The organism is Legionella qingyii (assembly GCF_003990155.1).
GTDB classification, from domain to species: Bacteria; Pseudomonadota; Gammaproteobacteria; order Legionellales; family Legionellaceae; genus Legionella; species Legionella qingyii.
This window is the reverse complement of the sequence record NZ_RZGX01000006.1, coordinates 57,672-115,342: the sequence shown is the minus strand read 5'-3', so window position 1 is coordinate 115,342 and position 57,671 is coordinate 57,672. Positions and strand designations below refer to the sequence as shown.

Here is a 57,671-nt window from a genome sequence, read left to right as displayed (position 1 = left end):
TGGGATGGCGAGAATTCATCCGTGGGATTTATTGGCATTTTATGCCTGCCTACAAAGAAATGAATCACTTTCATGCTAAAAGAGACTTGCCAGCTTTTTTCTGGGGAGCAGATACTAAAATGTTTTGTATCAAGGAAGTAGTTCGCCAAACTTCAGTAGAAGCTTATTCGCATCATATCCAACGATTAATGATAACCGGTAATTTTGCATTACTTGCAGGCATAAATCCAAAACAAGTCTGTGAATGGTATCTTGCTGTTTATGCTGATGCCTATGAGTGGGTAGAGCTCCCTAATACCTTAGGCATGGCACTTTATGCCGATGGTGGTTTAATGGCAAGCAAACCCTATGCTGCCAGTGGAAAATACATTCAGCGCATGAGTAATTTTTGTGAATCGTGCTCCTATAATCCAAATGATTTATTAGGAGAAAAAGCCTGCCCATTTAATGCATTATATTGGAATTTTCTGAAACAAAATGAAGAAAAGCTTAAAGATAATCCTCGACTTCACTATGCTTATATGAATTGGCAAAAAATGACCCTGGATAAAAAAGAAGCCACTCATGCCAAGGCGCAAGAAATCTTATCTTCTTTAGACTCAGGCAGTCTTTAAGCCTGCATATTCAGAGTCCAAATGATTCCATTGAGATAGCTCGCAAAAATAAGCCACAAAGAGTAAGGGATTATGAGTAAAAGGATTCCTTTTTCTTTACTTTTAATGGTTATTAAAATAATGGCTGCATTCAACCCCACCATGATGACTATCCATAAAAAACTAAAACCCAACCAATGCAGTTGAAAAAAAAGCGGTGTCCATATCCAATTCATCATTAATTGAACTAAATAAAGACTAAGTATTGTTTTAGTTTCAGGATTGTTTCGATTTTTCCATAATGTAAATCCAGCAATCGCAAGAAAAGCATATAAGATTGACCATACAACGGAAAATACCCAACCCGGGGGAGTTAAAATTGATTTATGGAGTTCCTCATACCAAGAATAGATGTTCGCTTGCGTTAATAAGCCCAAGAAAAACCCTACTAGTTCAAAAAATAAAATCCAAATAACCAGTTGCATCCCGTTTTTTTTGTTCAAACTCTTCTCTCCATATTTGATACTAGATAGTAAGGGTATTATATATTTTGTATGACTGAAAATCCGACGCTGCGATTACTATTAGATGAGTTATTATTGAATTCTACAACTAAAACAAGTTCATTTGGTAAGTCCATAATTTTTTGGAGCACCAAAGCCTTTTTTTAGAGGAAAATTTATGTCCGCTGAGGAAAAAAAACGGACGAGATCTTTTAACTCCTCCTGTTGCACCTGGGCATTAATCCAATTAAGCTTTACTTGAGTTGTAGCCTGCTCTCGTTGATTCACGAGAAACAAAGTACTATCCCCTTCATGGAATTTTTGTGTCTCTCCTTGTTGCACCTTAAATGCCAAATGATACTCCTTTTTTAAGAAAGCTACCTGCTGATGGATTCTTTTTATCCCAATATAAAGATTAGTAAGTTCATTCTTAAGCTGCTCATACATAAATTTTTGTTCCGCCCTGATTTGGTATAGCTCACTTTGGGTGCGAATTAATTTACCTTTTGCCTCTCTCTGGAGTACCGGAAATTTGAAAGAAACTCCTATAAATGCTGCTTCTGGTAGTAACAACGGATATCCTCCAGTACCATTTTGTTTAAACGTGTATGCCGTAGCATCCAAATTGGGCAGGAGCTCATTTTGCGCTAAATCACGTTTAAGCTTAATAATTCTTGAATAATTTTCTAGCTTCTTAAGGGAGGGATGGTGCGCTAACTGCGATAAGCCAGATGTCAATTGTCTTGGATTAGTTAACACTTGCGAAGGCAGACTGTTTTCCGATGGAATTTTGGGATTTCCTTGTTCATCTCGATAATATAGAGATAAATTAATTCCAGCCTGTTCAAATATCATCTTCCCTTGGTTGAGTAATTGTTCTCTCTGGACTATTTGTTGCAAATTTTCAGTAATCGCAAGTTTAGGAAGATCACCTTGATTTGCCTGTTGCTCAATAGCATGTTGTCTCTTTTGAGCCAATTTTAGTAATTGTCTAAACGTTTTTAATTGCAATCCAGCCTCAACCCATTGCCAATAGGCCTTAATTGTTTCCTGATAAATTTTAATTTTAATCGCTTCCGCGTCGTGTTTTTTCATTTCAATCGACTCCGCGGTAGTTAATAAATTCGTTCGCTCCTTATCAATCAATCGATCTCGAAGTAAAGGCAGTGAAAGTCCTGCTCGATATTCCCCACCCGAATTGGTTAAGTAATTTTGATAATAAATCGGCCAGCTCCCATTCCCATTTCGGTAACCCGCAAACAATTTGACTCCATTATAAAAAGTAGGAACAGTAAGCTGGGTATCTCCATAATTGTTAATATAGCCACCAGCAGGTTGAGATCGAGAGCTTGCATCAAGAGAAGGATCAAACGTTCCCAATGCACTCAAATGAGCACCTTGAGCTTTAGTAATTTCCAAGCGTGCGATTTTAATTTTTGGATAATATAGGGTGACGCTTTGCAGTACCTTATCCAAAGTTAATTTGTGTGGTTCATTTGCGATACATACCGTGGAAAGGAGCAAATAACAAAATCCTAAGATCAACTGATTCTTAAATCCGCTATGAGTATAGTATCTTTTCATGGCTGAGTCTTCTCTGGAGTACTCTCTGGCGGAAAACCATTAAACTGGCGCCACAGTTCATACCATAAAGGCACTTCCCCTAATTGAACCCAACCATGTACACGTACGCCTTGTCTTAAAAATTGTGACTGAGGCCAGGGCTCATCAGGAACAATTACTGCACGAAATAATCCCGTACCATTGTCTGTAGGGTCTATAAAAGAAACAGTCCCCCCAAAAGTGCCCACAGCAATTGCAGGCCAACCTCTAAATTGGATCGCAGGCCATCCTTCAAACTGTAATCGAGCTTTTTGATGGATTCGAACAAATGGAATATCATTACCATCGATCCATAGTTCCACAGCTCGTGATTCAGTTTGTGGAATGATTTGAGCCAAAACATCTCCAGCTTTGACAACCACACTCTCTTGGCCTGTCAATCGTTTATATATTACCCCTGCTACATGCGCTTTTATAAGTTGTGATTGCTGACGAGCGATACGTACGTCAATATCCACCATGTCAATATTTGCCTGCGCTAACTCGCTTTGGTATTTGGAGTATTCAATTTGTGCTAATTCATATTGGCGCTTTGAATTAATACCTTGTTGATACAGTTTTTTTTGGCGCTCGAGATTAGCTTTTCCTGCAACAATTGATTGTTCTGCTGCCTCTATCCGAAGAGCAATTGCTTTTTTTTCTAATTCTAATCGTGTTAATAATTTGGGATCATTGTCAGTAATATCCACTAAGGGGTCTCCTGCTTTTACACTCATACCCTCATCGACATACCATTTTTTGATACGTCCATTGATTGGTGAATTAACTACATGCAGCCTCTCGGTGGGAGAAAACGCAATCACTTTGCCATTGCCAAGAGCAAACTGTTGCCATGGCGTAAACGCTAAAAACAGGGTGATAATCAGGGCAATAATAAAAATTATTTTGGCAATTTTTTGGGGCTTTGGTAGTTTTTTTATCATTGCATAGGCATGTAATTTCATGAAAGCACCACGTGATTTGTCATTTTTTTAAATTCATGGTTTTGGGTGACCAACATCAAAATCGTATTCTTTAAGTTCAGCAATGGTGTGATAAGAAGTTCACTTTTTTCTTTTTCTAATCCATCAAAAACTCTGTCAATTATGAGTAACTGAGGTTGAAGTAAGACAGCACGTATAATCATAAGAGCAATCAGTTCAAATTGTGTAAACTCATTTTGCCAATCATAAATAATCGTTTTTAAGCCATCGGGCTGACGCATTATTTTTTCAGATAGTCCAAAGTGTTCTAATTGCTCCATAATTATTTTCAGTGGTGTATTTTTATGGTTAAGTACTAAATTGTCATAGATACTTCCGGCAAACCACTCGGGTTTTCGCAGCAATAAACTGAATTGACGAAGTGCTGATCGATGTTCTTCATTACACAAATTTTGATTCACTAAAATGGCCATGTCATATTTTTTTCCAAACCCTAAAAGCGACTCGGAAAATGTTTTGCAGCGTTCTGCATCTTGAGAATAAATAAAGAGTGGTTTATCCAAAGCAGCAACTGCCGGACTTTTATGTGGAAATTTAATTTCTATCGATTTCATCGGTAGAAATAGAGCATTAAGGTCCATTTTAATTTCTTCTACTGATAAATTAAGTACTGTATCAATCTTACCTTCTGATGCAATTAAATCGTAATAATTTTCTAGAAGTACGCCAAATCGCTTAAATGCATAAATCAATGCACCAAGTACGATTTCAGCAGCCACTAACTGCCCCAAACTGAGTTGATTTTTAATAACGAGATATCCCCCTAATCCCAGAAGGAGGCTGCTGGAAAGCGCAGAAAGCACATAAAATCCAATTTGATGTTTTATGAGCTGCCTAAAATGAGTATTTCTTGCATGTAAAAAGGAAACTAATCGCTTATCCGATTGTAAGGTAGCATAATGGCTGCATTTGCTAAACCGAAATAGAAACCGATTGATTAAAAGCTCTTCGAGCCAGGAACCTACCTGATGCTTTTGAGCACATTCTTCTTTTGCGCTGGCGAGTCCTTTACGATAGGGAATGAAAATAATCAATATGATGCTTAGAATGATAAATCCATCAAAGATCAGGAATAATGGATGGTAAAATAGGAGCAGTAATAACCCAAAAAAAAGTTGAAGCCCTAAGTTAACTCCATATAGTAAAAGACTTGAAAGTGATTTCTTGATGGTTACTACTTCAAAAAAACGATTAACCAGCTCTGGCCCATTGTGTGTTGAAAAATTATCCAAAGAGAGGTTGTTGAATTGTCTCGTGAGATTTAAACTTATCTTCACCATCAATTTTTGTTGCACTACTTCCAGGATTACCGTTTGCCATATATTTAATGCACCTAGTGCCAACATCAGAATCAGAACTATAAAGCTCAAGGTAACAACAGGCTGCAGTAACTTTCCAAAGGCAATCAAATTAATTAATGTCTGCGCTGCAATCGGAATACTCAAAGTTAATAGGCTTGCAACCAAACTAATGAGTGCAATGGATAAGAGTGTTGGCTTATCTAAAACATCCCTGATCGAATTCATTTTTCCTAAATATCCTTTTTATTTATTTAAAGACATCAATGTTTTAATTTTTTCATTATGAAATACTCAAGCGATTCAATAGCCTTGTTCTGTTTCTTTCTTTTTAACAAGGATACATGAATATCACTCAACTTAGGTAAAAAATCCTCATCAAGGCGATCAAGATCGTTGGGAATCATGCTCCGTTGTATCGCAGTAATTCCTAAGCCAGCGCGCACAGCAGCCATTTTCACCGCATAGCTTGGGCTACTAAACACAAGGCGCCAATTCAAATGATTCTTGTCTAGAGAATCAATCACATTACCACGATAAATACAAGGTGTTGGTGAAAGCACCAGTGGAATTGGTGTGGTTTTGTTGAGTTGAGTAAGAAGTTCTCTCTTGCCTGCCCAGTCTACTGGCTCATTCCAAACATTGACACCCTCAGCAATATGATTTATTTGATTGGTTTTAATTAAAATCAAATCAAAGTCGCCTTGGTTAAAACGCTCGATTAAATTAAGAGTGAGTTCGCATTCAACATTGAGCATCACCCGGGGATGATGTCGTGAAAACTCAACCAGTACATCCGATAAAATCATTGAAGCAAAATCCTCAGGCAGACCAAAACGAATCTCTCCATGCAACTCAGGTGCTTTAAAACGGTCCAGTGATTCACGATGAAGTTCATAAATCTTTTTTGCATAGCCTAAAAAAAGCTCTCCATCTGGTGTCAAAGACAACTCACGTCCTCGAAGAATTAATGGTTTTTCAATTAACTGTTCGAGTTTTGCAATTTGCTGGCTGATCGCCGATTGCGTACGCCCCACTCGGAGTGCGGCTTTTGTAAAACTTTGGGTTTCTGCTACCGCCAGGAAGCATTGCAAAGTCACTGTATCAAGACTCATTAGAATTCCTAATGACAAACATTAATATTATTAATTTAACTTATATAAGTTTATCTTATATATTTACATTGTAGCAAAACAATTTCTAATGAGGAATGCTGTGAATACGATAATAAATTCTTTATATGGTGCGCTTCTGGCATGTCCAGCACTTGCGCTGCTAATTAACTGTGGCAGCGGCAGGAAAAAAGCTGTATTAGCTGCTCGTTGGGCAAGTTATTTTGTAGGGTTTGGTTTTATAAGCGGCCTTTTTTTATTAGGTCATTTCACTTTTTCAGAAACAGCTAAAACGTACCCATTTATCAGTTTTAATCCCTTAAGTTTATTACTGTCCACTTTAATTTTATTGGTAAGCTTTACCGTTCATCGATTTTCCCTAAGGTATATGGATGGCGACAAACTCTATTCTCGTTACTTTTGTAGCTTGGCAGCCATTACTCTGAGTGCCATAGTTATGGTTCTTGCCGATAACCTCTTTCTGTTCTGGATTTCCTGGTCGATAAGTAACCTTTTCTTAATTTTCTTAATGGTTCATAAGAGAGAATGGACTGCTGCCAAAAACTCAGGACGGCTCGCTCTAAGTACCCTATTACCAGGTAGCATCAGCTTGTTAGCAGCCGTTATTCTAATCACTTTAAGTGGTGACACTGCTTCCATTCAAGCTTTAGCAGAGAAACAGTTTGTAAATTCGTCTATTTTTACAGCTGTGATGACTCTTATCACACTCACCGCTTTAACTCAGTCGGCCATTTGGCCCTTTCATCGCTGGCTTATTAGCTCTTTAAATTCACCAACTCCTGTTTCTGCTCTGATGCATGCAGGTCTTGTCAATGGCGGCGGTATCATCATCGTAAAGTTTGCACCTCTATTTTCAGTATCCACTGGCTTACTCATGATTGTATTTATTCTTGGTGGCGTCTCAGCATTCTTGGGAACCATTTGGAAGCTCATGCAGCATGACATCAAGAGAATGTTAGCCTGCTCAACTTTGGCGCAAATGGGATTTATGATGATGCAATGCGGTCTAGGACTATTTGCAGCAGCTGTTGCCCATTTATGTTGGCATGGTCTATTCAAAGCTTATCTGTTCCTGAGCTCTGGATCGGTCATGACGCAAAAAAATAATGAACCTAAAATCCACGCATACAAACCAATTGTATTAATCATTGCAAGTATTGGCGGCCTCGTCGGCATGTTGGGCTTTGCCTTCATGACTAACAAGCCTATTTTATCTCTGCAAGCAACCTCCTTTTTACTGGTATTTGCATTCATTGCAGGAACTCAACTGATGTTGACACTGATGAACAATCGCTTGGCCATCACTAATATAACGATTGGATTATTTATGTCTTCCTTAGCTGGTTTGCTTTATGGTGGAAGTATTCATCTGATTGAGATGTTACTTCCTAATTTGACCCAGCTGTACTTACCCAAGCTTTCGATACTGCATCTGATAATCTTGGTTCTTCTGGTATTGCCCTGGCTTATGTTTAATCTTGGATTACTGAAAAAAATTAAAGAAACCAATTTCTGGTGTTGGCTTTACATGAATTTATTCAATCAAAGCCAACCTTCGCCAAAAACTGTAACCACACTGCGGTCTAGTTATAAATACTAATTATCCTGAGGAGTAACCATGAGAACAGCAAAAGTAATAACGAACGAAGAAAAGACAAATGAGCAATCTATAAAAAAAAATATTTCAGCCAAAACCAAAAATAAGAAACTTGAAGTACGTGCATTAGTGGACAATGCTGCCAAACGGATTGCCCCAGTTTGGCCTCTTGAAACCTTTATAGCGTGCAACCCCTTACAAGGATTTGAAGCACAAACTTTTGAAGAAGCCTTAGCAAAGGGTGGTTTTAGACGAAAGGAAATGACACGCAATCGTGCTTTAGAAGACGTCAACCTGCACATGATTAAATGGTGTGGCGGCTTTTTTGATGCAGGACAAGGTGCTATCGAAATGCCGCATCAAGATAAAGGATTCTATTTCGGATTTTTAAAACTAGCTTGTTTTGATAAAAAGCTTCATCGTAATAAAAAAGAGGCAAAAAAATGGTTAATGGAATTACCTGAAGAAGCTGAAGAGGCAATTATTCTTTGTCTGAATAAACTCCAGGTGCCCAAGGAAAAAGAAGAAGAGTTCATCACCCAAACCTTTCTTCATTTACCAGGTTGGGCTGGCTTTGTGAAATGGAAAACTCACTGGCACAATCCAACGACAGTAGACAAACAACCCATTACCCTAATGGATTTTCTTGCAGTACGCCTCGTGATTACGTGTTTGCTCTGGCCAGAAGCTTCCCAGGAAAAAAAAAGCGAAGAAGATGGTTCTTTGGTTCAACAAACTCTTGAAGAAATAAAAAGCACTGAAAAGCACTATGAGCAAAATTTGATGAAAATACTTTTGCTTCAAGTCAATCAATTGGCAAAGAAGCCTCAAAGAGCTGATGCGCAACTTGTGTTTTGTATTGATGTTCGCTCCGAACCCATTCGCAGAGCTATAGAGAGGTTGGGCAATTATGAAACACTGGGATTTGCTGGCTTTTTTGGTTTACCTATTCGTGTTCAGGAATTTGAGAGTGGTAAAACAAAAGACTGCTGTCCTGTATTATTAAAACCACGTTATCGTATCGATGAAAGGCCAAGTGCTGCAAATGCAAGTTTTATTGAACAACACCAACAGGGAAAAGCAATTAAGTCCAACCTTAGCAAGATGTATCAAGAATTAAAATATAATTTTGCAACTCCTTTTGCATTAGTTGAAACACTTGGCGCTTGGTGTGGTTTGAAGATGTTGTTTCAATCGCTGGCTCCAAGTTTGACCAAGCAATCGAGCCAAGCATTACACCATTACATTGCCCCCAAAATCCAAACAGAGCCTTCGTTTGAATTAAATGAGGCCAATTTGGAACATGGCATCGCCCTAAGCGAGCAGATTGACTATGCCGAAACCGTATTACACCTCATGGGGCTTACTTCAGATTTTGCAAAGCTCATTATTCTTTGTGGTCATGGAAGTGCTACAGAAAATAATCCCTATGCTTCCGCTTTAGATTGTGGTGCATGTGGTGGGAATCATGGTGGAGTCAATGCCCAATTATTAGCCGCAATACTTAATAAAACAGAAGTGCGAAGCGCTTTAGAGGTTAAAGGCATTCATATTCCTCTCGACACAGTGTTTTATGGTGCACTTCATAATACCACTACCGACTCCGTTGAAATTTATAATCTGAAATCAAGTAAAATCATTTATCCAAGCCTACTAAATCAGTTGCTTATTGATTTGGAGGAGGCAAAATCCAGCAATAATTTTGAGCGAGGTCGAAAATTAAATTCAACCGATGCAGCAAAGGACATTAAGCGAAGAAGTCAGGATTGGTCTGAAACAAGACCTGAATGGGGTCTTGCACGTAATGCCGCTTTTATTGTTGCCCCTCGCACTCTAACAAAAAACATCAATCTTGATGGTCGATGTTTTTTGCATTCTTATGATTGGGAACAAGATCCTGAAGGGAGTTTTCTTGAAACGATTCTGACTGCACCCATGGTAGTTGCTCAATGGATTAATACCCAATATTTGTTTTCAACCCTCGATAACGTTGCTTATGGAAGTGGCAGCAAAATCACTCACAATGTCACGGGTAAAATTGGCATCATGCAAGGTAATGGCAGCGATTTAATGCATGGTCTTCCCCTGCAATCGGTGATGAGCAGTGATGAAAGCCCCTACCATCAGCCGCAACGTTTACTGACTGTAGTTTATGCACCACAGGCACTTGTATCAAACATCATCGAACGACAAGCGGTATTAAAAACATTGTTCTTCAATGAATGGGTTCACCTTGTCCTCATTGAACCGAGTACTGGTTTAGCCTACAAACTGAATCAAAAAGGCAATTGGATTTTAGCGAACTAAAACAAGGAGAAAAAAATGAATGTTATTAAAGTTCAAGAACGTAAAGATATTGGGATTAACCTACATCCAATGAAAAAAATAGAAATCATAGTCTCTGGCGAGCACGAGCAGCTCATCAGCTCGATGATGGAGGAAGCAAAAGTCACTGGATTTACATTATTAAGAAACATCTCAGGCAAAGGTCATAATGGATTTCATGAGGGAAAAATATTATTCAACGACAGGGCTTCACTGATTATGTTTCTTGCCGTAGCTCCTGAGGAGGTAATAGCAACCCTTGCCTTAGGAATGAAAACCTTATTTCAACAGAATTCGGGCGTTATGTTTGTCTCCGATGTAGATGTAGCGCGAATGGATTATTTTCATTCAACCACAGGGGCTTAATCATGCATTATCAGAATCAGTCAGTTTTACTTGCCTCAAAACATGAGAAAGAAAAAGCAATCGCCGATGTATTTTTTGAAAAACTCGCGTGCACACTTGATGTGCACGAATTTGATACCGACCAATTTGGTACATTTACTGGTGAAATAGCAAGGACATTAAGTCCCTATGATACCTGTGTTTTAAAGGCAAGACGTGCCGCAGAACATTATGGGTATGAGTTAGCAATTGCAAGCGAGGGAAGTTTTGGCCCTCATCCAGCATTTCCCTTTATTGCCAGTGACCATGAAATCATGGTGTTTTTAGATCGCAAAAACAATTGGGTTATTACAGAGCAATATACTACACCCAAAACAAATTACCGCATGATGACCCTAACCCCACAAACAGAGCTAAGGAACTTTTTAGAACAAGCGGGGTTTCCCGAGCATGCACTGACCCTACAAACCAATAGTGACAAAAAGGTCATTGCGAAAGGGATTAGAGACATCAAGGCGCTCGAGACGGCCTTGGATCTTGGATTCCAACAAGAAAAAGAACTCTTTCTTGCAACGGATATGAGAGCCATGATGAATCCAACGCGGATGCATGCGATTTCTGTACTCGCCCAAAAGTTAGCCGAGCGAATTCAATGTTGTTGTCCCCATTGTTGTACTCCCGGCTTTGGGTTTAAAGAAACATCCGGCCATCTCCCTTGCAAAGTATGTACCTCAGCAACATCGTTATACCAGCAAGAAATCTGGGGTTGTATCCAATGTGATTATCGCGACACACGCGCTCGAAAAGACGGTTTAGATTCAGCAGATCCTCAATATTGTAATAATTGTAATCCTTAGAAATATAACCAATTTAGGAGCGAATTCAGATGCAAAATAAAACCTTGGTTGGAATCGTTATGGGTTCTCAAAGTGATTGGAAAATACTTTGTGAGACAGCAAAAACATTAGATAGTTTAAAAATTTCTTTTGAAACAGAAATTGTATCAGCGCATAGAACACCAGAAAAACTCTATGACTATGCACGAAGTGCCGCAGACCGGGGAATACAGATTATTATTGCTGGCGCTGGTGGTGCAGCACACCTTCCAGGAATGATGGCAGCAATGACGAGGCTTCCTGTTTTAGGTGTACCAATCCCTTCTGCTTTACTTGATGGTTTAGACTCACTGCTTTCTATAGTTCAAATGCCAGCAGGCGTACCTGTTGGTACTTTAGCTGTTGGTAAAGCCGGAGCGATTAATGCGGCACTCTTGGCTGCAGCAATCCTTGCAAATAACGATACAGAGATTTGTGAGCGCTTAAATCAATATCGGGCACAACAAAGTCAAAAAGTTCTTGAAACCAATCAGCCCCAATTGGAGTTATTATGAAACTCGGTATCTTAGGTGGTGGACAATTAGCAAAAATGCTGGTTCTTGCTGCACACTCGTTAGGGATTCGCACTGTCTGCTTATCACCCGATCCCAATCCCTGTATCCGTGATATAACACGTCTGGTTTCAGCGCCATTCTGTGACGAGAAGGCACTCATCGAGTTGTGTAATGAAGTGGATTGCGTCACGTTTGAAACGGAAAATATACCCTTTGCTTGCGCTGAATTGATTGCCGAAAAAGTTCCATTTTACCCCACTACAAAAGCACTTAAAATTACTCAAGATCGCTTATTGGAAAAATCATTTTTAAGATCATTAGGGATCAAAACTGCGCGTTTTGCCGCGATTGAAACACAGGATGAACTGCATGATACGTTTACAAGTTGGAATAAGCGCGCCATTTTGAAAACAAGACGATTTGGTTATGACGGCAAAGGACAATATGCTATTAATGAGCTGCCTGACTTGGCAAAAGCCTGGGATAGGCTACAGTCTTGCGATTTAATTTTGGAGCAGTTCGTTCCTTTTCAGGATGAACTATCTCTCATTGCTGTAAGAAATCAGCGAGATGAAATACATTTTTATCCTCTAATTAGAAATCAACATGCTCATGGCATACTCCAATGGTCTGAAGCTCCATTAGAAAATAATCTATTGCAACAAAAAGCCCAAACTATTGCCAAAAAGATTATGTATTCTTTGGAATATGTTGGTGTCATGACCATCGAGTTTTTTCACCAAGACGGCAATTTAATGGTCAATGAAATCGCTCCCAGGGTTCACAACTCGGGACATCTAACTATTGAAGGGGCAGTAACCAGTCAGTTTGAAAATCATTTACGTGCAATTTTTTCTCTACCCTTAGGTAATTGTGAATTGATTAGTAATTGCCTTTTAGTAAACTGTCTTGGCAAGATGTTTCCCATCCATTCTTGCCTTAAGATACCAGGAGTTCATTATCATGATTACGGTAAAAGTCCTTACCCTAATCGCAAGGTTGGACATATCACCTTAATCGACAGAAATCGTGAACGATACCAAAACAGCAAGCTTAAGCTCATAAAAATACAACAGAAGGTCGTCAATTTATTATAAATGCAGTAAGAAAAAGAAGATAAAATGTTGATGCAATTCTTTATTTATAATGGCCTAAATGGAGTAGTTGAAGGGTTTAAACAACGCCTTCCTACTAATAAGATTGACTTATAACCTTAAAGAGTAGTAACCTATCTTCAGCTAGAAAAATGTCTATTTTATTCTCTCCAAATCGTCGTTTTATTCATTTAATCCCTCGTTAGGTAGTTTTTAATTCTTGACCGGTTTCCGGCTAAATTCGCCTATACAGGCATTATAATAAACAATTAGGAACAACTATGTCTAAAACAGTAAATGGAGTCGTTAAATGGTTTAACGAAGCGAAAGGATTTGGTTTTATTGAGCAAGAAGGCGGTCCGGATGTATTTGCCCACTTTAAAGAAATTTCAAGTTCTGGCTTTAAAACCCTCACAGAGGGCCAGCGAGTACAATTCATTGTGACGCAAGGAGCTAAAGGTCTTCAAGCACAAAATATAATAGCTCTTTAATTGAAATAGCTAATATTTTTTTACCACTATATCTCACTGTAGTTGTAGTGGTTACTTTGAGGACATTATAAGTAGTTATAACCCAAGAGAATTACACCTCCCGCAGGCGTTCTCGATAATTTATACTAATTTTTAATATATTAAACAGTTTGGCGAGCACACAGATTATCCTAATGTATTTGTACCTATGTATATCTACCCATTTTACTTACAAAGAGTGAACTGGCGGCATTTATCGATTAAGAAAACAGAAAATTATTGGAAAAGAGCTGCAAACATAATTACGGTGCAAACCGACGAACCAAGTCTTATACGAATCAATAGCAAATTAAGCACAATGGGGAGGCAACTTCATGAATCAATCAGAATACACTGAGCAACACCTATCATTTTCTCAATTCCCCCTTCGTCAAGAATTAATAAAGAGCCTTGCTTCGTTAAATTATGAACGTATGACTCCGATTCAAATGCAAAGTCTGCCCATCATTCTTAAAAATGAAGATATTATAGCTCAGGCAAAAACAGGGAGTGGAAAGACCGCTGCTTTTTCTTTGTCTTTATTAAATAATTTGAAAATTTCTTTTTTTGCAGTACAAAGCTTGGTTCTTTGCCCTACTCGGGAACTGGCAGAACAAGTAAGTCAAGCCATCCGTCGCTTAGCTTGTTTCATGCCCAATGTCAAAATTATTAATTTATCTGGTGGCATACCGATGAAGCCTCAGCTAGATTCATTACGGCATGGATCTCATATCATTGTAGGAACACCGGGGAGAGTTCTTAAGCATTTAAAAAACGCCTCTTTAGACTTATCTCAGGTAAAAGCTTTAGTCTTAGATGAGGCAGATAGAATGCTGGATATGGGATTTTTTGATGACATTAAGAGCATTATTTCGATTTGTCCGAAACAACGACAAACCTTACTTTTTTCCGCAACCTACCCTGAAGAGATCAAACAGCTATCAAAACAATTCATGAAGAACCCGAAAGAAATTTATGTAGAGACGCATCCTGAAGAAATTAATATTGAACAACATTTTTATGAAGTCGAGAAACAAGCTCAGAAATTTCCCCTATTAAAAGCATTACTATTGCACTATCGACCCGCTTCAGTATTAATCTTCTGTAATACCAAACAACAAACTGTAGAAGTTACAGACCAACTCATCTGCGAAGGATTCAGTGCAGTCGCTTTAAATGGAGACATGGAACAAGCCGATCGTGATCTTGCTGTCTTGCGTTTTGCCAACCAAAGTTGTTCTATTCTTGTTGCCACTGATGTTGCGGCGCGAGGACTTGATATAAAGGAACTTTCTGCAGTGATTAATTTTGATCTCGCTTATGATCATGACGTCCATATTCATCGTATTGGTCGAACTGGACGAGCCGGAAGTAAAGGCATTGCCTTAAGCATTATAACGCCAGCAGATGCACAACGAATTTGCATCATTGAAGACAACCTCCCACAGCCCATTCATTGGGGGAACATTCATGAGTTAGAAAATAACTCTAGCACGCGCTTAATGCCAGAAATGGTTACACTCTGTCTTGCTTCCGGTAAAAAAGATAAAATTCGCCCTGGTGACATCCTTGGGGCATTAACCAAAGATGCAGGATTAGCCGGCAACACGATTGGTAAAATTAACATCACAACCATATACTCCTATGTTGCAATCCACCACAGCCAAGCTGATAAAGCGTACCAATATTTACAAAGTGGGAAATTAAAAGGACGCAAAGTTAATGTGCGTAAAATAAATTGAGTGTTCTAAAATCCACAAAAAAAGAAGGGTTCTTATTTAAAAGACCTAATAATATAGGTCTATGGATTTATTAAAAGCTTTTAAAGCAATAATATATAAAGATATTGCATTATTTAATATCAGGATATCACTCAAATGAACGTACAAGAGGGACTTCATGAACGACGAGCTCTTAAAATATCAATAACTGTTACCTTTCTCTTAGCCGTGATAGGTATATTATTTGGACTATTGTCGGGCTCATTGGCTATCGTCTTTGACGGTATGTTTAATATGGTTGATACTGTTATGTCAATCCTGGCCTTTTTTGTTGCCCGCCTTTTAACAAGAAAAGGGAATCGGAGATTTCAATACGGTTACTGGCATATTGAACCTATGGTTCTTGTTTTGAATGGAAGTATTCTAATACTTCTCTGTACTTATGCGATGATCAATGCAATAGGTAGTTTAATGTCCGGCGGGCATGAGCTGAATTTTGATTGGGCATTTGTATTTGCTCTTTTGGTGTTTTTTTTATCAACCAGCATGTATTTTTATTTGATAAAAAAAAATCGCAAAATTAAATCTGAATTCTTGCGACTAGATATTCAAAGCTGGTTAATGTCTGCGTTGATTTCCGTTTCGCTTCTATTGGCATTTGGTATCGCAACCTTGCTTGATGGTGGGGCTTACGGATATTTTACCCCCTACATTGATCCCCTTATTTTAGCGATTCTTACTGCTTGTTTGATTTTTGTGCCTATGGCCGCAATCCGTGATGCAATGCGAGACATATTTCGCATGGCACCCTTGGAGCTTGATGAAAAGATAAGAGATTTTTTAGATGAGCTTACCAAACAGCGTAATTTTAAAACCTATACAAGCTACGTTGCAAAAATAGGACGTGCACAATTTATTGAAATACATATAGTAGTGCCCAAGAGTTTTCCCATTTCAAGCATTGAAACCCTGGATGAAATTCGTAATGAAATCGCATTGGCCATTGGAAAAGACACACCTCAACGTTGGCTAACCATCGCCTTTACTGCAAATGAAAAATGGATTTAGCAAGCGTTTTACTCAAATTGCATAGGGATATGTGTATCCTGATTTAATCCCTACTTTTAACAGTTATTTTTCAGGAGGCATCCAGTTAAATATCACAATAATATTGAATACGTAAGTCGTGTTTTTTAGCATGGTACATTGCCTTATCAGCATATTCAATCAACTGATCGATATTATCTGTATCCTTGGGATAAATGCTAATTCCAATGCTGATGGATACATTAACTTTATTTCCATCAATTGCAAAAGGCTGCTCAATGGCATTAACAATACGATTAGCATAGTTCTCGAGCCACGGCTCTTCATTGAGTGAAACAATCGCTACAAACTCATCCCCACCAACTCTGGCAATCGTATCTTCCTTCCTTGTAATGGCAGAAAACCGATTTCCAACAAGTTTCAATAACTTATCGCCAACACAATGTCCAAATGTGTCATTGACGTATTTAAATTTATTTAAATCCATAAATAAAAGAGCTGTTTTTTCATCAAATTTATTATCTGAAATCTTGCTCACCCGTTCTCGAAAAAGGTTACGGTTTGGTAGTTCGGTTAGGGGATCATAAAATGCTAAATGATACTTGTTCTTGATGTCGCTCTTCAGATAGGTGATGTCTGAGAAAATGGCTAAATAAAACAGTTGTTCGCTGTTTGCAAAATGAATTTTTGAGATGGTCAAATATTCAGGATAAATTTGTCCAGACTTCCTTCGGTTCCAAATTTCCCCTTCCCATGCCCCATTATTCGTAATGTCTGCCCACATTTGTTCATAAAAGTCTTTGCCATGATACCCTGAATGCAACATTCCAGGATTATTTCCTATGGCTTCACTTTTATTGTAGCCTGTAATAGTTGTAAATGCCGGATTAATATAAATAATTGTAGAATTCGCATCAGTAATCGTTATGCCATTTTTGACCAGGTTAAAAATTCGCTTTTCTTCTTTAAGGTCGATTAAAAAAGAATTAATTGTTCTTTCGTTTAAATTGTTTGCCATATTCATATTCCATTTTCACATCGCAAAATACCTAAAGCACTACAAGGATACTGAACCTATCCGCTCTATCACTTCCACTATGTCAAATAACATTATAGTAAATTCTAGGTAATGCTGTTCCATATCCTTCGAAAGTCTTCTGCAATAGAGTACAAAAAGATTTTAGTCAATTTTAATCATATTGCAATGCTCTCCCTGTGCAATCGCTTAAGTTTATATCTAAACTTATTTAAAACGGATTGTGTGAGTCAATATGAAGATATATCAGCTTGAGATGTCTGATGTCTTCGCTAGTCTGCATAGTGGGCCTGAAGGATTGTCGCCACTTGAGGCAGATCGTCGTCTAAAAGAGTATGGTCAAAATTGCATTCCAGTCGTTCGCCAAACCCCATTATGGTTACAATTTTTTTATGAGTTAACCCATTTTTTTTCGTTAATTCTGTGGGTGGCGGCGGCACTTTCATTTTTAAGCGAATGGGCCGACCCAGGCAAGGGGATGGCTAAAGTAGGATATGCGGTAGTGATAGTGATTATCATTTCAGCGTTATTCTCTTTTTGGCAGGAGTATCGGATTGAAAAAACTCTGGCAGCATTGCAAAAATTATTGCCTACACGAGTTAAAACAATTCGAAATAACCTCATTACCATCATTCCTGCGGAACAATTAGTTCCTGGCGATGTGATTTTACTCGAACAAGGTGACAACGTGCCGGCGGACGCAAGGGTAATTGAAGCGAATACACTTCGGGTTAATAATGCCACAATTACAGGTGAATCACATGTACAGACACGCAATGCCAAGGTGTGTATGCAAGATAGTCTCCTCAGTGCGAATAATGTCTTATTAGCGGGTACCGTTGTAGTTAGCGGAGAAGGAAAGGCCATCGTGTTTGCAACCGGTATGCAATCGGAATTCGGTAAAATTGCCCATTTAACCCAACATAGTAATGAAGAAGTTTCTCCCCTTCGCAAAGAAGTGGCTTATGTTAGCTATCTGATTGCAGCAATAGCTATTGTTCTAGGCATTTCTTTTTTCATTGTTGGGCACTTTCTAGGAATACCCTTATGGCAGGATGCTATTTTTGCCATTGGTATTCTCATCGCTATGGTTCCTGAAGGATTTTTGCCGACACTCACTTTGTCACTGGTGCTCGCGGCGCAACGCATGGTCAAACGTAATGTATTAATTCGTCATTTACCAGCCATTGAGGCGCTTGGTTCAACCACAGTGATATGCACCGATAAAACCGGTACACTGACTCAAAATTGCATGACTGTTGAGCAACTCGTTTTTGGCATTACATGCGTTGATCGGGCTGATATCAATAAAGCATCACCTGAAGTAGTAACAAACCATTTATTTTTTGAATGTGCAGCTTATTGCCACGACTTGCATGGGTCCCAGAATGAAACCTGGTTGGGTGATCCAATGGAAGTTGCGTTATTACAAATGGCCAAGTATTGTCTTCCAACACTTGAATCAGCTGTGCGTTTGCATACGATACCGTTTGATTCGGATCGTATGCGTTTATCAGTAGTGCAACAATATGATGCTGGGATTAGACTTTTCTGTAAGGGGGCACCTGAAAGTGTCCTCCCTTTGTGCACGTCCATTTTGATAAATGGTAAATTAATGCCTTTGGACGAAAAACATAAAAACAGGCTGATACAGTTGCAGCTTGAAATGGCGGAGAAAGGGCTAAGGGTTCTAGCCTTTGCCTATAAAAATATAGAGGCTGCCAAGGTTCATCATGCGAGCGAAAGTGAATTAACGTGTTGTGGTTTAGTGGGACTAGATGATCCACCACGCCCTGAAGTACCAGCGGCAATCACGCGATGTTTAGAGGCAGGTGTACGTATTATTATGATTACGGGTGATCATCCTCGTACTGCCGTAACTATTGCTCAAAAAATTAATTTGCTCCATGACAATAATCCGCTAGTGATTACAGGTGATCAACTGCGTCATTTTTCTATGACACAATTACAGTTAGCACTTGATAATCCACAGATAATTTTTGCACGTGTTAAAGCCGAGCAAAAAATGCTTATTGTACAAGCCCTTAAAATGAAAGGCCATATTGTGGCAGTGACTGGGGATGGTGTAAATGATGCGCCAGCATTAAAATCTGCGCACATTGGTATTGCAATGGGAATGAGTGGTACTGATGTAGCGCGGTCAACCGCTGATATGATCTTGTTAGATGATAACTTTGCCAGTATTGTCAATGGAATCGAAGAGGGGCGCGCCGTATTTGCTAATATTCGTAAATTTTTGACATATGTACTTGCACATAATGTGCCTGAGCTGATGCCTTATCTTGGTTTTGTATTGTTTAAAATTCCACTCGCATTAACCCCTTTACAAATACTGGCTATTGATATGGGCTCTGACTCACTCACTGCATTGGGCTTAGGTGTCGAATCGCCTAATCCGGAGCTAATGCGCAAACCTCCAAGACCAATTAACGAGCGTTTAATGAATCCATTTCTAGCCATGCGTGCCTATTGTTTTTTAGGGTTAATGGAAGCTATTGTGGCTATGGGCGCTTTTTTTTATGTACTCATACGTGGTGGTTGGCATTACGGACAGGTATTAGCTCACAATAACCCATTGTATTTACAGGCTACGACGGCATATTTAAGTACGATTATTGTGATGCAAATTGTTAATGTCTATTTGTGCCGCAGTACAAGACGTTCTTTATTTTCCATTGGCTTAGGCGGTAATGCCCTGATCACTTGGGGGGTCCTGGTGGAAATCATCGTGTTGATCGTCATCAACTATACGCCATTAGGTAATTATTTACTGGACACAGCCCCTCTGCCATTATCAGTATGGGTATTTATTTTACCGTTCGCTTTAATCCTATTAGCGCTTGAAGAATTGCGCAAAGCATGGCTGCGTAGATGAAAGACATTGCAGAAACTAGCTCCTGTATTAGAAGAGCTAAAAAATCAAATAAATTAGTTTCAATGCTGATTTATTTTTTCGTTCAGGTAGGTCAAACTGCTTTTTAGTGTGGCCAGTTTCGGATAATCTTTTTCTGGAATATCTATTTTTAGTTTTTCATGAAGTAAAACGATAAAGCGCAAAAAATCCATCGAATCAATCTCATATTCTTCGCGTAAAATAGTATCCGGACTAACATTTTGAAAATCAATTTCAGGGGCAATCTGATGCAGTGACTGTAAAAATACCATTCTAATTTCATCAATAGATTTAGAATCATTACTCATAATTGGTCAGGTTCCTGTAAAATTTTAGCAATACGTGAAAGAAAACGACTTCCTACATGGCCATTTGTAACCCTATGATCTGCAGAAAGAGTGATAATCATAGTTTGTTCCGGCTTTATCCTACCAAAACCAATTAGGGCAACCTGTGGTGGATAAATCACGCCAAATACAGAGTCTACTCCTAGCTCTCCGAGATTGGTAATGGTGATAGTAGAATCTGAAAGCTCAGTACTTTTGAGTTTTCCTGCTCTGGCTCTACTCACCAGATCAGTCAGATTATTCATTACCTCAGCTAAACCCAGTTTATCCGTATTTAACAGAGCTGGTGTAATGAGTCCTCCGCCACGCAATGAAACAGCCATACCTATATGTATTGATTCGCTTGCTTTGTACTCATTATTGATATAAAACCCATTAAACTCAGGAAACTCCTTTATTGCTTGAGCTACTGATTTGATAAGCAACGCAGCATAGACTATGCGTTCAGTGACAGGATGATTATTATTGTATTGTTCAAGCCAATTCAAAGCCTTTTTTAAATCAATTTCACTGGATAGATAATAATGGGGTATTTCCCGTTTTGATCTAGCCATAGCTGCTGCAATCACTTTTTTCATAGACTCAGTATGGTCTTCTTTAACTAAAGTTGGCTTGCATTTTTTTCGGATATCCTCTTCAGTAATAACGCCATCAGGACCAGTGCCTTGAATTTGAGAAATATCTATATTTAATTCCTTTGCTTCTTTTCTGGCTAAAGGAGTTATTTTAATTTTTTGGACGGATTTAGGCTCAAGAGGAGAAACCACTTTATCTGTACTTTCGCGGATTAATGCCATCACAGTACCCACAGGAACTTTTTCACCAGGCATTGTTATCAATTGTTCGACAATGCCCTCCCCAAAAGATTCTACTTCAATGGCTGCTTTATCGGTATCGACAACAGCGATAATTTGATGAGGCTTTACTTTATCTCCTACTGCAATGCTCCACTCAAGAAGCGTTCCATAGGTCATTTCCGCCCCTAATGAGGGCATTTTAAATTCATACATGATGACCTACCACTTTTTTACAGGCTTCCTTAATGGATGGCACTTGCGGGATTGCGGCATCTTCGAGATGTTTAGGATAAGGAATAGGAACTTCCTTGGTACAGACCCTTATTGGTGGAGCATCCAGATCATAAAATGCATTTTCAATAACTCTTGTTATTATTTCCGCAGAAAGACTTACACTTTTCCATCCTTCATCAACAACAACGACTCGATGAGTTTTAATTATTGATGCAATAATTGTCTCTGTATCAAGTGGACGAAGTATACGCAAATCAATGACTTCCGCATTGATCCCCTCTTCTGATAATTCTTGAGCTGCTTTTAATGCTTTATGCACCATAGCACTATAAGCAATAATAGTAACATCAGTCCCTGATCTTCGAATTACAGCCTTATCAATAGAAACCTCTTCAATCTCGGAATTCACTTGTTCTTCAAGATTGTATAGAGTTGTATGTTCACAAATCAAAACCGGGTTGGGATCTTGGAGTGCTGGAAGAAGCATACCAAGCGCATCTTCAACAGTCGCAGGGGTGAGAATTTTAATTCCAGGAATATGAGCATACCATCCCTCAAAACTATGAGAATGTTGCGCAGCAACCTGGCGACCAGCGCCAGTTGCCATTCGGATAACCAAGGGCATAAATAGCTGTCCTCCCGACATATGACAAAAAGTAGCGGCATGATTAACGATTTGATCCAGAGCTAATAAACTAAAATTAATCGTCATCACCTCGACAATAGGACGCATGCCTCCAAGTGCTGCTCCAATACCTATCCCTACAAACGCATTTTCTGACAGAGGAGTATTACGAATTCTTTGGGGGCCGAATTCTTGTAAAAGTCCCTTACTCACAGCATAAGTTCCACCATAGGCACCAACATCCTCTCCCATAAGAAACACCCTTGGGTCACGTTGCAGGGCTCTTCGATGTGCGGTCTGCAATGCCTCTCGATAAGTCATTAGTTGGGTCGTCATATTGCATCACCCTCATGGTAGATATTATTAGTTAAATGCTCGATAGGTTCCCATGTCCCCTTTTCAGCGGTGGCAATTGCATCTGAAATAACAGCCCGGGCTTTCTTTTCTATCTGATCCAAATCATGAGCAGTTGCCTTGCCTAGTGTCATCAGTTTTGAAAAAAAGTTATCGATAGGATCACGTTTTTTCCATTCCTCAATTTCTGCTTTATCGCGATAAAGTTCGGGATCATACATAGAATGTGCACGAAATCGGTAGGTTTGAAATTCGATGAAATAAGGTCCTTTTCCATTACGGATGTAATTAACTGCTTTCTCTGTTGCTTTTTTTACGGCAATAACATCCATTCCATCAACTGTTGCTGCAGGCATATTATAACTTCTCGCTTTTTTGGCGAGATCGGTCTGAGATTCGTATTCAGATAGTTTTGTACCCATTGCATAAAAATTATTTTCACATAGGAATAAAACAGGGAGTTTCCATAAAGCAGCTATATTTGCCGACTCATGAAATACGCCCTCAGCTATAGAGCCATCACCGATATAACAAGCACTTAATGCAGGTTTATTTTGCATTTTATCAGCTAAGGCAAGACCAACCCCCAGGGGGATCCCCCCACCAACAATAGCATTCCCGCCATAAAATTTATTCGTGATATCAAATAAATGCATTGAACCACCACGGCCATGACTACACCCCTCTTGTTTTCCAAACATTTCAAGCATAATTGAACTTGCAGGGATACCGCGCACCAATGCATGGCCATGTTCACGATAGGTGGCTATGATATTATCATCCTTACTAAGAACACTCATTGAACCTACAGCTATGGCTTCTTCACCAATATATAAATGCAAAAAACCACGGATTTTACCTTCGGTATAGAGTTCCGCTGCTTTTTCTTCAAATCTACGAATCAAGATCATTTGATAAAGCAAATCTAAATCGTTCATAAGTTAGTTTCCAAAGTTGATGTATCACCTTCTGGCAGTCCTAATTCACGTGCTTTTAGAAGCCTACGCATGAGCTTACCACTTCGTGTTTTGGGGATGCTCAATAAAAACTCAATTTCTTTCGGGGCGATAGCAGCTCCGAGGCGCTTACGAGCAAATCCCATGATTTCAAGTTTTAACTCCTCACTTTCCTGAAATTCCGGCTTTAAAGAAACAAAAGCTTTTACAAGTTCCATTGCCACTGGATCTGGTTTACCAATAACCGCCGCCTCAGCAACAGCCGGATGCTCCATCAAAATGCTCTCAACTTCAAATGGGCCGATGAGATGCCCTGATGATTTGATGATGTCATCAGCTCGTCCCACGAACCAATAATAGCCGTCTTCATCACGGGTAACTAAATCACCACTAAAATAATATCCTTCGACAAAACATTTTTTGTAGCGCTCTTCTTCATGGATGTAACCTCGAAACATAGAAGGCCATCCCGCTTTTAATGCAAGTTCTCCTTTAACACCACTTTCTTTAATGAAATGTATGGTTCCGGTTGAATCAATCTTAACAATAGCGGCTTCGATTCCAGGCAAAGGACGCCCCATTGATCCAGGCTTAATATCCATACTGGCATAGTTAGCTATCATGATGCCGCCTGTTTCTGTTTGCCACCAATTATCATGAATAGGGAGATTAAATGCATCCATTCCCCACCAAACTGCCTCAGGATTAAGAGGTTCACCAACGCTTGCAATAAACCGAAGTTGGGGTAATTGATATTGACGGACTTGTTCAGTTCCTGTTTTCATCATCATGCGGATTGCTGTTGGAGCTGTATACCATACGCTTACTTTTTCTTTTTCAAGAATATTAAACCATCGCTCAATATCAAAATCACACTCATCGATGATGCTAGTAATACCATTAACAAGGGGCGAAATAATACCGTAGGAAGTACCCGTAACCCAACCTGGATCGGCAGTGCACCAAAAGATATCATCCTCATGAAAGTCCAATGCGAATTTTCCAGTCATCAGATGAGCAAGAATCGCTTGGTGAACATGCATAGCACCTTTGGGTTTACCAGTTGTGCCGCTGGTAAAATGGAGTAAGGCATTATCATTAGGATCAGTAGGTTCAATCGTAAACTGTGATGAAGCTTTAGATAACAATTCGTGAAAATTTAATGTGTTCTTAAATTTACTGTTATCTCCAATTACAAGAACGTACTTGAGTTCAGGCAGTGACGCTCGGATATCACTTATTTTTTTTCGGTATAATTCTTCAGTTGTTATTAGAATTATTCCAGAACCTATCGAGAGCCTTGAATAAATAGGTTCTGGTCCAAAAACTGAAAAAAGAGGACAAAATACACTTCTGTTTTTCCAGGTTCCAAGAGCAGTGATATATAATTCCGGTACTCTACCGCAGAGTGTAAAGACCCGGTCATTTTTGCTTATACCAAGAGAGTGTAAAACATTCGCGAATTGATTACTTAAATCTTTTAAATTTTGAAATGTAAGATCCTTTACATTATTGTTCTTCCCAATAAATCGTAAAGCAATTTTGTTTGCTTTGCCTTGTAGGCTATGCCTATCGATTGCTTCATAGGCAATATTGATTCCCCTCTCATATGGCAACCCATCCAGTTCTTTTGCCATATTTTCCCAACTGAATGAAGAACAAAATAAAGGATAATCTTGTAAATTCGGTAATAACTCATCACTTTTAATTATTTCTTTTTTGATTATCTTATTACGCATCAATCAATCCTTGATAGATTAAATTAAGAATATAAGTCCTAACCCGTCAATAAATAGCCTTACTCAAATCATCATAATTTGAGCCAAAAACTTGGGACATCTTGACAATATGACATGGAAAACCATACCAAATCCAGCGAATATGGCAAAATATACTACAATTATAAATTAATCGTATGAAAGTAATGGAGTACTTATAATGTCATCCAATCAACATGCAACATGGGTTCTTATCTTAAATTCGAATGAATGCCGAATATATGAATTAAGTACAAAACCCTATCAACTAGCTTTACTTAAAGAAATCCTGCACCCTGAAAGCAAACTTAGGGATATCGAATTAACTTCAGACAAACCCGGGCGCTATAAGACTGATAACCCAGCTCACGGAACATTCGCGCAACCCTCAGATCCTAAAGAAATACAAATCGATGATTTTTCAAGACAAGTGGCTAAAGAGCTGAATAACGACAGGAATATTGAGGCTTACAAAAATCTGATTGTTGTAGCTCCACCCCATATGAATGGGCTTTTATTTCAGCACCTCAATAAGCACGTAAAAGAATTAGTAACTCATAATATAAAAAATGACATACTTAATTTAACGGAACCTGAGTTAGCTGAATTTTTGCATCAGCATATACTGAGGTAATCTATAGGGAATGTCCCAATATGGCTAATTTTTGTGCGTTATGTTGCTTTTTGGTCTAAAATTATATTGATAACTCCTATGGCATTATTATTCTACCAGAGAAGCTTTCATATTTAATTTATGGATAAGGAGATAAGTCAATGGCTAGTTTAAAGAAATATCATCAAAGTGAAAATGTTATCAGTCCTTTCTTGAGACTTCAGCAAGAAGTAAATCATGCAATGAATGATTTTTACGATTTATTTGAGCCCATGAGCACCGATTTGAAAAAATTTGAAAATATTAAACTTTCCCCTGCTCTGGATATAATTGAAGATCAAGAATTTTTTAAAATTGAAGCTGAGATGCCAGGCATGAGTGAAAAAGACATTACAGTGACTTTCAATGATAATAAGTTAACAATTGAAGGTGAAAAGTCTACATCCAAGAAAGATGAAAAGAAAAATTTTGTAAGTCGAGAAATTACTTATGGTCGCTATGAGCGAACTGTTTCATTGCCTTTAACTGCTGATGTTGACAAAGCAACGGCGTCTTTCAAAAAAGGCATGTTATGGGTAACTATTCCCAAAAAAGCTCTAGGTACAGGCAACTCGAAATCAATAAAAATTGAAAAGGCTGAATAAATGACGTCAATAAAGTTTTTTCAAATGCAAACACTATCTTCTTTAACGAGTGTTTGCATTTTTATTATTAATAATATCAGTGATAATTAATTTATCTCAGCTCTTGAATATGCATGGACATAATTAAATAGTATCTAATGAATTACGGCGGTCAGATCGATACTTACAGGACTTAGCTCACAGATGTCACTAATTATACGAGCAAGGAGCCATTATAATGTATAAAAATATTATGCTAGCACTTGATGGGAGTAAAATATCTGACTCCTTAATTGGGGAAGTAATAAAATTAACTAACGGTCAAAACGCTAATGTGCGAATAATTCATGTTATTGATGAGAATTTTGTCATTTATGGTGGGCCGTCTTTTGACTATCTTTCATTTATTGCTGCATGTAAGGAAGATGGTGAAAAGCTATTAAATAATGCTGCACAAAAAATAGCTAGCCAATCATCCATTAAACCTGAAACATCAATCCTGGAATTAAAGCCATTGCAAGGGAGAATAGCCGAGGTAATTGTTGAAGCAGCAAAAGAATGGCCTGCTGATTTATTGGTTATAGGCACGCATGGCAGGCGTGGCTTTAGTCGTCTGTTTTTGGGTAGCGTGGCGGAGAATGTTGTTCGAATTGCCACTACACCAGTACTTCTTGTGCGTAGTACTGATGTATAAGCAAGAGATAGAGTCTTTTTATCAAGACTAGTGCTTCATATAGTTATTTTGTTTAACGGAACTATCAGTTTAACTGATACATGAAGTATACAATGGCAAAGATCTAGTTCAAACCCACTTACAGAGCTGGACTTAGGCAACGTGTAGTTGTGCATGAGCTTAATTTTTCTTTTGCTCCCATGTTAAAAAGAGCTGGCATTTTTTCATGGATTTGCTCTATTAGAATGTCATCTGCTTCTTTATTATTTTCAAATAGAATTACTTCATGGGTAGGACTTTCAAAAAATTTATCCATCTCATTGGCATACCTTGGACTTACTTTGCTCTCTTTATTTTGAAATCGTCTGGAGATGAAATGTTCTCGAACTCTTGGGGCAACATCAATCATTACAAATTTAAGATCGGGTATCGCATTTAATAACTTAAGACGGTATTTGTCGAGATACATGGCTTGTGAGATAACAAAACTCTGCTCAGGATTTTTTTCTTTTTGTGTCTTTATAACATCAATCAAGACAGTGACATATTCATCGATCATTTCCGGGGTCATTTGTTCATCTTCGATTAAACAGTCTAGCATCCTTGGGGTGATGTGTTTATCGCCATCGATATGGACGATGTTTAGTTTTTCGAGTAGCCTTCCTATGTAACTTTTCCCTGAGCCAGTTTTACCAAATAAAAAATAAATAGCCATTGATTATTACCGGGTAATAAAGATTTTATTAAACAAAAATACCTTAAAATAATCAAGATGGGTATTTTATTTTTATTTTTTAATTCCTGACTGTAAATCATTCATCCAGGCTAGGCCGAGCCTTGGGCAGGCCTACGGCTGGAGAAATAGTACATCCTATTAAAAATGTGAGGGGTTTTCTGTTCGCATCATTTCCCGCAGGGTAGGTTCAGATTTTAGTTCAGAAACTATGAACTCAGCTAATGCCTCAGCGTGACCTATAGGAATTTCCTTTGGGACCTCTTTAAATACGATTGTTTTCCCCGAAGTATAATTTTGTGCGAACTCGTCAAGTATTCCTGATCTCATGATTGCCTCAGCATCATCAATAGTCAGCAATCTTCTCTCAGATGCGGAGCGGGTCATCAGACCTAGTTCATCGGCGCGATGATTCATTCGCTCATAAGCTGATTTAAACTCAGGGAGTACCGAATGCCTAGTAGTTGCAACTTCTATAGCCCAGGGACGTCGTACAAACTCCTCATTATCGAAGGTTTGGCTGTGAACCCTTTTAGCAGCCATATACTTTCCTAGAATCTTACCAGGAGCGGTAATCTCAACAATTTTCATAACATCAGTACCAATTTCTGGTCTCCAATTATCTCGTTTGCCAGCCCCCAAAATGATGGTCACCTCATTATTTCCTTGAGCTGTAGCAACAATTGGCTTATATGCACCCCGAATACCCTCTTCCTCATTTGCAATTTTCGACCGAGCGTATTCTTCATAAAGCTCCCTATCGAGATGGAGTACTGATTGGGGACGAATAAATACTTTGGGTAGACCCATCACAATAATATATCCTTTAGCAGGTATCACAGATAAGCCCTCAGCATAGTCTTGTACTGTTTGACGGCAAGGCGAAGCAGAGAGAAGGTAGCGACTATCATTCACCTCAATAAACTCGGGAATTTGTAACGTCTCTGTTCTTTTAGCATATTTCCCTGTGCCCATTTCACCAGACCGCATTATCTCCATTATTTCACTTGTGCCTGCTGTACCACGATAAATAATATCCATTCCGACTGGTAAACTGTGCAATAACTCAGCATGCCCAATATCCTGCTCCACAGAGGATCTAATAGGATAGTTTCTGGCTGAATGTAATACTCCGGATTGGGCTGCATGGCTTAAAACTGCTCGTCTAAAAGGAACCCCTCGTCCAGATAATTTGCCCACTTCAAAGAAACCTCTTCTCATAGTGGTCTCCTCACATAAGTATTTCTCTAGGTTGTGTCTGAAACCAAGACCGAAATCTTTTGCTAGAAAAAAGCGTACCGGTTCGAGAGTGATGATTTGCTACAGATGCTCGAAAACCAAGGTTACATGTCAATGCAAAGGATCTTGCTCTTCTCATGACCATTAATATGACCAATTAAATTTCACTTGGTTCATTATGTAATCATAGCACATGCCAATTTTTATGCACAAAAACCGAGCAAGATGAACTAGCGAATCTAATAAGTTGTTGCAAAAATGTTGAGCTGAGGAGTTAAGGGAAGCGATTTCTTATGGAGCATATTTAAAATCAAAGAGTTAGCTCCAATTAGGCATTCTCGCTATGACAGTAAGTCTACGATTTAACCTGATAACCCCTATGAATAAAGGCAATATTATGGGATAATTATTTGCCAATTTAATTAAATTTAGTCTAATTGTATGAAAATAAAAGCAGTTTTTTTAATGATTTCTATTTTTTTTCCTGTCGCTTTATTCGCGAGTACTGTATCTTGTCCTTTATCAAACGGAATCAATGTACATACCAAAAAGCGAATCTTAAATATTTGTAAAAACGGTACAGTAATTAAGACCTTTAAAGTAGCTCTCGGATACAAAGGCGTCGGTAAAAAACACGCTGGTGATAATAAAACTCCAATTGGTTTATATGGTTTAGCTCATCCAAGAAAATCGAATCAATTTAAAGTTTTTATTCCAATTCTCTATCCGACTACAAAACAGTTAGCTGCAGGATATACAGGCAGAGATGTAGGGATCCATGGACCAACTCAGTCATCAAATTTGTTTGGTTGGTTAAACAACTTACCAAGCTCAACGCGTGGATGCATTGCTGTTGGCAAAAATAATCACATTGAATATGTGGCTAATTGGGTAAAAGCCAATCCAGGGACTAAGGTTCTAATTATTTAAATTTAGATGAAATTTGTTGCATAGTCCCTCGTATAAAAAAGCGACGTCCTCAAGCGAGGGTAGTTGCTAATGAATTCCAGTGTGTATACACAGACTTATCCACAGAAAATGGGGATAAGTTGTCGCTGTCACGATATGATTACATTGAGTTGAATCTCTTTAGATTTTGCATTAATACGCATGGCACGGCCGTGCGTATGCAGGCGGTCCGATGGTCGGCTGCGCCGGGCGCCACAGCGTTCGATTTGGCAAATGGGCCAGATATTAAACTATATTGCCAAGCAATCAATAAGAGACTGATTGAATCATATTTACTCTACTGACTTGCTCATTCTCATCGACCTCTTTAGCTTCAGATTTAATTTTTCTCTCTCTTTCGATTTCTTTACTTATAGTGTGTTCCATTCGGTCATAGGCTTGCTGAGTCCCTGTTTTAATTTGAATCCCAAGCAGTTCAGCAAAGCTACTAATACAACTTTGCCCCCTTCGGATATCAAATAATTTTTGATGATTTGCCCGATGCACCGTAATTTTATCTAAAAGCAAGCTCAGGGATAATTGAGGCTCAACTGCTATCTCAAGATATAGTTTTTTTAATTTTTTAAATTTTTTTCTTGTGACGTCTGACTCAGGCTCTTTTTTAGGTAGATCTTCAAGCTTTTGATACAGCTCCTCGAGCACTTTCATTTGAGTAGAATTTAGCTGAAAGCAATTTGGTGGCTCAGGCAGAATATAAAATGCATTTGACGGAAACGTATTTCCATTTAACAATATTGCTTTGTAATCAAATCCAAGAGCAAATAATGCAGGAACATTTGCAGTATAATGTAAGGTATAATTAAGAATGGAACGCGCTGTCGTACGACACGTATTAGAGGTATTAATTTCCTTTGCCTCATCAATTATATCTTGGCGAATTAGCTTATCATCGTGAATGCTTTCATTTTTAAACGTTCCAATCTCCTGGTATTTTAGCTTTGTACGGGACAAAAAAACTGAGATATAGGAATAGAGTTGGAATAACTCGCTGATAACAAAAGAATTTCATATAATCTTTTTGTCTAGAAAAGGTGTGAATATGAAATATATCAGCGAGTTACGAGAGATATTAGGTGAAGAACTCCTTTGGCACAAGTCCCGAATAGATTGTTTTGCTCAGATGTTATTGGCTTTATTCACTGTACGAAGTGTTAATTTAAGTGAAATTGCAGTAGCCATGCAAGGTGGGACTTTGATTGAGTCGCGTTATAAACGTGTGAAGCGGTTTTTTTCGGGCTTTGAATTTGATTTTACGTGCATTTCGCGATGGATATATCATCTATTTTTTTCCGAAACCCAGCCTGTTTATCTAGCGATTGATAGAACGAATTGGTACTGGGGAAAATCAAAAATCAATATTTTTATGCTATCAGTCTGTTATGAGGGCATTGCTATTCCTTTATTTTGGACTCTGTTAAATAAAGCAGGCAATACCACTGCCAAGGAGCAAGTTGCTCTGCTATCAAAATTTGTTAATACCTTTGGCAAACAGCAAATTCAAGGAGTTCTGGCGGACCGTGAGTTCCCTAATAAGAGGCTTATTGCCTGGTTGGTGGAAGAAAACATCCCATTTTATATGCGAATTAAAGGTAACATGGATGTGTGTATTGGTCGAAAAAAGTTTAAAAAATCAGCCCAGTTATTTTCTCATCTTGCACCTTATCAACAACACGTATTCGGCATGAAAGTACAGATGTTTGGCCAACCACTTTATTTGGCCGGTAGTAAAAATTCACGTGATGAATTAATGATTGTAGTCACTAACAAGCACCCGAAAAATGCGATTGCATGTTACCTACGCCGATGGGAAATTGAAACTCTGTTCTGTGCGCTAAAGTCAAAGGGTTGGCGTTTTGAGGAAACCCATATAGTCAATCAAAAACGAATTGAACGACTTATCGCTTTGCTTGCAGTAGGGTTTGTTTGGGCCCATAAAATCGGCGAGTGGAAAGCCGCTTTAAAACCCATTCCATTAAAAAAACTCCGAAACCAAAAAAGACCGCAATCGAGTTTCTTCCGGTTGGGGCTAGATTGTCTCAGGGATCTTCTAACAAATTTCAAAATCAATACTAAAGCTTTCTCAAAATATGCAAATTGTATTCGGCTAAGTCTAAATGAGAACTGTTTTTAATAAATTGTCCCGTACAAAGGTATTTTAGAGTAATTTTTCCTGGGGATACTTCTTCATCAGGAATATAACAATAGATACCTTTGCGGAGTTTTAATATGGCCCTTTCAGGATAGGTCAATTGTTTCATTTCCTCAACTGGATTGGGTCTTTCTTTATATAGTTCTAACTGCTCCAGATGAATATCTTTTGTTATCGCTAAAAATTCTAAATACTGTGTGAAGGAGATAGCATAAGCTTGATAGCTAATTACTGGAAACTGATTTGAACTCCCAATACCTTCATCTATTAATAAAGCATCTGAATGACCTCTAAGCATTTTTCCAAACAAGGTGAATTGCTGGGCACAGCTAGTTCCAAAGCTTTTATCAATAATATTTCCCTTGCCTACCTTCGCTAAAAGCTTAGGTTTGCCATCCACCACGACACCCACCATAATAAAACTATGGACATCTTTTTTAGCAATAGCTATAAAAAATTCGCTTTCTTTGTCCACTGTAATCGATTGATTAATATTGAAATCAACAGTATTTTCAAGTGCCATTAAATTTCTCTAAGAGATCTTAATTTGACATTATAGGGTATTTGTTAATCATTTAAAATATCATGAAGATCGTCTATAATAAAATGTTTTCTTTATGTTAGTTGCCCCAAAAAAACAGCCATTTAATAATGAATTAAAAATTCGCCTCCATTTGTCAATTAATAGACATAATGTTTAATTAATAATTAATATGTATAATCAAATTCATTTAATCTTATTAACTAATTTCAAATGACTCGAATATCTACAACAGATGAAAACTCACACCAAACAAATGAATCAATTACACTGATTAACCCGACTGACTTAACTCAAGAACAAAGTATATTCCTAAAAGAATTTTTAGAGGGAGATGATCAACCCGAAGTTTTTTTACCGGATACGATTTATACATATAAGGAAGTTCAATTTAAATTAACCCATGAGCTGAATTGGCGTTTAGGGAAAGATGGTATCAGTGATTGTTTTGAAGTGATGAAAAATAGTCGCGCAGGCATTGGAAAATACGCTACAGTGGACAACATTGAAGGAAAGTTAATTTCTTTTAGTAAGGAACTCGAGTTTGTTCCCGCGCATACAAAACCTCACAAAGACAGAGTGAGAAAATTCATGTTCTTTAAACAAGATAAAGAAGAAGAACAATGGCGTGACAGCATTAAAAAAGAATATAAGCGAACGAAGCAAGCAGGACATTTAAGTGTAAGAAAACCTGTATTTTTTAGAGATAACGCCGGAAAACTATGTGCCTATATGTTCATTAAAAAAGCGTCTGGTACCACGTTACATGATATTCTACATGACAAATCCAAGATGCAACTTGATATCGCAACTCGTAAAACAATTGCTATTGCTATTCTCAACGCCTATATAGAACAAGTCGCAAATAAGGGCTTGGTTCACAATGATATTTCACTTAAAAATATAATGATTGATATTTCAAACCCAAAGCAACCAATTGTCACTTTTATTGATTTTGCATTTGCCAAGAAAATTCATAAAAATGATGCGGGTCCTCACATAAGAGGCACCCCATTATATATGGCTCCTGAACGATTTGTAGGAGAAGGCAGTAGCACCGCAAGTGATGTATTTGCTTTAGGACATATTCTTGCTGAGCTCTTTGGAGAGCAAAGGATCACGCCTGGCCCTAAATGGGGTATAAAAGAAATATACCGTTTAAATAAGAAAGGTACATTTGATAGCGATCTTATTTATCTTGAGGAATTCGAAAAAGATACAATAACTCATTATCTTTTACCTATGGTGTCGCCAAGCCCAGAGGATAGACCAACCCCCGAAAAAATAAAAGAAATGCTTAGGGCTGAATATGAGTCTTCTACAGGACTTACGAAAAACCCCTAGGTTGAGGCAAAAAATGTTTTTAATGAGGGAGTTTAGATAGACTAAATGACCGAATTAAAAACATTTTTTAATGAAGAGATTGGGCTTTTTCGTAAGTCCTGTTCTAATGAATCAACCTTGATCATGAGTAAAGAAATTTGAATGGCACTCACAGGTTGATTTTTTGCTCACCGTGTTCCTCTTCTTAAAACAGGCAGAATAACCTATAGTAGATATTTCCGAAAAATAACAAAGGTAACACTCATAAATTTATGTTGCTCTCTTTGATTCAAAATAAAATGAATTAAATATATTGGCTACAAAATACCTACAGGGATAAAAAATGGATCCAGTCACGCATGCAGTCTTGGGAGCCGCCTGTGCTCAATCATTTTTATTCAAGAAAGACAAACATAATGCCTGGTTTGTTGGTGGTTTAGCAGCAATGACACCTGATTTGGATATATTTATTCAGGAATCAGGCAACCCAATGCTCTTCTTTCTCTATCACCGTCACATCACACACTCGTTACTTTTTATTCCAGAAGGTGCTTTGATTGTTACTTTAGTTTTGCTAATTTTTAAACGATTCCGAACTAATTGGAAATTCACTTTTTTAGCAGCATTGATTGGTTATGCAACCCATGGCTTACTCGATGCATGTACCAATTATGGGACAGTCTTATTTTGGCCTTTTTCCACAACCAGAATAAGTTGGGATATTGTTTCTATTATTGATCCCTTTGTGACAATACCCTTATGTTTAGGAGTTGTTTGTACTGTTGTTTTTAATAAAAGAAAGCCAGTCATTATTGCTTTACTATTAGTAAGCGTATTTATGCTATTTAATGGATTTCAACATTATCGAGCAATGACAGAAGTTCGAAAGGAGCTTGCCAAGCTGCGGATAAATACTCAAAAAGTACGTGTATTCCCTCAATTATTGAGCTCAACTTTATGGAGAGGAATTGCACTAACAACAAATCGCTTATATATCATTGATGCAGTAACTCCCCTTTTTAAAGAGTCAAGGAGTCAATTTGTAAAAAGCTATCCTTTTTTTTCATCCCAAGAATTACCCAATTATGTCAAAAACTCACCTTCGTTATTAAATGACTTTACTATTTTTAACTGGTTTACTGATAACTACCTCATTATCGTCAATAATAAACCACTCATACTCACTGATGGGAGGTTTTTAGATGACCATGCCAGGATCGCTTTGTGGAGTATCCGGTTTTTATCAGCCCAATCGCATGTGGATGTACTTTATTCTTTATGCATAGATAATTGCAAACCCAACTCCTTATGACCTGATGAAGAACTAATAATTTGTCATATTTAATAATCTCTTAATTTAAAAATTATATAATTTGATAAATTTATTAGCTTACAAACTTTGGCCATGCTAAAAAATCTAGATTCAAATTTATCTAAGCAAAAAATTATCTTATTTATTCCGTTCACTGCAAGCGAAAATAATTTTTCTCTTTATATGAGAGCGTTAGACTGGAGATATAATTTAAAAACTTCCATAGGGAAAAGTGATAAAACTCCTGAAATCGTGATCTATCGTCATCCTGATGAAAACGAAGAAGATTACGAATATTATGATCAAGCTCAATTTAATTTTACTCAGGAAAATTTGGGAGACAATGCAATAATTTATATTCTTGCTGATGGAACTGGAGATCCGGATCATGTCATAAATATTAATCAAGCCTATTATCAATATCTTTCGCAAGAACCTTATGAGCTATCAATTCATGCGGTGGCCTGGCGAATGAAACAATGTGGTCTTACACCTGAATTAGCCCAGAATACAAAAGCAATTAATTTATTTATATGTGATGAGAATGACACCAATGATCAATTAGCAGTCTATTTTGCTCAAGGTTTAGGCCAACACTATAAAGACGTAACCATTAACTATTATTCAGCGACAGTCCATGTACCGATGTTAGTATCATTAAATGGAGTTGACTATGAAACTAAAAAACTAGCTCGCTTCTACAGTAATAGTACAGTTAAAGTTGGTTATGCTCATGAGCACAAACATACACTAAAAGTTAGAGACGCCTTAATGCAGAAGGAATCTCCTCATGCTGCCGATGCTGATTCACTAAAATCGAAAGCACGAGCTTTACCTATGTTTAGAGAGCTAACCTCTGCTGTCTCATCTTTAATCATTGAGGAAATTTCAGACTCTGAGAGTACACAAAATAGTTTGGTACAAGAGCCACAGTCAATAATTTTCCTAGACGAAGAATCAGATATCGAATATGAAGAAGTCAACCTTGCAACACTTCAATATCAACAGACAAATTCAACTCAAAGTACTGCGCTTGTTGTTCGGCAAGATAGAAGCATTATCTCCTTTTTTAAATATGTTCATCAGGCCGATAAAAAGGATAAAGATGAGTTGCGTAACGATTTAAATCTCTTTATGTTATAAGCATCGTATAAGCAAGGATAAAATGCTACTTCTTGACTCTATTCTATATGCCATTATCATTTTTAATTAATCGCTATAACCTTTTATTATTCTATAAAACTTATGTTTCATATTGCCTTATACCAACCTGAGATTCCCCCAAATACTGGAAACATCATTCGATTATGTGCTAATACTGGGGCAAAATTACATTTAATACATCCTCTCGGTTTTTCATTACAAGAAAAAGCATTACGACGTGCAGGGCTCGATTATCACGAATGGGCTTCTATTTCCCAGTATGAAAATTGGGAAACCTTTATTCAACAACATCATCAAAAAACGATTTATACGTTCAGTGCCCGAGCTCAGAAGTGTTACTCAAAGGTTCAATTTACACCGGAAAACATGTTTTTGTTCGGACCTGAATCCAACGGCTTACCTGAAGAAGTATTACAAAAATACCCCTCTCTCTCTATTCCAATGCGTGAGAATAACCGAAGTTTAAATCTTTCAAATGCAGTTGCAGTTATTTTATATGAAGCGTGGCGGCAATTAGATTTTACTTAATATTCAAAAGATTCCAAAAACGCTGTTCTAAAAAATAACTGCTGCATCTTTTTGGTTAACAAAACCCTCCGAATTGACCACATATTCAATAAATTGAAATTATATTCATACTCATTGACAATAAAGCAAATGACATATATATTCATTTAACGGATAATACATGGAATTGAATTCATATGAGTCAATTTTTAAAGCTCCTGGCATTCACAACAACAATTCTCATATCTTCATGCGATAGAAAGAGCAATGAGAATTCTCTGCATTTCGCCACATCCGCGGAATATCCACCTTTTGAATATAGCAACCACGGCAATCTAAAAGGATTTGATATTGATTTAGCAAAACTAATAGCTAAGGAACTTGGCAAAAACGCTGTTTTTGACAATATGCAATTCAGTACTGTTCTTCCAGCCATAAGCTCTGGGCAAGATGATGTTGCCATAGCGACTATCTCAATTACTGACACTCGAAAAATCAATTTCGACTTCTCTGAACCTTACTATTTTGAAGGTATGGCCGCCGTGTATCATTCCAACCAACCAATCACAATGCCGAACCAACTTAAAGGAAAGAAAGTAGCAGTACAACTCGGTAGTATTATGGAGATTTGGTTGCGTGAAAATTATCCTCAAGTCGAAATTACTGTCCTGGACAATAACAATCAAGCGGTTGAAGCATTAATTGCAGGTCTTGTTGATGTCGTTTTAATGGATGGATCTCAGGGTAAGATCTACTGCAAAAAACATATGGATCTTTCTCATTCCGTAATTGCCAAAGCAGATCATGGATATGCATTAGTCGTCAAAAAAGGCTCTCCTTTAACAATTAAAATTAACAAGGCATTACAAAAGCTTAAAGAAAATGGAGAAATTCAAAAGCTGGAACATATCTGGTTAAAGGACTCATTATAAATAAATTGATGGAGGCTAACATGTCCCTTACTATCCCAGTCAATAACAATCAGATTGCAGAAAACTCTTCTCAATCTATTAGTGAAATAACAACTAATACGTTCGTGATTAATCTACAACAAGCAATATTTGATCTTGAATCAGGTTCGTACCAAACCAAAGATCCTGCATCTGAATCAGCTGACTTAACTAATACATCATCCGCTAAAAAACCAAAGCATTTGCTGACAGGAACTGAATTAAGTCCAGAGGATTTAATGCATATTTTGGAGAACGCTAAAACGCTTAAACAAACTCCAGCCCTTTACAATCAGGCTCTAGCTAGTAAAAGCCTTGCGATGATTTTTGAGAAGCCTTCTTTTCGAACCCGATTAAGTTTTGCAATGGCCATTCAAAGTTTGGGTGGGATAGCCATTGAAAGCGTAGGCAATACCAGAAAACAAGAAACACCAGCAGATATGGCAAGAGTTCTAAACGGCTATGCCGATTTTATTATGGTAAGAACCCATGCTGATGAATTGTTAGAGGAAATGGCTACCTATGCAAAAGTGCCTGTAATCAATGGTCTTTCGGCATTACATCATCCATGCCAGATTCTTGCTGATTTACTAAGCCTATGGGAACAATTCGGCTCACTTGATGGACTAACCGTGGCTTATATAGGTGATGGAAATAACATTCTTCATAGTTTGATGCTTCTTGCACCTCAATTAGGAATAACAATTAATTACTGCTGTCCCGAATCCCATCAACCGAATGATTCGCTTGTCAAACAAGCAAAAAGCATTAAGACAGGAATGATTCATACTTTTTCTAAACCGGAAGAAGCGGTTAAAAATGCCGATGCAGTTTATACGGACGTATGGACCAGTATGGGCTTTGAAGGTCAGGAAAATGATCAAGCCTTTCAAGGATTTCAAGTAAATGAAGCCTTAATGGCTTATGCAAAGCCAGAAGCAGTATTTATGCATTGTATGCCCATGGAGCGAGGAAAAGAAGTATCAAAGACTTTGCCAGACAGCCCTGCTTCCATAATTTTTACTCAAAGTGAAAACAGGAGGCACGTACAAAAAGCGCTACTTCTCTTTTTAAATTTATAATTAATATATCGAGCCAGGTTAATTATATCCTGGCTTATCGATTTATGCCGATCTAGAAAAAATTCTCTAATAAAATTCGCAATTGGATTACCTAGTAACTCCTTGATAGAGATTATAATTATCTAATTAATCAAATTTTAACTGAGGGTAAGCTTCCGAATAAGTCGCGCTATTCTCTTCATCGATCGTTTTATCCTTAGAATAGATTGTTTTTAAGTTCCTTCGATCTACTTTATCGCCCTCTAAATTCACTAAATAAGCTTGCATATTATATATATGTAAAGTCACACTAATCCCTTCCCCCAAACCTTTCCTTCGCTTGAGCTGATGTACAAATATCTCACTTAAATCATCACGATTGCAATGAAAGCGATAACGGTCAATGCGAGTCTCTAATCGTGCAGTCAGTTCGCCTGTGGGTCGATAGTATTTCTCAGATATTGGCCCTTCCAGAACAGTCACCGTTCCCTTATATTTGTGGTCATGAATTGTTGTTTTTTGTCTTGGTGCGAATGCGAATGCCCATATGGAAAAAGGATTTGCTTCATCAGGGTGATCATAGATAAGATATCGACCAACACCATTTGGCTTCACGGTGCTAGGATCAACAGGCATATAAACACTATGATCTAATTCCAATGAGCCGTCAGCAAGTTTCGCAGGTAAAAACGTTGAAACTGTCTCATAAGTTATAGCATCAAGCTCAGCTATTGCTTTTATCACTTTTTTTCTATTTCTTTTTCTTATTTGATCAATTTTTGAAAACATATCACTTCCTTTGATTCGTTTTGTGTATAGTTCATTTAGAGCAATCGCCCCGCCTTGAGCACTCATAATGATGATTTATGTCTCTTGATGACTGATTAGATAATGGAGAAAATCATCTTTATGATTATTAATCACATGTTAAAAAATTGTTTGATTCATGCCAAATAAAAAAAGGGCCTAAATATAATGTTACTTATCTTTAACCTGATTGCCGTAGGATATTTTGCTAATATATACATAAAGTAGATTGAATATTTTAGGAGACAACCAGAATGTCTAAAAAAATTCCCAAAAATTTTGGAAAATCGATTGACTGGAGTGTTACTGTAGATAAAAAACAAATAAATTCCCTCAATAAAAATACACGAACGATTGCCCAAGAGTTAGATAATAATCCATTACCAGATAAGAGTGAGTTAAATCCAAAGAAAAAACAATAAGTTACATTTTATTATTGATTAAAAAATAAAACTTGCATATTTTTTATAAAAATCTATCATAGTTAGAGCATGTTTTATTAAAAAAGGATTTTATAGATGATGATGTTTTTTAAAAGATTTGCTACTTCCTGCCCTCAGAAAGTAATTAAAAATAGCCCAACTGCCAGCAGTTTGTTTAAAGAGGTGGATTGGTCAATAGTTACGGAAAAGGGAGCTAAACCAAAATTAAATGAATCTACAAAGGTAATTGTGAACGAACTCGAAAATTCTTCGTCAGCGGATGCCCAAGGGCCCGTTTCGAAGTTTAAGTAAGCAAAAGGAGCGTTCACACAATGGCGTCAACTTAAGCTTGTAGGCCTAGGTGCAGCAAAAGCGAAGCTCGGTTAGGGCATGCGCTTTAACCCTAGCTACGAGGACTAATTACCTAGAAGCCATTAGGCATTCACTTTATGCTCAGTGTGCTTTGCAGTGTTGCGCTCTTTAATGCGTCAAAATGTTCTGGAGCATTAGATTTTAACTCTTCAAATCCTTCTTCATCTGAAACGCTGAGCACACCATCTTGGACAGTTGCTACTATATTTTTCTCAAGTTTATTAATTGCAGTTGAACTGATGTCCTTACTAACAAATGCAATTTTAACCGATTCAAATTTAGCCGGATCGATTACTCTTGCCATACCCGCAGCAATTGAAATATCTGCATTTGCAAAAAGTTCTTGTGCAGATGTAGCCTTGGTATTAAGTTGGCTTTGATTGATAAAATCCATATATTGCGGAAGATTTATTACATATATTGTGTTCGTCTCACAATCTACTACAATAGCAGGTTTGTTCCCTTCTGAATTAGACTCTTGATCTTGCTGGCGACTGAATTTTTTTTCAATCGCCAACTCATTATTTACGACACTAATAATTACTTTATTCGACCTGTTTTCCTGGATAACTAATGGAAAACGTTCACTAACACTCCGATATGAATTTAATACATACTCGGGAGGTGTAATAAAATCGTTATTCGCAATACCTCTTTGAATCACACCATCCACAGCATTCTCTGGCTTTCTTGTCGAAACAGTTATCAAATAAGTTCCATCTTTTTTTAAACCTATATCAAGCCACTTAGGCCATACATTACACATTTCTTTGAATACATTCGGCACTTTTTTATTTTGATCCATACGACGCGTTAAAAATTCACCGCTCATATTATAGGTCACTACTGCTTCTGCATGTGTTAATGTACCAATATGCTTTTTATGAGCGCCTTTGACACACTCATCGTCATAATAAATTGTTCGTTTTCTATCAACAGTAAGTAGAGCAAGTTCATCCAATGAATATCCAGTTTGTTGTTGCAATTGTAATGCAAAACTTTCTGTTGTAATTGATTTACCGCTGCCTGGTCCTCCAGCCATCAAAACTGTGAACCGGTCAGGATAACTTGTAGGTGCCTTCTCAGGCACACCAATAAATGTATTTGCATGTACTGCCGAGACTAAAGGTAACGCTTCATATTTGCATTGTTTAAGAAGTGACTCAATAACAGACTCTGAAACAGTATATATTCGTTCATCAACTTCCTTTTTAAGTAAATCATCTGCTACTCGAATCATAGCCAATTCACTTATCCCCAAATCAGATGCATCAATAATTCCTTCTTCTCTCCGTTTTAGGAGTTCTGCTTTCAATTTATGAAAATGCTTATAAATCTGCGGATGTTGTTGCCGCTTATCCGCATCATTTAACACACGATAGACCCAATCAAGATATTTCTGTCGCTCAGACAACATATCTATTTCAGGAATCGCTGGAACAATATGTTTTGAGTGGAAATCACGGACAAAGCAACCAAACTCGATATTTTGAGGTGGTGTTTTTACTAATAAAGGAATTAAAGCTCCTGTCATTTGTAATGAGCGTCTACGGCTTTCATATAGAATTAAATCACCAACCGATGTACCATGATGCCCCTTATGGTGTCCAAAAGCAGTTATCATCAACTTTAATTCATCTTTCTTTTGTACTGAATTTTTTAATGCAGTAAATTCAACTGTTGAATCTTTAAAAATATCTGGAAATGCTTCTTTACCTGATTGCAGCACTCCCTCAATGTCACAAGATCCCTCATTAAATTTCTTCCAATCATTAGAATAGAAACGAACAACTTGTGTGTTACCGCCTAAATTTATAGGTTTTCTTACTTTTGATTTAATATGTTTAGATACACTAATTACTTTAGACAACATCATTTAACTCACTATTTCAAAGTATCCTATAGCCTGAATACTTATATATTACACAAGACAACTTAACCAAATATTAAGCATTGAGTTAATTTGTGGGGCACGATATTAAAAATCTGAAATTAGTCATTAAACATAAACCCACATATATTGGACACTGAACGCCCGATGGAGGAACGCTACTTATTTATGATAAAACAAGATAAGATAAGAACTCGGATACAGCATTTTATAAAGCGAAAAGGATAAATTACATGGTAGTCATTTATTACCAAACTGATTCTCGCATACAGTCCAGAATTCTTAACGATGAGAATAAAGATCTCCTGCAAAATGCACTTTGGATTGATTTACTGTCTCCGACAAAAGAAGAAGAACAGCTAGTCGAAGAGCAATTAAAAATTGAAATCCCGACTAAAGAAGAAGTTGAAGAAATCGAGCCTTCCAGTAGATTGTATACTGACAATAACGTTTTATATATGACAGCAACAATGGTTGCTCTATCCGATTTACCTGAAGTTAAAACGGATGTGGTCACTTTTATGCTTGCCGAAAAATGCTTGATTACCTTGCGCTATGTAGAGTTGCATCCATTTAAATTATTTATTAAAAAGTTAGTGCGTTCTAAAACAAAAGATTACAATGCAAAAGCTATATTAATAGAATTATTAGATGCCGTCGTAGATAGGCTTGCTGATATTTTAGAAAAAATAAGCGACAAATTTGATGAAATATCGAAAATTATTTTTCATCCACAAGAAAATAATGATACAACAGCTGAAACAAACTATAAGCATATATTACAATACATAGGAGCCAATGGAGACCTTGGTACTAAAGCCAGTGAAAGTTTAATATCATTCACTCGCTTAATTTCTTACTTAGAACAGGTAAGTGGCTCAGATATTTCTAAAGAGATCCACATAATCCAAAAAGATATCAATGCGCTTCGAGAACATGCAAGTTTCCTCTCTACCAAATTTAGCTTCTTACTCGATGCTACTTTAGGTATGATCAATATCGAGCAAAATAGTATAATTAAAATTTTCTCAGTTGCCGCCGTTATTTTCCTGCCACCAACTCTCATAGCAAGCATCTATGGAATGAACTTTAATGCCATGCCTGAGTTACGTTGGCATGTGGGCTATCCGCTGGCGATACTGATGATGGTCATTTCAGCATGGTTGCCATTCAGATATTTTAAAAAGAAAAAATGGTTATAAATTTTAAATTGACTCCAAAGTAAAAAAAGTATTATCTATATTTTTGCAATGCTTCAATTCGTTTTTCAAGCGGAGGATGGCTTGAGAATAGAGCAAGCCAACTCCCGTGGCTTGATATTTTCATGGTATTAAATGCTGGTGCACGATCGTCTGTTGGCGTTTGATCCATGAGTTGTTGCAAACGTTGTAATGCCTTGATCATCTTGTCTTTACCAACATATTGCGCGGCTCCCCTGTCTGCGCGAAATTCGCGATAGCGAGAGAACCACATGACGATCAGGGAGGCTAAAATTCCAAACAGTAATTCAAATATGAGAGCCACCCCATAATAAACGAAACCACCTTGTATCTCTTCATCACTGCCTCTTCTGAAAAACTGCATCACAAAAAATGCGGCAATACGGGCAAAAAATATGACGAACGTGTTGACTACACCTTGAATTAAAGTGAGGGTTACCATGTCGCCATTCGCAACATGAGAAATTTCATGCCCTAATACAGCTTGTATCTCATCTTCCTGCATTGCATTGAGTAATCCTGTCGAAACAGCAACAAGGGCCTTGTTTTTATTCCATCCTGTTGCAAACGCATTAGGTTCCGGGCTGTCGTAAATTCCAACATCAGGCATTCCAATGTTTCTTTTCTTGGCTAAATTGCTTACTTGATTCATTAACCAAGACTCCGCTTCGGTCGTTGGTCTCTCAATTAATTGAACATTAAATGCATGAATTGCCATCCATTTGGAAATAAAAAGTGAAATGAATGATCCTGTAAACCCCACAATCGCGGCGTAGATTAACAGGGCTTTATAATTTAAACCATATTGCGACAGGTATGGGCCAATATTAAATAAGCTTAGTATAAAAGAAATGACTAAGAGTATGGCTAAGTTCGTAGCAAGAAATAAAGCGATTCTTTTAAACATAGTGTTTGTCTCCTGCATATCTATTTTTTTGTTCCCTATCATAATTATAGATTGTCAAATAATTTTAGGAGGTTTATTTTTTGCCCCTCACATTTGGGGGCGAACAACAGAAATCATTATTCATTACTTGGAATAATTGAATTAAATGTGCCATATTAACAAACGGTTATATTTCATAAATTAAAGGGAGATTGTTTATGAATTATGTTGATGGATTTGTTGTAGATGTCTAGTCCGAATTCAATGAAATAAAAGTACTTACGTCCTATCTGTTTTTAATAAACATTTTAAAAACCGAAACATTGTATTCTTATCTGGAGAATTTACATGCCTGGCCCCTACAATACCCATGTGATAGTGAATGTATTTCGAAGCATTGTTCAATTAGTAGCCCAAAATCCAAAATTATTAAATATCCCTGGAGTTTTTCGAGTTTCAGGGGCAAAAGAAGAAACCGAGAGATTACTTGATCTGCTTATCAGTGAACAATTTAATGTGGATACTCTAAGTCACTATGTAATGGAAAAAAATAAAGTAAATAGTGAACATCTCCATAACATTTTAGGGATGATACCCGCCATGTTCAAAGGCACCCAGATATTAGATTCAGAAGACAAATTACTACTTACCTTCTCTAAAGAATTAAAATCTCTACTGGATTCTCAAGATAGAAAAAATCTTTTCAATGCAGCTCAACTATTCGATGATTTTATTTGTGATCTCCTGCTTTCAAAAAGAGTCGATCATCAACGCGCAGGAGAGATCCTTGACCATTACTGCTATTTAATGCACCAAGTTGGTAGATTTCAAGATACCAATCGCATGACTTACAATAATCTCGCAATTATTATGGCCCCCCGTTTGACTCAAGATTTGGCTCTATTCCCTTCGACAGACTTTTTGGGTCTAAGTGGATTTATAAATCAGTTAACCCCTATATTAGAGATTTACATCACCGACGAAAAATGGAATTATGATTTTAAAGAACGTCATGCTGATAAATTGGAGCATTTAGCATACACGAGACATTCAATACTTGAACAACTGGAACATATGAAAGAAGCCTCCAAAAAAGCAGTGACAGTTCCCATGAAAAGTTTGATGTTGCAAGCATCAATGCTTAAGAATCAGATCGACATTATTGATAAACAACAGCAAGATCATTCAATTAAACGAAAAGTGCGGAAAGAATTAAATAAGCAACTAAAGCAATTAAAAGAAGAGCTGAACGCACTCAACGCCAAGATTTCTGAATTAAGTTCCCAAATGTCTACCGTGAATCAAGGACATCGAAAAATACAGGAAGAAATCAATCTGATATCTCTTTCAGAAAATAGAGTAACGTCAGTAAAAAATCATCGTGGAAATAAATCTAATGGTTCAAATCTAACTCAATTTAGCATTTTTAAGTCTGATAACAACAACATCGCAACTCCTGCTTCATTATTCCCAAATCCAAAAGATGAACACGAAATAATCGAATATGAGGATCTGCAAGCTACCAATCTGGGTGGTCCCAAGTAGACTCTTAATTATATTTTAGTGCTATTAAGAATTACGCCAAGACTCTTGATAAAAAGTAGCCTGAGCACAATACAGAGGAACCCGGGGCCCCTTTTTATTAAGAGATGCGCTAACTATAGTTTAAACTTCAAACAACTGACAATCTATTGCTCTACATGATTATCAATTACCAATCTATATTAAAATAAATCATCAAACGAGTAGAAACAATTTATTCCTTAATCAATTTGATTTACTATACCCCAACCTCTCACGAGGTGTATGAACGACATTGAATTATTTATATTTTTATTTATTTTTCATTGTTGTCAAATTGGTATCTTCCAAAGTATTTAAATCAAAGGGGTCATATAATGCGTAAATCATTGGTGTCGTACTTGTTTTTCCTGATTACAATATCCTATGCAACTTTTGCTAATAGTTATGGTGTTCATGAAGACCATCCTTATGATTTTGTAGTTACAAAAGATGTTTATAAATTTTCTGAAATTTATCAGATTAAATCCCCTCAAAAAGAAACCTATCCAGGCTCAATAAAAAAGAGTGCATTTCGTATCCGTACAAACTATGATTTATCCAATAAAGATGGATGGCAAGCAACAGGAATTACTCGAATCATTTCTTTAGGTTCTCTCTATCCTTGGGCTAAAGAAATTGATATATATGATACCCGAGGAGTGCAAATTGGCTTTATTGATGGAAATTTAGCGACACTCGAATCAGCAAAATTCACTATTTATGACTATGATGAGTCAGGAAAATCAACTGAAATTGGCTATGCCTATGCTAATCCAAGCTTTGACCGATTTGTTATTTTAACCTCAACAAGCAATCCGCACCCAATCGCTGAATTAAATCGCAACATCGGTGACAAAACCTGGGAAGTCTCAGTACACTATCCTGAAAAAATTGATGATCGCATCATTCGTATTTTTGCCGGCTTTGTGATTGATTATGAAGATAAGTTTTTAGCAAGCCCCGATGATTCAGATGATTATGATGATGATTATATAGCAAACCAATCTGCTCATTAAAATTATTCGAAGGTTGGGTAACTACCCAACCTTTTAGCCTTGTCGAACCGTCGTCCAATATGCACTAAATCCTTTATATTGTTAAAACATCTCTTGCTGTATTCCTATCTCTGGCATCTAAATACCTTATTTCCTGTTCATAATCCACTTTAATAATTTCATTCATTTCTTCTATAAAGTGATTCACATCAGTCAGAACAAAATGACGCTTCTTATATTTTACATAACTCAAATACTGTAAAGCGATTTCTCTACATTCTTCAGGAGAGTAAGTGCCCTCTTGATACATCTGTCTAAGAGCGTTTGCCACTCTTGGGCCTGACTGTTTACCCTCAGAAACATAGCGAGAAATTTCTTGAGGATATGTCTTTTGGCGAGGTCCCTCAGATTGAAACAAAGTATGTCGGGAACATTTGCTTCGTTCTCTCGTTTGAACTTGTTTAGGAACAGATAATTCGTTGCGTTCTTGACTTTGTTCAGCCGTTTGGCACTCCAATATTAAATCCTTTGGCTTATCGGCCAAAAATATTGGGGAACAATCAACCAATGCTGAAAGAAAATTACTTAGTAACGGCCGCCAAGAAGGCTCTAATCCTAATCTGGGCATCACTTTACCAATAAGTTGAAAGACAGACTCCAGTGCTTTTTCTTTAATTGCATAAGATGGATTAGTATAAATAATATCCATCTGTTTCATTAAAATGGATAGCCAATCACGCTCGCCCCTATCTTCTCCAAATAAAACAGTTATCCTGGGATGCATCGCATGCATTTCATCCAACAGCTCAAATAGCATTTGCTCCTTGTCTGTTAATTTTGGTGTAAATACTGACTCAGGAATTAGAGAGGTCCAATGCAAATTATTTTGATTATTCAGTATCATCTCTGGAATATTGGACTGATAAAAAGGAGCGATGCCATCTCTATGAAGATGCAGCACTATTTCAGTATCATAAAACGTCTCCAACCTTCCGTTTGAATTTCGCACCATGCGCTCCCCCTGTATCGCACGATGTAACACCAGGAGTGTTTCTTCTGAACCCCATACAAATTCCTTTTGCAGATGATCTTTATAGAGATTCAGATATTTTTCATCTTCTGCTAAAAAGAAATTCACTGTTTCATCCCTTATGATGTTATCTAAGAGGTTCTCTTTCTGAACTTTAATTTCATGTTCAGTGAACTGTTTTTCTTCATTTTTTAGTTCACTTTCTTTAATTAACCACAGGCGATTAAACTCTTCTATCACGTGAGGCATTCTTAACAGTGAATATTCCGTCATCGCAACATCTGTACTACGAATCTTGTATATTTCAGCCTCGGTAAAATCCGGGTTAATAAATTCATGGTCAATTAATGTTGATAATTCTGAACCATTAGCCAGCAATGATTGTTTGAAACAAAACTCCAACCCGTATTTTGCTGAGGAAAATAAGGGGGTATCATGGGGAGACAATTTAAACTCTAATTTTGTATGTTCCGCTGCCAAATCCCTTGTTGCCCTTCCAAGAAGGGGTTCTATAATGGTTTTGATTTCACGAGATGTAAATTGATAATTTGGATTCTTGGATAATAATTTTCGCAATTGAATTTTATCATCTTCTTTAAGCTTTAACTTATTAAAAACATGTTCAGTACGTTCAGGAGCATTATTGGCTCGTAAATAATACATTAAAGAAATGCTATAAGCGTAATACATACAATTGCCTTTACCACTATTATCTACAAGAAACATATCAACTCCTTTTTTATTTATATTTTCCTTCACGTTTTATTATGTGAACTCATATAGGCAGCGATAAATTCCCCTTCATAAAGTTATTTATGATTGGGCATATTTATAATAAATCTACGAATCGTTGAATTAGCAGGAATTGGTTTAAACCTAAAATCTATTTTTATTACTAACTGTTTTTTTAATAATCTGAACACTATAGAGATTAGTCTTTTGATTTGGCAATTGATCTTTTTTTCCGGAGGGAACGAAACACTTTGACATAACATTAGTCCTTTAGATTTTATTTCGCTTAACCTGTAATCTATACGATCAATATGCCATAAGCAATGCTTTTGAATCATTATCAGATCAAAAAGTATTAATTATAGTATTTAATGATTTTTGAAAAAGTAATTTTGATCCAAATATAGATTTCTAGAGATATGCTCTTTTGTTCTAACATAGACAAGCAAGTTCAAATGTAAAAGATGATTTTTATTCTGGATTCCAGAATGATTTTCATTTTAATATCAAGCAATCAATTTTACATGCCGGTTAGAACCCTTCAAAAAATGTTGGCTCTGCGGATGAATTTTCACAAGAAAATATATAATCACTATGATTAACAAAGAAAAATGGGATAAATTAAACGATTTAATGATTCAACTTCATATCAATGAAGCAGATCTCATCGAAAAATTTATCGTTGGTAGTGGTAAAGGAGGCCAAAAATTGCACAAAACTGCTTCAACCGTTTATTTGAAGCATATACCTTCAGGCTTGGAAATAAAATGTCAGGAATCTAGAAGTCGTGAAGACAATCGGTATTTTGCAAGAATGCGACTTTGTCACAAATTACATTCGATAGTGAGTGATGAAAAAACAAAGGAACAGCAAAAAATTGAGAAATTAAAACGCCAAAAGAAAAGGCGCTCCAGGCGAGCTAAGCAAAAGATCTTGGATGAAAAATCGAGACAAAGTGAAATAAAAGTACTGAGGAAAAAACCTTCATCTTTTGAATAATTTTTAGTAGCCTAAAAGTTTAAACATTATGAGATCAATGTGGCATCTTAAATAAGCTAGGCTAAATAGCCTAGCTTAAGCAACTTGCTTAGAGAACTAATAAACTAGCATGCTCTATCGATTCATCCTTTTTTTCTGGCTTAGAACAGCAGGAAGAGAAGGCAGAAATAACACTAGCTCCAGCGCGAGTAAAGATTTGCGCAACTAATAAAGGAGTTACGACAGCAGTGATTAATGCCAACGCAACTGTAATTGCAGCACAAGCAACAGCAACAATTGCTGCAGTTCCTGCAACAGCAAGCGCAGTTAATGCCGTTTCTTTTGCATTTTTATTGAAAAGACCAATGGTACCAGCACCACTTGCAACCAGCAAGCTTCCAGCAGCAGTAATTGTGGCTAAAGCAGCAGCGATTGTGGAAAGACCAGCCACAAGGCTGAAAGCTAATGGTGTAGCAATTGGACTAGCTAATGCAGTACCAAAATCCCCGATGCTTTTGTAAGGAGTGAAAAATCCAAATGCGTTTTTCCCGGCTTTAACTAAAATTTCCTTCGCCTGCCCCCTTGCTATTTCACTTTCCTTTTGATCCTCAGAAAATAAATTCCCACCAATCTCTACGTATTGCCCAAAGTTTAATTCTTGTTTGCCTTGCATAGTTTAACTTCCCACTTTGATTTATTTTGCGTCATATTATTCAAAAAAAAGCTATAAATCAAGTTGTGTTTCTTTGTTCGAATTACCTCATAAATAATTTTACCGAATCAAACAATGGAAACAGTCGATCCTGAGAACTAAGAAAGAGATATAAACAATTAAATAAGCATGAAAAAAGGAGGATACTGAAGTAGTAATGGAGCATAAGTAGATCTTACAAAAAACCTACAATTCGTCTACTCAATGAAGCTAAAGTTAGTTAAAATAAAACTTACCTGCTGCATCAACCTGCTAAAAAATCCATAGCAACTGTAAGCTCATATTATTTAGAATAGTTCATCTTCAAACGCATTAAAATAATCACTAATAAATGGAATATTTTTATACTTAGTGTATAATGTTAACACATCGCATTTGAAATGGAGTTCAAAATGGGATACCGCGACGGATTAAAATTCCAATTTACCAAAATGGATGCTTTGCACGCATTAAGTCAACCTGTTTCTTCTTTGCTAGGAATATCAAGTCAAACAGAACAAACCTTAAATAAATTAGGGATTAAAACGGTTTACGATTTAGCAACCTGTTCTTTGTTCCAAGTTGCGCAGGATATTGCTGCTGCTGCAAATGGGGAAGGAAACTCCATTGTTGCTCGTTCCGGAAAGATTTCATCGAGCTTTATTGATTCGGGCGCACCACAAACGCCAGATGCTTTAGTTGGAGCTGAAATCGATGTTTTTAGAGATATTAGCACGACCCTTGCTAATGAAATAAAGAATAACTTGCAAGTTGAAACCATTGGTGATTTAGGTCGATGGCCTCCATTTTGTGCCGCCCAAGTCATATTAAATGTTGGAATTCCAGACTTAAACCAGGAGGAAGAAGAAAAAGGAAGTGAGTTAGTTCCTAAACTAGGCGAATATCCAACGGAACGGCATTATTATCGTTCTGTAGTTATCGATCAGGTTACACCTCAGGAAACAACTGATTTAAACTCTGCAGGCCCAATTGATATCTCCCCCACGGTTTCATCTGATTTTGGTTTTAAAGCACCTGCGGTCGGGGCGATGTTAACCTTTGCTCAATCTTGGTTTGCCCAAGGTGTAACTTTAGGTAATTTATTACATAGTGTCGCTTTAGCTCCGGGTGAAAGTACACGTATTGCTGTCATGGACTGGTCACGACAAGTTAAAGCATCCGGACAAGAAACAATCGCTGAATCAGAAAATTTGACTAATACGTCCACTCATAATCGCGCAATAAGTGAAGTACAGGATGCGGTTGCCTCAGAAGTACAAACTGGCTTTTCAAAAACGAGTGGCAGCTCAACAACTTCAGCAGGCGGTGGCGGCCTAGGATTAAGTTTAGGCCCCTTAACCTTAGGAGGAAGTGGCTCCTCCGCCACATCAAGTTCCAATGCAGAAAGCTTCTCAACTTCATCTGGAACCCGCAATCTTTCTGCAACGATGAATCAACGAGTTTCTGATGCGACACAACAAGCGGCCTCTTCAGTGCGAAATCGCCGAGCCTCAATCGTTAAAGAAGTTTCAGAGGAAGAACATCAATCAGTATCTACGCGAATTATCGCCAACTACAATCATATGCATGCCTTAACGATACAATATTATGAAGTCATTGAAATTTATAGGGTCAATGTACAGTTACAACAAGTGGAGCGTTGTCTTTTTGTACCGATGAAGTTGATCCAATTTGATAAGGCAACGATTAAACGCTATCAAGGAGTACTTGCTAACGCAGCAATAAGCCAACGTGCAAAAGAATTATTAAACAGGGAGTTTGGTTCCGTAATTATTCAACCGACCCGCCCCCTTCGCCCAACACGTTCCGTGTTTGATCGAGTAGCAGCAATCGATCGTATTGCGTCCTTAAACGTTTCTATGCGTATGTCTAGTAACGCAAAAAACCCATCAGAGAATGGAACAGATAACCCTCCGCCTGCAGCGGAACCTACATCGCCGCCTACAGCTCCAGCATCAAGCGAACCTTATTGGGTGAATGATGAGTTAATAAGAGCGTCTCGTATTACCCTAGCAAGCATAACAAAGCCCGGAACAACCAATGTATCCTTACCGGGTGAAACAACGTTTTATGGCGTTTCACTGGATCTTACCGCTCAAAACCGTTCATCCATTTCCATAACTGCCGTGAACGTAGACTTGCAATCCGGTACTATAGTTAAATTAAGCAGCATCAGTCCGATTAACTGGATTGCCAGTGAATCAATTCCAATTCAAGAATTAGCTGCAATTAGGATCACCTCAGCAAATACAAGTTACCTAACAGGACGATTAACCTTACAACTCAGTTACAACAGTGCAAAATTTCCTATTAGTTTACCCGTTGAAATTAGTCCCAATGCAGTAGAATCACAACTTTGCCGCTTTTTAGTCGATCAAGGTGATGAAACTGAATTAGAAATGCATCTTGAACAAAACCGATTGCATTATAGCCAAGCAGTTTGGCGGGCATTGGATCCGTCACAAATTGCGCTCCTTTTATCAGCATATAGCTTCGAAGGCAAACCGATAGGAGATTTAATTGATCCCAATCCCGTCATGGTTGCAAGCAATTATTTGGTATTTCGCATGCCAAGCTTTATTGAAGCAGTAGGGATTGAAACGACTGAATTAGATACAGAAGATGAGTCTCATAAAAGCTGGCGCAGTTGGTTAAAAGATCGCGGTTTAGTATTAGGTGCCAATGCAGCGGTCGAACAGCTTATTCCTATTCCAACTGGAGGTGTTTTTGCCGAAGCAGTACTAGGGCGATCTAATTGTGCAGAACGTCTCGATGCTACACGCTTTTGGAATTGGCAAGATTCACCAATACCTTTACAACCTCCTGAAATTGCAGCGATTCAAATGGAATCTCGCGCTCAACCAATTGATGTTACCCCGGGTCAATTGGGAGCTCCTGTTTTAAATATTATGAATCCTACAACACTTCCTGATCCAACTGGTGTGGGAGCGATATTAAATGCGGTACAAAACGGCAGTATGTTCCGCGATATGGCAGGACTTGCATCAACAGCTGCGTTAGCTCAAGCCTTAGGAAGTAATTCAACCAGTGCAGGTATAGAGGCAGGGAAACAAGCAGCAGCTAATTTAGCTGTTGCAGCCCAAAAAGACATTGAAGAAAAGAAAATCGCTGCACAACTGGCCCTAGCTGCAATGGGATTACCTTCAGCAAATGCCGGCGCAAGTAAAAATATTTCTGAAGGTGGTGCCATATTGAATACCGCGACAGAAATGGATAAGCGTTCACCAAGAACAGCTCCTTCCTCTTCTACAGGTTCAGGAAGTGACGGTTCAACCACCGAAGGTTCGGGCGGTGGTTCTGGAGGAACGAGCGATCCCACTATGCCAGGAGTGCCTGATGAAATTCGTAGCATGTTTGGTGGTAATAGCAGAGCAGATGAAGTACTTTCCAAAATGAACTGGGGAAGTTTAGGTCAATCAGGGGCTTCGATTATTCCAGCCAGTTACTCTGACAAAGGAGGCAGTGGTGGTGGCTCAGGTACTACCACATCCTCTGTTATTAGCTTTGAGCTTGCTTTCTATGCAAGTTTTCCAAAACCATGGGCCACTGAAGCAGACGAGGTCCAAGGTTTAGCGAATAATAAATGGCTTCCTTCAGAGGAAGATTTTGACAGCATTAGTCCTGCTGCAACAAGCGCCAATAATCAAGGCACTAAACCATTTGGTCAAGTCATGACCTCTGTAGAAGATTTAATTAATACCGTAATCTATTTTGCACCACAAGTACCTGGATTTGGCACAACTCACGCATCCACAATAGTACGACTTAATCTGTTCTTATATGCACAAAGTGGAAATGTAGGATTTAAAGGCATTTTAACTACTACTGGAAAATGGGATGCAGTACTTGGCAATGATATTAAATCAGCGGGATTAGATTCAGCTCTGATAACTGCCATTAGTAAAAAATCTGCTACTAAAGCGTTACAAGCGAAACTCAAAAAAGCCTGGGCCTCAAACGCTGAAATTTGGTTATATTCTTGTTCCGATGTTGTTAGCGATGCTTTTGGTAAAAAATTGGCAAAATTACTTGGGGCAAAGATTCGGGCTTTTGATGACCCTTTCTGGGTGTTACCGGCTTTTGATAGCAGTCAACAAAAAATCTTATCCCGAGATGAATTTGGTATTGGTTCTGACTTTGCGGCGGCAACCGCTACCAAAACAAAAGATCTCCACAGTTTAGACTTCTTATCAAAAAGAACATTTAAGCCTTAATCTTCAAATCAAGCTTATCCCTTCAGGGATGAGCTTGATACATCAACTTGTGGCAAAGAAGGATTTAATGGGATCATTTCTCAAGTTCCATTTTACTTTATGCAAGATAAGTAATGTTGAATAAAACCCCATTTGTGTAGAAGTGATTTAATTCCAAACCCTCTCCTATTGTTTGGCCTGAGGCACGACCAAGTTGACTTTTACCCCAATCGGCAAATTCATAACCCACCCCCACTTGCCAATTCTGATTCAAGGCCTTTTGGATTCCAGCGCCCACAGTATAGGTAAAAGCGGTTTGGGTATGAGATGCAAAATTAGGATTAGGTAAGGCTTCAAATATCTTCGGTATATTTCGAAAAGAACGCGCTTCATTAAAACCTACACCAATACTCCCACTCACCCAAGGCATCACTACAAATCCCATGTCTGCCAATAACTTCCCTTTCAAAGCAATATGAGTATGCTGAATTTTATAACTGTAGGTAAAATTATCAAATTCCGGATCAGCATCATCCCAAATGTCTCCTGAAAGACTCGCATTGGTCGTTGCAGCAACCGTCGCTCCTAACTGCCCCCAGAATGTAGGGCTTAATGCTTTTTGCAAACCCAAAAGTATTTCAAAATCCGCAAGTGCATGTGTCGATTTATCCGCGGTATAAGTTTTTTCAATCTCAGGTGCCAAAAAAAAGGTTTGAGTAGCACCCCCGCTTTCCCATACAGGACCAATGCTTAATTCGGCGATATAGTTAAAGTGCGAAACAGATTCCCCCATAGTACCGGCAATTGTGCTACCGCTTAAAATATTCATCAATAAAACTAAATAGCAGTGTTTCCTCATCAAAACTCCTTGCATGAGACAAGTTAACAAACCAATCATCCTAATTTATTCATAGAATGAAATCAAAAAACTTTTTGTAAATAGCCAATTGAAGTTCATTTGGCAGTTCCATAACCCATATAGCAAAATCTATAGGTTCCTAACCCGTCTAATTGATAAAAACTCAGATTAGAACTATGCCTCATCCGAGTTATCGATCTACTGCAATTTTTTTAAAGGGGAAGCACATACATCTATTGTTACGCCACCAGGTATGTTTCCCGGATTATACAGCGCAATATCATTATCTATATTTGCCTGGTTTCCGAAGAACTTATTCGAAGAGACACACGCATGAGCCAAATTCATAGCAAGTGGAATTCCTGCAGAGCCTCCCACCAATATCGCACCGCCCCTATTATCCTCTCCCAATGTTTTTTTCAATGCAGTATTTTTTTCAAAAATATTATCAACAATCCTGGCATTTCCAGAAAACTCCACCGCAATTGCTCCCCCTCCTGGTGCCATAGTCGTTACTGAAGAACTGCCTCCACTAAAGAAATTGGCGATTGAATTAAAGAAGAATAGCGGTGAAACAGTACCGGCAGGTATTCCCTCAATTGAATTATGTAAAAACTTATTATTTGAAATTTGTGCCAATGTCTTTATCGGAGAGGCAAATACAGCATTCGCATAATTAGAAGCAAAAATTCCACCTCCTTCCAACTCTGCTTTGTTATTTGAGAAAATAGATTGTGTTACTGTTGTCTCTATTGAGTCTAAGTAAATTGCCCCACCAACCCCACCAGAATTGTTAGTAAATTCAGAATTCATGATCTTGGCGCGCGAAGCTGGATTAGGAAGTATTCCAAAAACATTAATACCACCGCCTCCAAATGCAGCAGCAACATTATTTATAAATTTTGAGTTTACAACAGTTAAAAAATAAGGGGTGCCATCATTAAAAGGGATGTGGAAAAAAATCGCCCCCCCACCAAAACCGGTAAGTGTCGTTTGATTTTGCATAAACGTCGAATCGGATACTGATAAATTAGTATTAATCACCCCAAGAGCACCGCCGCTTGCGTCGGGTACTGGGCCATTCAAAACATTGCCTTTGAAATTACTTGAAGCAATGGTGATATCACCACCATCTTTACCACGAATCGCTCCACCATTACGAAAAGCAATATTTTGTTCAAATTGACTTGAAGTAATAGTATATGCAGCATCAATCAAATTTTCTAAAGCACCTCCACTACCACCTGGAAATACAGCGAGGTTATTAATAAACTTGGAATTTTTTATAGTAATTGAGGTATCAGTATCTATTGCTGCAACGGCCCCTCCTCCCGAAGCTAATGAAAGAAATTCTCCATCAAGAATTTCAGTCACTGTTGCATTGGAACCATCACTTATATTTTGCTCAAAAAGCATATTACTAAGCTCAATTGTTGAACCATAGCGCGCCAAAAGACCTCCGCCTGCAGCATGTTCATAATCCAAACTCTCGAGTATATTTCTAGGTCCTAAAACCCCTCTATCTGGACCAACTGCATATCCTCCTCGAACAATGAGACTATCAAGTTTAATATTTTTAACCCCTTCTCCTGGGGGAACATCACTTCCAGCCATAAGCACATGCCAAACCCTGTCATTGTTACTATTAACTACATAGGGAGTAAGGCAAGTTGAAGTCATGTCACCACATAAAATAGTGGGAAAAAGCTGGGCATTTCTTTGTCCGCGGCTCGTTTCCTTCCCGGAAAATCCTCCATATATAGCGGTATCACTTGGTACATTAAAAGTTCTTAGTTTAGGAGTATTCACTCCATATGCTCCCCCAACAATTCCTTGTGGCACATAGACTCGAGTGGGTTTATAAACGCCTTGGGCTACCCAGATTTCAACAGAGCCAGGATCTGCATCCGCGGCTTCTAGCGCAGACTCTAAATTATTAAATGCATTGACCC

General features: G+C 37.7%; 51 protein-coding genes (2 of these 51 cut by a window edge). 29 read left to right on the top strand and 22 right to left on the bottom strand.

The features are described from left to right. Positions 1-614, top strand: partial view of a cryptochrome/photolyase family protein gene (locus ELY20_RS06045; protein ID WP_110143834.1) — the final stretch only. Its footprint begins 925 nt before the window's first position; only the last 614 of its 1,539 coding nucleotides appear in the window; its start codon lies off the left edge, out of view; its stop codon occupies positions 612-614. On the opposite strand, the gene ELY20_RS06040 is transcribed toward ELY20_RS06045, so the two are convergent. The 5 genes from ELY20_RS06040 to ELY20_RS06020 form a co-directional block, all read right to left on the bottom strand. Next, positions 611-1,096 carry a TspO/MBR family protein gene (locus tag ELY20_RS06040; RefSeq protein ID WP_110143835.1) on the bottom strand — a complete coding sequence of 162 codons (486 nt, stop codon included), beginning with the start codon at positions 1,094-1,096 and terminating at the stop codon, positions 611-613. The two genes, ELY20_RS06045 and ELY20_RS06040, sit on opposite strands and share 4 nt — an antisense overlap. A 120-nt stretch (positions 1,097-1,216) precedes the next feature. Further along, complete coding sequence (locus ELY20_RS06035) at positions 1,217-2,680, bottom strand: TolC family protein (RefSeq protein WP_110143836.1); 1,464 nt, start codon at positions 2,678-2,680, stop codon at positions 1,217-1,219. Beyond that, positions 2,677-3,663, bottom strand: a complete 987-nt coding sequence (locus tag ELY20_RS06030; RefSeq protein ID WP_110143837.1) for an efflux RND transporter periplasmic adaptor subunit — start codon at positions 3,661-3,663, stop codon at positions 2,677-2,679. Before ELY20_RS06030 ends, ELY20_RS06035 begins: the two co-directional genes overlap by 4 nt. Further along, the gene (locus tag ELY20_RS06025; RefSeq protein ID WP_110143838.1) at positions 3,660-5,228 is read right to left on the bottom strand and encodes an ABC transporter transmembrane domain-containing protein; all 1,569 of its coding nucleotides are present in this window, start codon (positions 5,226-5,228) and stop codon (positions 3,660-3,662) included. Before ELY20_RS06025 ends, ELY20_RS06030 begins: the two co-directional genes overlap by 4 nt. 35 nt (positions 5,229-5,263) lie before the next feature. Then, positions 5,264-6,115: a LysR substrate-binding domain-containing protein gene (locus ELY20_RS06020; RefSeq protein ID WP_110143839.1), complete on the bottom strand. Its 852-nt coding sequence runs from the start codon at positions 6,113-6,115 to the stop codon at positions 5,264-5,266. Between the two features lie 100 nt (positions 6,116-6,215). On the opposite strand from ELY20_RS06020, the gene ELY20_RS06015 reads away from it, so the two are divergent. The 9 genes from ELY20_RS06015 to ELY20_RS05975 all read left to right on the top strand — a co-directional run bounded on the left by ELY20_RS06015 (position 6,216) and on the right by ELY20_RS05975 (position 16,182). Then, positions 6,216-7,733 (top strand): proton-conducting transporter transmembrane domain-containing protein, encoded by a 1,518-nt coding sequence (locus tag ELY20_RS06015; protein WP_199739242.1) that lies wholly within the window; start codon positions 6,216-6,218, stop codon positions 7,731-7,733. Positions 7,734-7,751: 18 nt separating this feature from the next. Continuing rightward, positions 7,752-10,037, top strand: a complete 2,286-nt coding sequence (locus ELY20_RS06010) for a DUF2309 domain-containing protein (RefSeq protein WP_110143841.1) — start codon at positions 7,752-7,754, stop codon at positions 10,035-10,037. Positions 10,038-10,052: 15 nt separating this feature from the next. Next, complete coding sequence (locus ELY20_RS06005; RefSeq protein WP_110143842.1) at positions 10,053-10,421, top strand: P-II family nitrogen regulator; 369 nt, start codon at positions 10,053-10,055, stop codon at positions 10,419-10,421. Between the two features lie 2 nt (positions 10,422-10,423). Continuing rightward, on the top strand, positions 10,424-11,257 hold the full coding sequence (locus tag ELY20_RS06000) for a DUF6671 family protein (RefSeq protein WP_110143843.1): 834 nt from the start codon (positions 10,424-10,426) through the stop codon (positions 11,255-11,257). Positions 11,258-11,286: 29 nt separating this feature from the next. Then, positions 11,287-11,790 (top strand): 5-(carboxyamino)imidazole ribonucleotide mutase, encoded by a 504-nt coding sequence (gene purE / locus ELY20_RS05995; RefSeq protein ID WP_110143844.1) that lies wholly within the window; start codon positions 11,287-11,289, stop codon positions 11,788-11,790. Further along, positions 11,787-12,887, top strand: a complete 1,101-nt coding sequence (locus ELY20_RS05990; RefSeq protein WP_110143845.1) for a 5-(carboxyamino)imidazole ribonucleotide synthase — start codon at positions 11,787-11,789, stop codon at positions 12,885-12,887. The genes purE and ELY20_RS05990 overlap by 4 nt, the downstream gene beginning before the upstream one ends. A 278-nt stretch (positions 12,888-13,165) precedes the next feature. Next, entirely contained in the window at positions 13,166-13,375 is a 210-nt protein-coding gene (locus ELY20_RS05985) for a cold-shock protein (protein ID WP_110143846.1), read from the top strand. A gap of 353 nt (positions 13,376-13,728) precedes the next feature. After that, positions 13,729-15,135: an ATP-dependent RNA helicase DbpA gene (dbpA, locus tag ELY20_RS05980; protein ID WP_110143847.1), complete on the top strand. Its 1,407-nt coding sequence runs from the start codon at positions 13,729-13,731 to the stop codon at positions 15,133-15,135. A 135-nt stretch (positions 15,136-15,270) separates the two neighbouring features. Continuing rightward, entirely contained in the window at positions 15,271-16,182 is a 912-nt protein-coding gene (locus ELY20_RS05975; RefSeq protein WP_110143848.1) for a cation diffusion facilitator family transporter, read from the top strand. An 85-nt stretch (positions 16,183-16,267) separates the two neighbouring features. Here ELY20_RS05975 and ELY20_RS05970 read toward each other — a convergent pair whose 3' ends face one another. Continuing rightward, positions 16,268-17,179 carry a GGDEF domain-containing protein gene (locus ELY20_RS05970; RefSeq protein WP_158618865.1) on the bottom strand — a complete coding sequence of 304 codons (912 nt, stop codon included), beginning with the start codon at positions 17,177-17,179 and terminating at the stop codon, positions 16,268-16,270. 253 nt (positions 17,180-17,432) lie between these two features. On the opposite strand from ELY20_RS05970, the gene ELY20_RS05965 reads away from it, so the two are divergent. After that, complete coding sequence (locus ELY20_RS05965; protein WP_110143850.1) at positions 17,433-20,093, top strand: cation-translocating P-type ATPase; 2,661 nt, start codon at positions 17,433-17,435, stop codon at positions 20,091-20,093. Positions 20,094-20,152: 59 nt separating this feature from the next. Here the strand turns inward: ELY20_RS05965 and ELY20_RS05960 are convergent, their stop codons facing one another. The 5 genes from ELY20_RS05960 to acsA are packed head-to-tail and all read right to left on the bottom strand — an operon-like array spanning position 20,153 to position 25,163. Continuing rightward, positions 20,153-20,419, bottom strand: coding sequence for an acyl carrier protein (locus tag ELY20_RS05960; RefSeq protein ID WP_110143851.1), 267 nt, complete (start codon positions 20,417-20,419; stop codon positions 20,153-20,155). Further along, a complete protein-coding gene (locus ELY20_RS05955; protein ID WP_110143852.1) occupies positions 20,416-21,468 on the bottom strand; it encodes a dihydrolipoamide acetyltransferase family protein in 1,053 nt (350 codons plus the stop codon). The genes ELY20_RS05960 and ELY20_RS05955 overlap by 4 nt, the downstream gene beginning before the upstream one ends. Further along, entirely contained in the window at positions 21,461-22,450 is a 990-nt protein-coding gene (locus tag ELY20_RS05950; RefSeq protein WP_110143853.1) for an alpha-ketoacid dehydrogenase subunit beta, read from the bottom strand. The genes ELY20_RS05955 and ELY20_RS05950 overlap by 8 nt, the downstream gene beginning before the upstream one ends. Then, entirely contained in the window at positions 22,447-23,406 is a 960-nt protein-coding gene (pdhA, locus tag ELY20_RS05945) for a pyruvate dehydrogenase (acetyl-transferring) E1 component subunit alpha (protein WP_110143854.1), read from the bottom strand. Before pdhA ends, ELY20_RS05950 begins: the two co-directional genes overlap by 4 nt. After that, positions 23,403-25,163 (bottom strand): acetate--CoA ligase, encoded by a 1,761-nt coding sequence (acsA, locus tag ELY20_RS05940; RefSeq protein WP_110143855.1) that lies wholly within the window; start codon positions 25,161-25,163, stop codon positions 23,403-23,405. The genes pdhA and acsA overlap by 4 nt, the downstream gene beginning before the upstream one ends. 199 nt (positions 25,164-25,362) lie before the next feature. Between acsA and ELY20_RS05935 the strand changes: the two genes are divergently transcribed. The 3 genes from ELY20_RS05935 to ELY20_RS05925 all read left to right on the top strand — a co-directional run bounded on the left by ELY20_RS05935 (position 25,363) and on the right by ELY20_RS05925 (position 27,111). Next, complete coding sequence (locus ELY20_RS05935; protein WP_110143856.1) at positions 25,363-25,815, top strand: host attachment protein; 453 nt, start codon at positions 25,363-25,365, stop codon at positions 25,813-25,815. 140 nt (positions 25,816-25,955) lie between these two features. Next, positions 25,956-26,438: an Hsp20/alpha crystallin family protein gene (locus ELY20_RS05930; RefSeq protein ID WP_110143857.1), complete on the top strand. Its 483-nt coding sequence runs from the start codon at positions 25,956-25,958 to the stop codon at positions 26,436-26,438. A gap of 217 nt (positions 26,439-26,655) precedes the next feature. Then, positions 26,656-27,111, top strand: a complete 456-nt coding sequence (locus ELY20_RS05925; RefSeq protein WP_110143858.1) for a universal stress protein — start codon at positions 26,656-26,658, stop codon at positions 27,109-27,111. Between the two features lie 118 nt (positions 27,112-27,229). On the opposite strand, the gene ELY20_RS05920 is transcribed toward ELY20_RS05925, so the two are convergent. Continuing rightward, the gene (locus tag ELY20_RS05920; protein WP_110143859.1) at positions 27,230-27,805 is read right to left on the bottom strand and encodes a zeta toxin family protein; all 576 of its coding nucleotides are present in this window, start codon (positions 27,803-27,805) and stop codon (positions 27,230-27,232) included. Positions 27,806-27,964: 159 nt separating this feature from the next. Continuing rightward, positions 27,965-29,044, bottom strand: a complete 1,080-nt coding sequence (locus tag ELY20_RS05915) for a hypothetical protein (RefSeq protein WP_110143860.1) — start codon at positions 29,042-29,044, stop codon at positions 27,965-27,967. 459 nt (positions 29,045-29,503) lie between these two features. On the opposite strand from ELY20_RS05915, the gene ELY20_RS05910 reads away from it, so the two are divergent. Then, the gene (locus ELY20_RS05910) at positions 29,504-29,992 is read left to right on the top strand and encodes a L,D-transpeptidase family protein (RefSeq protein ID WP_110143861.1); all 489 of its coding nucleotides are present in this window, start codon (positions 29,504-29,506) and stop codon (positions 29,990-29,992) included. Positions 29,993-30,277: 285 nt separating this feature from the next. On the opposite strand, the gene ELY20_RS05905 is transcribed toward ELY20_RS05910, so the two are convergent. Continuing rightward, entirely contained in the window at positions 30,278-30,982 is a 705-nt protein-coding gene (locus ELY20_RS05905) for a hypothetical protein (RefSeq protein WP_110143862.1), read from the bottom strand. A gap of 88 nt (positions 30,983-31,070) precedes the next feature. On the opposite strand from ELY20_RS05905, the gene ELY20_RS05900 reads away from it, so the two are divergent. Beyond that, positions 31,071-32,162, top strand: a complete 1,092-nt coding sequence (locus ELY20_RS05900; protein ID WP_058527174.1) for an IS4 family transposase — start codon at positions 31,071-31,073, stop codon at positions 32,160-32,162. Here ELY20_RS05900 and ELY20_RS05895 read toward each other — a convergent pair. Next, on the bottom strand, positions 32,101-32,703 hold the full coding sequence (locus ELY20_RS05895) for a hypothetical protein (RefSeq protein ID WP_126955651.1): 603 nt from the start codon (positions 32,701-32,703) through the stop codon (positions 32,101-32,103). The genes ELY20_RS05900 and ELY20_RS05895 overlap by 62 nt on opposite strands. 231 nt (positions 32,704-32,934) lie before the next feature. On the opposite strand from ELY20_RS05895, the gene ELY20_RS05890 reads away from it, so the two are divergent. From ELY20_RS05890 to argF, 6 genes are all read left to right on the top strand, one after another. Next, positions 32,935-34,065, top strand: a complete 1,131-nt coding sequence (locus ELY20_RS05890) for a protein kinase domain-containing protein (protein WP_110144301.1) — start codon at positions 32,935-32,937, stop codon at positions 34,063-34,065. Positions 34,066-34,387: 322 nt separating this feature from the next. Next, entirely contained in the window at positions 34,388-35,356 is a 969-nt protein-coding gene (locus ELY20_RS05885; RefSeq protein ID WP_110144003.1) for a metal-dependent hydrolase, read from the top strand. 93 nt (positions 35,357-35,449) lie between these two features. Next, on the top strand, positions 35,450-36,499 hold the full coding sequence (locus ELY20_RS05880) for a hypothetical protein (RefSeq protein WP_110144002.1): 1,050 nt from the start codon (positions 35,450-35,452) through the stop codon (positions 36,497-36,499). Between the two features lie 102 nt (positions 36,500-36,601). After that, a complete protein-coding gene (locus ELY20_RS05875; RefSeq protein WP_110144001.1) occupies positions 36,602-37,048 on the top strand; it encodes a tRNA (cytidine(34)-2'-O)-methyltransferase in 447 nt (148 codons plus the stop codon). A 176-nt stretch (positions 37,049-37,224) separates the two neighbouring features. Continuing rightward, positions 37,225-37,959, top strand: coding sequence for a substrate-binding periplasmic protein (locus tag ELY20_RS05870; RefSeq protein WP_110144000.1), 735 nt, complete (start codon positions 37,225-37,227; stop codon positions 37,957-37,959). A gap of 20 nt (positions 37,960-37,979) precedes the next feature. Then, the gene (argF, locus tag ELY20_RS05865; RefSeq protein ID WP_110143999.1) at positions 37,980-39,059 is read left to right on the top strand and encodes an ornithine carbamoyltransferase; all 1,080 of its coding nucleotides are present in this window, start codon (positions 37,980-37,982) and stop codon (positions 39,057-39,059) included. Positions 39,060-39,185: 126 nt separating this feature from the next. On the opposite strand, the gene ELY20_RS05860 is transcribed toward argF, so the two are convergent. Continuing rightward, positions 39,186-39,827 (bottom strand): cupin domain-containing protein, encoded by a 642-nt coding sequence (locus tag ELY20_RS05860; protein WP_110144006.1) that lies wholly within the window; start codon positions 39,825-39,827, stop codon positions 39,186-39,188. Positions 39,828-40,099: 272 nt separating this feature from the next. On the opposite strand from ELY20_RS05860, the gene ELY20_RS16880 reads away from it, so the two are divergent. Together ELY20_RS16880 and ELY20_RS05855 are read left to right on the top strand one after the other, a co-directional pair. Beyond that, the gene (locus tag ELY20_RS16880) at positions 40,100-40,267 is read left to right on the top strand and encodes a hypothetical protein (RefSeq protein WP_165831647.1); all 168 of its coding nucleotides are present in this window, start codon (positions 40,100-40,102) and stop codon (positions 40,265-40,267) included. A gap of 96 nt (positions 40,268-40,363) precedes the next feature. Continuing rightward, positions 40,364-40,579: a hypothetical protein gene (locus tag ELY20_RS05855; protein WP_233590508.1), complete on the top strand. Its 216-nt coding sequence runs from the start codon at positions 40,364-40,366 to the stop codon at positions 40,577-40,579. 130 nt (positions 40,580-40,709) lie between these two features. Here ELY20_RS05855 and ELY20_RS05850 read toward each other — a convergent pair whose 3' ends face one another. Continuing rightward, positions 40,710-42,515: a hypothetical protein gene (locus ELY20_RS05850; protein WP_233590507.1), complete on the bottom strand. Its 1,806-nt coding sequence runs from the start codon at positions 42,513-42,515 to the stop codon at positions 40,710-40,712. Between the two features lie 248 nt (positions 42,516-42,763). Here ELY20_RS05850 and corA point away from each other — a divergent pair, with 248 nt between their 5' ends. Beyond that, the gene (gene corA, locus ELY20_RS05845; protein ID WP_110143997.1) at positions 42,764-43,732 is read left to right on the top strand and encodes a magnesium/cobalt transporter CorA; all 969 of its coding nucleotides are present in this window, start codon (positions 42,764-42,766) and stop codon (positions 43,730-43,732) included. Between the two features lie 31 nt (positions 43,733-43,763). On the opposite strand, the gene htpX is transcribed toward corA, so the two are convergent. Beyond that, positions 43,764-44,657, bottom strand: coding sequence for a protease HtpX (gene htpX / locus ELY20_RS05840; protein ID WP_110143996.1), 894 nt, complete (start codon positions 44,655-44,657; stop codon positions 43,764-43,766). Between the two features lie 327 nt (positions 44,658-44,984). Between htpX and ELY20_RS05835 the strand changes: the two genes are divergently transcribed. Together ELY20_RS05835 and ELY20_RS05830 are read left to right on the top strand one after the other, a co-directional pair. Continuing rightward, the gene (locus ELY20_RS05835) at positions 44,985-46,181 is read left to right on the top strand and encodes a RhoGAP domain-containing protein (RefSeq protein WP_110143995.1); all 1,197 of its coding nucleotides are present in this window, start codon (positions 44,985-44,987) and stop codon (positions 46,179-46,181) included. Between the two features lie 353 nt (positions 46,182-46,534). After that, the gene (locus ELY20_RS05830; RefSeq protein ID WP_110143994.1) at positions 46,535-47,215 is read left to right on the top strand and encodes a hypothetical protein; all 681 of its coding nucleotides are present in this window, start codon (positions 46,535-46,537) and stop codon (positions 47,213-47,215) included. 73 nt (positions 47,216-47,288) lie between these two features. Here ELY20_RS05830 and ELY20_RS05825 read toward each other — a convergent pair whose 3' ends face one another. Further along, positions 47,289-48,950, bottom strand: a complete 1,662-nt coding sequence (locus ELY20_RS05825; protein WP_110143993.1) for a hypothetical protein — start codon at positions 48,948-48,950, stop codon at positions 47,289-47,291. A 600-nt stretch (positions 48,951-49,550) separates the two neighbouring features. Here ELY20_RS05825 and ELY20_RS05820 point away from each other — a divergent pair. Next, positions 49,551-49,955, top strand: coding sequence for a peptide chain release factor family protein (locus ELY20_RS05820; RefSeq protein ID WP_110143992.1), 405 nt, complete (start codon positions 49,551-49,553; stop codon positions 49,953-49,955). A gap of 88 nt (positions 49,956-50,043) precedes the next feature. On the opposite strand, the gene ELY20_RS05815 is transcribed toward ELY20_RS05820, so the two are convergent. Continuing rightward, positions 50,044-50,607: a hypothetical protein gene (locus tag ELY20_RS05815; RefSeq protein WP_110143991.1), complete on the bottom strand. Its 564-nt coding sequence runs from the start codon at positions 50,605-50,607 to the stop codon at positions 50,044-50,046. Positions 50,608-51,038: 431 nt separating this feature from the next. Between ELY20_RS05815 and ELY20_RS05810 the strand changes: the two genes are divergently transcribed. Continuing rightward, on the top strand, positions 51,039-54,881 hold the full coding sequence (locus tag ELY20_RS05810; protein ID WP_110143990.1) for a hypothetical protein: 3,843 nt from the start codon (positions 51,039-51,041) through the stop codon (positions 54,879-54,881). Between the two features lie 97 nt (positions 54,882-54,978). Here ELY20_RS05810 and ELY20_RS05805 read toward each other — a convergent pair whose 3' ends face one another. Then, complete coding sequence (locus tag ELY20_RS05805) at positions 54,979-55,719, bottom strand: outer membrane protein (protein WP_110143989.1); 741 nt, start codon at positions 55,717-55,719, stop codon at positions 54,979-54,981. 198 nt (positions 55,720-55,917) lie between these two features. Then, positions 55,918-57,671, bottom strand: partial view of a hypothetical protein gene (locus tag ELY20_RS05800; RefSeq protein WP_110143988.1) — the 3' portion only. The gene runs 496 nt beyond the window's last position; the window shows 1,754 of its 2,250 coding nt (coding positions 497-2,250); its start codon lies beyond the right edge, outside the window; the stop codon is at positions 55,918-55,920.

Excerpts from the sequence above, each read along its gene's own strand:
- ELY20_RS05935 (WP_110143856.1), top strand. The coding sequence starts at position 25,363 with ATGTCATCCAATCAACATGCAACATGGGTTCTTATCTTAAATTCGAAT.
- ELY20_RS05890 (WP_110144301.1), top strand. The coding sequence starts at position 32,935 with ATGACTCGAATATCTACAACAGATGAAAACTCACACCAAACAAATGAA.
- pdhA (WP_110143854.1), bottom strand. The coding sequence starts at position 23,406 with ATGAACGATTTAGATTTGCTTTATCAAATGATCTTGATTCGTAGATTT.
- ELY20_RS06035 (WP_110143836.1), bottom strand. The coding sequence starts at position 2,680 with ATGAAAAGATACTATACTCATAGCGGATTTAAGAATCAGTTGATCTTA.
- ELY20_RS05835 (WP_110143995.1), top strand. The coding sequence starts at position 44,985 with ATGCCTGGCCCCTACAATACCCATGTGATAGTGAATGTATTTCGAAGC.
- ELY20_RS05900 (WP_058527174.1), top strand. The coding sequence starts at position 31,071 with ATGAAATATATCAGCGAGTTACGAGAGATATTAGGTGAAGAACTCCTT.
- ELY20_RS05860 (WP_110144006.1), bottom strand. The coding sequence starts at position 39,827 with ATGTTTTCAAAAATTGATCAAATAAGAAAAAGAAATAGAAAAAAAGTG.
- ELY20_RS05830 (WP_110143994.1), top strand. The coding sequence starts at position 46,535 with ATGCGTAAATCATTGGTGTCGTACTTGTTTTTCCTGATTACAATATCC.
- ELY20_RS05930 (WP_110143857.1), top strand. The coding sequence starts at position 25,956 with ATGGCTAGTTTAAAGAAATATCATCAAAGTGAAAATGTTATCAGTCCT.
- ELY20_RS06030 (WP_110143837.1), bottom strand. The coding sequence starts at position 3,663 with ATGAAATTACATGCCTATGCAATGATAAAAAAACTACCAAAGCCCCAA.
- ELY20_RS05855 (WP_233590508.1), top strand. The coding sequence starts at position 40,364 with ATGATGATGTTTTTTAAAAGATTTGCTACTTCCTGCCCTCAGAAAGTA.
- ELY20_RS16880 (WP_165831647.1), top strand. The coding sequence starts at position 40,100 with ATGTCTAAAAAAATTCCCAAAAATTTTGGAAAATCGATTGACTGGAGT.
- ELY20_RS05990 (WP_110143845.1), top strand. The coding sequence starts at position 11,787 with ATGAAACTCGGTATCTTAGGTGGTGGACAATTAGCAAAAATGCTGGTT.
- ELY20_RS05880 (WP_110144002.1), top strand. The coding sequence starts at position 35,450 with ATGCTAAAAAATCTAGATTCAAATTTATCTAAGCAAAAAATTATCTTA.
- ELY20_RS05910 (WP_110143861.1), top strand. The coding sequence starts at position 29,504 with ATGAAAATAAAAGCAGTTTTTTTAATGATTTCTATTTTTTTTCCTGTC.
- dbpA (WP_110143847.1), top strand. The coding sequence starts at position 13,729 with ATGAATCAATCAGAATACACTGAGCAACACCTATCATTTTCTCAATTC.
- ELY20_RS05815 (WP_110143991.1), bottom strand. The coding sequence starts at position 50,607 with ATGCAAGGCAAACAAGAATTAAACTTTGGGCAATACGTAGAGATTGGT.
- ELY20_RS05820 (WP_110143992.1), top strand. The coding sequence starts at position 49,551 with ATGATTAACAAAGAAAAATGGGATAAATTAAACGATTTAATGATTCAA.
- argF (WP_110143999.1), top strand. The coding sequence starts at position 37,980 with ATGTCCCTTACTATCCCAGTCAATAACAATCAGATTGCAGAAAACTCT.
- ELY20_RS06000 (WP_110143843.1), top strand. The coding sequence starts at position 10,424 with ATGCATTATCAGAATCAGTCAGTTTTACTTGCCTCAAAACATGAGAAA.
- ELY20_RS05970 (WP_158618865.1), bottom strand. The coding sequence starts at position 17,179 with ATGGCAAACAATTTAAACGAAAGAACAATTAATTCTTTTTTAATCGAC.
- ELY20_RS05975 (WP_110143848.1), top strand. The coding sequence starts at position 15,271 with ATGAACGTACAAGAGGGACTTCATGAACGACGAGCTCTTAAAATATCA.
- ELY20_RS05965 (WP_110143850.1), top strand. The coding sequence starts at position 17,433 with ATGAAGATATATCAGCTTGAGATGTCTGATGTCTTCGCTAGTCTGCAT.
- ELY20_RS05870 (WP_110144000.1), top strand. The coding sequence starts at position 37,225 with ATGAGTCAATTTTTAAAGCTCCTGGCATTCACAACAACAATTCTCATA.
- ELY20_RS05825 (WP_110143993.1), bottom strand. The coding sequence starts at position 48,950 with ATGTTTCTTGTAGATAATAGTGGTAAAGGCAATTGTATGTATTACGCT.
- purE (WP_110143844.1), top strand. The coding sequence starts at position 11,287 with ATGCAAAATAAAACCTTGGTTGGAATCGTTATGGGTTCTCAAAGTGAT.
- ELY20_RS05915 (WP_110143860.1), bottom strand. The coding sequence starts at position 29,044 with ATGAGAAGAGGTTTCTTTGAAGTGGGCAAATTATCTGGACGAGGGGTT.
- ELY20_RS05895 (WP_126955651.1), bottom strand. The coding sequence starts at position 32,703 with ATGGCACTTGAAAATACTGTTGATTTCAATATTAATCAATCGATTACA.
- ELY20_RS06010 (WP_110143841.1), top strand. The coding sequence starts at position 7,752 with ATGAGAACAGCAAAAGTAATAACGAACGAAGAAAAGACAAATGAGCAA.
- acsA (WP_110143855.1), bottom strand. The coding sequence starts at position 25,163 with ATGCGTAATAAGATAATCAAAAAAGAAATAATTAAAAGTGATGAGTTA.
- ELY20_RS05920 (WP_110143859.1), bottom strand. The coding sequence starts at position 27,805 with ATGGCTATTTATTTTTTATTTGGTAAAACTGGCTCAGGGAAAAGTTAC.
- ELY20_RS05885 (WP_110144003.1), top strand. The coding sequence starts at position 34,388 with ATGGATCCAGTCACGCATGCAGTCTTGGGAGCCGCCTGTGCTCAATCA.
- htpX (WP_110143996.1), bottom strand. The coding sequence starts at position 44,657 with ATGTTTAAAAGAATCGCTTTATTTCTTGCTACGAACTTAGCCATACTC.
- ELY20_RS05950 (WP_110143853.1), bottom strand. The coding sequence starts at position 22,450 with ATGACGACCCAACTAATGACTTATCGAGAGGCATTGCAGACCGCACAT.
- ELY20_RS05985 (WP_110143846.1), top strand. The coding sequence starts at position 13,166 with ATGTCTAAAACAGTAAATGGAGTCGTTAAATGGTTTAACGAAGCGAAA.
- ELY20_RS05960 (WP_110143851.1), bottom strand. The coding sequence starts at position 20,419 with ATGAGTAATGATTCTAAATCTATTGATGAAATTAGAATGGTATTTTTA.
- ELY20_RS05805 (WP_110143989.1), bottom strand. The coding sequence starts at position 55,719 with ATGAGGAAACACTGCTATTTAGTTTTATTGATGAATATTTTAAGCGGT.
- ELY20_RS05850 (WP_233590507.1), bottom strand. The coding sequence starts at position 42,515 with ATGATGTTGTCTAAAGTAATTAGTGTATCTAAACATATTAAATCAAAA.
- ELY20_RS05875 (WP_110144001.1), top strand. The coding sequence starts at position 36,602 with ATGTTTCATATTGCCTTATACCAACCTGAGATTCCCCCAAATACTGGA.
- ELY20_RS05925 (WP_110143858.1), top strand. The coding sequence starts at position 26,656 with ATGTATAAAAATATTATGCTAGCACTTGATGGGAGTAAAATATCTGAC.
- ELY20_RS05810 (WP_110143990.1), top strand. The coding sequence starts at position 51,039 with ATGGGATACCGCGACGGATTAAAATTCCAATTTACCAAAATGGATGCT.
- ELY20_RS05955 (WP_110143852.1), bottom strand. The coding sequence starts at position 21,468 with ATGTATGAATTTAAAATGCCCTCATTAGGGGCGGAAATGACCTATGGA.
- ELY20_RS06025 (WP_110143838.1), bottom strand. The coding sequence starts at position 5,228 with ATGAATTCGATCAGGGATGTTTTAGATAAGCCAACACTCTTATCCATT.
- ELY20_RS06020 (WP_110143839.1), bottom strand. The coding sequence starts at position 6,115 with ATGAGTCTTGATACAGTGACTTTGCAATGCTTCCTGGCGGTAGCAGAA.
- ELY20_RS06005 (WP_110143842.1), top strand. The coding sequence starts at position 10,053 with ATGAATGTTATTAAAGTTCAAGAACGTAAAGATATTGGGATTAACCTA.
- corA (WP_110143997.1), top strand. The coding sequence starts at position 42,764 with ATGGTAGTCATTTATTACCAAACTGATTCTCGCATACAGTCCAGAATT.